We start from the raw sequence: 55400 nt of genomic DNA, 5'->3' as shown, positions 1-55400 counted from the left end.
GTTGCCGAAGCTGTCGCTCATGCGCGCCAACGCCGGCCAGGCCGCCTGGGTGGTGCAAACGCTGCCCATGACCACGTCGCTGTGGCCGGCCAGGTACTTGGTCAGGGCCATGATCGAGATGTCCGCACCGAGCGCCAGCGGCCGGTACTGGTAGGCCGAGCCCCAGGTGTTGTCCACCGCCACCAGGATATGGCGCGGCTTGCACAGGGCGACGATCGCCGGCAGGTCGGCCAGTTCGTACAGCAAGGAACCGGGCACCTCGCAGTAGACCAGCCGCGTGTTGGCCCGCAGCCGCGCGGCGAGGTCCTGGCCATCGGCCGGAAAGTACTCGACCTCGATGCCGAACGGCCCGAGAAACTCTTTCGCCAGTGTGCGCACCGGCCCGTATACGCCGTCGGTGATCAGCACATGATCGCCCGGCCGCAGGTAGGCCAGCAGGGTCTGCGCCACCGCCGCCAGGCCGGTGCCGAACAGCCGCGTGCGGTAGCCGCCTTCCAGTTCGCTCACCAGGTCTTCCAGGGCGAAGGCCGTGGGGTTGCCACGGGCGCCGTAGCTCAGCACCTGTTCATGGTCACGCCGACGGCGGGCATCACGCATCTGCGCGACGTTGTCGAACAGCACCGTGCTCAGGCGCGTCACCGGCACGTTCACCGCCCGTGCCCCGCTACCCGCCGCAGTGCGGGCCGCGTGGACCAGGCGGGTGCGCACAGCGCTGGCAGCCGCCGGTTTCAGCGGCTTCAGGCTGGCGATTTCGGCCGCGGTCATCTGCCCCAGCAGGCCGGTCTCCCAGGCCAGGTACTGGCGCGCCGCGTCCTTGTTGCCCGAGTGGCGGTCGTGGGTGAAGAACAGAAAGTCGATACAACGCTCATCAGGCAAGGCCGCCGCGTCGCTCACCAGCGGCAGGCCGGCCGCCTGCCAACGGGCGAGGTCGCCCGCCAGCAATCGGGCAGCGGCCTGTTGCGCCGCCGGCAGTTCCAGCAGTGCCAGGCGCGCCACTGCCGGGTCGTCGGCGATCAGCACCAGTGGCCGCCCTTCCCCGGCCAGCTCGGCGGCCAGCAACGGGCGGATCGACCACTGCGAACCGGCCACATGGTTTTTGCGAAAGCTCATGCTCGGCCGCAGGTCGATCAGCGTCACCCGCCGTTCGGCCCACTCACGCACCAGCACCTCGGGCTCGATCCGCGGCAGCTCGGGCAACGACGGCAGCGTCGTCACCGGCAGTTGCAGGCCGCTGTGCAAGCCCTCCGCCAACACCTGGGCATTGTGCCCCAGTTGTCGCAGCCAACTGGCAACGATCGGCGCCCGCACACCATCGTCGTCGAACAGCACCAGCCGCGCCTGGCGCACGCCGATGTACAGGTCGGTGGCCTGGATCAGTTGGCCGCCAGGCGTGTGCTGCGCGCCGGGCAGGCTGCCACGGGCGAATTCCTCGGCACTGCGCACATCGCAGAGAAACAGGCTGCCCGCGGCGCTGGCGGACCAGGCTGCGACCTCGGCGGCGCTGACGCTCGGCACGCCGGCACGCTGCGCCAGATGCCGGGCGGCGGCGCGCTGTTGCTCGACGCCAGCCGGCGCCTGCTCGTCGCGGTAGCGCCGGGTGCTGCCATGTTCCAGTGGCAGGTCGGCCAGGTACCAGCCCTGGGTGCCGTTTTCCAGGGCGTAGACCGGGTTCTTCACCCCCAGGTTGATCAGCGTCTGCGCGCCGATGATGCTGCGGGTGCGGCCGGCGCAGTTGACCACCACCGGCGTCGACTCGTCCGGCACCAGGTCGTGCAGGCGGTAGCCCAGCTCGCCGTTGGGGCAGCAGATGGAACCGGGGATGGTCATCTTGCGGTATTCGTCGAACGGCCGGCCGTCGAGCAGCACCAGCGGCTTGCCCTCGGCCTGCCAGGCCGCCAGTTCGCCGGCGCTGAGATGGGGCGTATGGCAGGCCTCTTCCACCCGTTCGCCAAAGGCCTTGGACGGCACGTGGACACCGGCGAACAGTTGCAGGCCGGCAGCCTGCCAGCCATCGGCGCCGCCTTCGAGGCGATGCACCTGGCGGTAGCCGAGGTCGGCCAGGCGCCGGGCCGCGCGCAACGACAGCTCGCCGCCGTCCTGGTCGTAGATCACCAGGCGCACCGCCGGGTTCGGCGCCAGGCGCCGAGCTTCCAGCTCCAGACGGCTATAGGGCAGGTGCACGCCATGGAACAGGTGCGCCTCACCGTACTGGCCGTGTTCGCGGAGGTCGAACAGGGCGATTTCCCGGCCATCGAACAGCCACGTCTGCAACTGTGCCGGGGTAATGGTTGTGCTCACGAAAGCCTCGTCTCGGGATAAAGATGTCATTCCAGCACCAGCGACCGTTCGGCCGGCGCCACCTCGCGGCCGCGGACATAGGCCCGCTGCACCGCCGGCCGGGCCTGGATGCGCTCGCGCCAGGCCCGGATCGCCGGGTAGTCGGCCAGGTCGAAGCCCTGGCGGCGCGGCTGGATCCAGGGAAAGATCGCCATGTCGGCGATGCTGTAGTCGCCGGCCACGTAGTCGCGCCCGTCCAGGCGCCGCTCCAGCACCTCGTACAGGCGGGTCGCCTCGCCCTGCAGCAGGTCGAGGGCGAACGGAATCGGCTCCGGGGCCTTTTCCCGGAACAACTGCCACTGGCTCAGGTACGGGGTGACATGCCCGACCTGCCAGAACAGCCACTCCTGCACGCGCTGGCGCTGGACGCTGCCGGCCGCGGGCAGGAAGCGCCCGGCCTTGTCCGCCAGATACGTCAGGATAGCCCCGGATTCGAACAGGCTCAGCGGCTCGCTGCCGGTGCTCGGCGTGTGGTCGACGATCGCCGGAATGCGGCCATTGGCGCTGATCTGCCGGAATGCCGCGGCGCGCTGCTCTCCAGCGCGGATGTTCACCGGTTGCAGGCGGTGGTCCAGGCCCAGCTCTTCGAGCAGGATGCCGATCTTCAGGCCATTGGCGGTCGGCCAGTAGTAGAGGTCGATCATCAGGCGTAGGCCTTGATCGAAGGCGCCATCTGCGACTTGTTGTAGTTGAGGACGGTGCCGTCGTCCTGCACGCCGTAGCGGCCTTCGAGGGATTCCAGAGGGCGCCCGTAGAGGTGGAAATGCAGGGTCGCCTGTTCGCCGTCGACGCGGATGCTGTGCAGGTCCTCGCCGAGGAAGGCGATCGAGGTGCCGGGCTGCACCACCACCTCGCGCTCCAGTTCCAGCACCGCGCGGGCCGGGTCGCGGCCATCGTCGCGGCGGGTGTAGACACGGTTCAGCTCCTGGCCCTCGACGGCGCTGATCACCGCCCAGGTCTCGTGGTTGTGGGCGATGGTGCTCTTGCCCGGCAGCAGCGAGTTCAGGTACAGGGTCGGGGTTTCGCCGTCGTCGTTGAGGCGGTAGCGGAACGCGGTGTTGCCCTCGCCCGCCACCGGCGCCGGAAAATGATCGAAGTTGAACAGATCGCGGCGCTCGGCCAGTTCTTCCAGCAGGGCAACGATGGCTTGCAGGGCCGCGCGGTCGACGCCACGCTGGTGGATGGCGCGGATCTTCACCAGGAAGGTTTCGATCACGTTGGCGCGTTCGGTGGTGCTCATGGCAGGCTCCTTGTAGGTGCGTCAGATGGACAGGCTGAAGGGGCTGATATTGGTCAGGCGGTACGGGTCGGCCTGTACCGGACGACGGTTGTCGCCCAGGGCATGCCGGAGGAACTCGCGGGTCCGCTCGCTTTGCGGCTGCTGGAAAATCCGTTGCGCACTGCCGGATTCGACGATCCGGCCGTTCTCGGTGAAATACACCACGTCGCTGATCTCCTCGGCGAAACGCATTTCGTGGGTCACCAGCACGCAGGTCATGCCTTCCTCGGTCAGCTCGCGGATCACCGTCAGCACTTCGCCGACGGTTTCCGGGTCGAGGGCCGAGGTCACTTCGTCGAACAGGATCAGTTCCGGGCGCATCGCCAGGGTGCGGGCAATCGCCACCCGCTGCTGCTGGCCGCCGGAGAGCTGGCCGGGGTAGGCCTCGGCCTTGTGCTCCATGCGCACCTTGGCCAGCAGTTGCCGGGCCTGCCGCTCGGCCTCGGCACGGCTGCGGCCGAGCACCTTGCAGGGGGCGATCAGCAGGTTCTCCAGCACCGACAGGTGCGGGAACAGGTTGTACTGCTGGAAGACGAAACCGACCCGCTTGCGTAGCTCGATCAGTTCGGCCTCGCGCTGCAGGCGGTGCACCTCGGTGTCACCGACACGGATGCTGCCGCGCTGCGGCTTGAGCAGCCCGGTGATGCAGCGCAAAATGGTCGATTTGCCCGAGCCGGACGGGCCGATGACCGACACCGCCTGGCCGCGCTGCACGTCCAGGTCGATGCCCTTGAGGACCGGGTTGGCGCCGAACGACAGGTGCAGGTCGCGCAGGCTGACCAGGGGTTCAGTAGAAGGCATAGCGGCGCTCCAGGCGTTGGGTCAGGCGGGAAATCGGGTAGCAATAGGCGAAGAACAGCGCCAGCACGCTGAAGTAGATCAGCACGGTGAAGCCGGTCCGGTTGACGGTGTTGCTGGCGATCTGCGCGGTGTCGATCAGGTCGTGCACGCCCACCAGCGAGGCCAGCGCGGTGCCCATGGTGATCACCGCATAGAGGTTCATCCACGGCGGCAGCATGCGCTTGAAGCACTGCGGCAGGATGATCGAGCGAAACAGCTGGCCGCGGCTGAACGCCAGCGAACGCGCCGCTTCCCACTGGGTCGACGGAATCGAGCCGATGGCACCGCGAAAGATCTCGGCGACGTTGGCGCTGGCCGGCAACGCCAGGCCGAGGGTGACCTTCACCCAGTCGGGGAATGGCAGGTAGTAGCCGCCGACGTGGATCTCGAACGGGAACACGTAGGTGGTGAAGTAGATCAGCACCAGCCACGGCGCGTTGCGAAACAGTTGCACCCACAGCCGCGCCGGCAGGCGCAACAGCCGCAACGGCGACAGGCCGAGGGCGCCGATCAACAGGCCGAGCAGCGAGCCGAGGGCGATCGCCAGCAGGCTGATCAGGATGTTCTGGCCGAAGCCCGCCGCCAGCGCCGGGCTCCAGCGCAGCAACGATTCGACCACCGCGGTTTCAATGGCCATAGCCGGGCATCCTCAGGCGCGCTTCCAGGTAGCGGCCGACACAGTTGACGATAAAGCTGAGCAGACCGAAGAAGCTGAGGATCAGGATCATCAGTTCCAGCACGTTGTCGCTCTGGGTCCAGATCATGATCGAGGCGTAGGTGATATCGCCGACAGCGATGGCCGAGGCCACGGCGGTCATCTTCACCAGGTCGATCAGGTTGTTCACCAGCGCCGGCAAGGCGAAGCGCAGGGCCAGCGGCAATTGCACGTTCCACAGCAATTGCCGGCGGCTGAAGGCCAGGGAGCTGGCGGCTTCGAGGGTCACCGGCGGCACCGCCTCGATCCCCGCACGCAGCGCCTCGGCATGGAAGGCGCCCTTGTGCAGGGAGATCACGATCACCACCCAGGCGAACGGCGTCAGCGGGTTGGCCGCGCCCACCGCCTGGGTCAGCAGCATGTTCAGCACCAGGAAGGCGCAGTACAGCTGGACCAGGGTCGGCGTGTTGCGCGTGACCTCGACGAAGACCCGCGCCGGACGCGCCAGCCATCGGCTGGCGCTGGTGAGCATGGCGGCCAGGACCACCCCGGCCAGCAGGCTGCCGACAAGGGTCAGCCCGCACAGCAGCAAGGTGGTCCAGGCCCCCTCCAGCAGGCTGCCGCGCTGGTAGGCGTCGAGCAGGAAGCGATAGTTGAGACCCAGTTGCGCGGCCCATTGCACGAACGTTTCCATCAACCGCGATCCTCGACCAGCCGGGCGCAGGCCGCGGCGATCCGCCGGCCGGCTTCACGGACGCTGTCGGTGGCGGTGGCGATCGACAGCCGCAGCCACGGCGACAGGCCGTAGGCGCTACCGGCCACGGCGGCCACGCCCGCCTCCAGCAGGTAATCCACCAGGTCGTTATCGCTGGCGATCAGGCCCCCGTCGGGACGGCGCCGGCCGATCAGGCCGGCGCAGCGGATGAACAGGAAAAAACCGCCTTCGGGCACCAGCACCTGCAAGCCGTCCACCCCGCTCAACGCGGCCACCAGCACGTCGCGCCGCTCGCGATAGGCCGCCACCTGCGCCGGCAGGAAATCCAGCCCGCCCTGGTAGGCGGCCAAGGCCGCGGCCTGGCTCACCGAGGACGCCCCGGAAGCCGACTGCGACTGCACCACCGCCATGGCCGCGGTGAGCACCTGCGGGCCGGCGCCGAAGCCGATGCGCCAGCCGGTCATGGCGTAGGTCTTGGACACCCCACCGACCAGCAGGCAACGTGGCTGCAGGTCCGGCGCGACATTGAGCAGGTTGAGCGGTGGCTGGCCGTCGAAACGGATGTGTTCGTAGAGTTCGTCGAGCAGCACCAGCACCTTGGGATGCCGGCGCAGCACCTCGGCCAGCGCCTGCAGCTCGGCGGCGCTGTACACCGCACCACTGGGGTTGCCGGGGCTGTTGAGGATCAGCCAGCGGGTACGCTCGCCGATCAGCGCTTCGAGCTGCGCGGGCGTCAGCTTGCAGCCCTGCTCCAGGCTCGACTGCACGAACACCGGCTCGCCGCCGTTGATCCGCACGCTGTCGGGAAACGACGGCCAGTACGGCACCGGCACCAGCACCTCATCGCCCTCGTCTAGGGTCGCGGCGAAGGCGTTGAAGATGATCTGCTTGGCACCGTTGGCGATGACGATGCCGGCCAGCGGGTAGTCCAGGCGGTTTTCCTCGGCCAGTTTGCGCCGTACCGCTTCACGCAGGGCGCGCACCCCGGGGGTGGCGGTGTACTTGGTGGCGCCGGCGGCAATCGCCGCGCAGGCGGCCTGCTTGATGTGCCCGGGGGTGTCGAAGTCCGGCTCGCCGGTGGTCAGGTCGAGAATGTCCCGCCCGGCCTCGCGCAGCTCGGTGGCGCGGGACTTGGCGGCGGCATTGGCCGACAGCGAGACCTTCTGTACCCGCCGGGAAAGTTGAACGGTCATGGCAGCACCTTGCCTGGGTTGAGCAGCCCGCGGGGGTCGAGGGCCTGTTTGATCCGACGCATCAGGTCCAGCTCCACCGGGCTCTTGACCTGCGCCAGCAGCTCGCGCTTGCGCTGGCCGATACCGTGTTCGGCGCTGATGGAGCCGCCGAAGGCGTGGGTGTTGCGGTGCACCAGCTCGCTGAGGGCGGCGTAGTGGGCCATGTGCGCCTCAACCGGCTGGCCCAGGGGGGCGGCGACGTTATAGTGCAGGTTGCCGTCGCCCAGGTGGCCGAAGGTCAGGTTGCGCACGCCGGGGAAATGTTCCTGCAACAAGGCATCGGTGCTGGCGACGAACTCGACGATGCGCGAGATCGGCAGCGAAATGTCGTGCTTCATGTTGCGCCCTTCGCGGGCCTGGGCCTCGCTCATGTTCTCGCGCAACTGCCACAGCGCCGCGCTCTGGGCCAGGCTCTCGGCGATCAGCGCATCGGCCAGCAGACCGGCCTCGAAGGCCTCGCCCAGTACCCGCTCGAACGCCGCGCGGGCGTGTTCGGCGCTGTGGTTGTCGGACAGTTCGAGCAGCGCGAACCACGGCTGCCGCGCCGTGGCGAACGGCTGCGGGCCGTCGGGGAACTGCTGGCGCAGCAACGCCAGGCAGGCCGCGGACATCAGTTCGAAGGCGGTCAGGTCGGCGCCGAAACCGGCGCGGGCATGGGACAGGAAACTCACCGCCTGGGCCAGCGAGTCGAAGGCCAGCAAGGCGGTGCTCCGGGCCTTGGGCAGCGGGAACAGCTTGAGGGTCGCGGCGGTGATGATACCCAGGGTGCCTTCGCTGCCGATGAACAGGTCACGCAGGTCGTAGCCGGTGTTGTCCTTGCGCAAGCCGCGCAGGCCGTTCCAGATCTCGCCGTCGGCGGTGACCACTTCCAGGCCCAGGGTCAGCTCGCGGGTATTGCCGTAGCGCAGTACCCCGGTGCCGCCGGCGTTGGTGCCGAGGTTGCCGCCCAGGGTGCAACTGCCTTCGGCGCCCAGGCTCAGGGGGAACAGACGGTCGGCCTGGCGGGCGGCATCCTGCAGGTGCTGCAGGATGCAACCGGCCTCGACGGTGACGGTGTCGTTGTCGGTATCGAGCTGGCGGATGCGGTTCATCCGGTCCAGGCGCAGCAGCACGCTGCGGCCGCTGTCGTCCGGCGTGGCGGCGCCCATCAGCCCGGTGTTGCCACCCTGCACCACCAGCGGCGCGCCATGGTGGGCACACACACGCACCACGGCGGCGACTTCCTCGGTGCTGGCCGGGTGCACCACCGCCACCACCTTGCCGTGATAGACCCGGTGCTTGTCACTCAACCAGGCCGCCCCGTCGGCACCGTCGCGGACATGGGCGGCGCCCAGCAACTGCTGCAACTGGCTGAACAGCAGGCTCATGGCGCGGCCGCCAGGGGGGCGCTGTTGCGGTACTGCTCATGCAGCTTGAGCAGGGCCTGGGACGGCGGCATGCCGGTGCGCTTGCCCAGTTCGATCAACCAGCCGCTGCGATGCCAGTCGCGGACGATGGCGTCCAGGCGGGCCTGGGTGTCCCGCTCACCCTTGCGGACCCAGATCACCGACGGCGACGGGATCAGGTCGTCGGGCAAGGGAATCTCGTAGCCGCTCCACTCGGCCTCGTCGAGCAGGCTGTGCATGGTCGGGCTGACGTGCACCGCCGCCACGCAACCGTTGCCGCGCAGCGACAGCAGCGACTCGGACTGGCTGCGGAAGGCCTTGATTTGCGCGCCGTAGGTTTCCTGCAGCGGCTTGATGAAGTTGCTGCCCTGGGACACGCACACCGGCTTGCCCTTGAGGTCTTCCCAGCGAGCGATGCCGGCGCCCTTGCGGATCAGCGCGGCGCCGCCGACTTCCTCGTAGGGGGTGGGCACGTAGTCGAGGATTTCGGCGCGTTCTTCGGTCAGTTGCATGTTGGCGACCAGCACGTCGACCTTGCCCTGCTGGAGGAACTGCACGCGGTTGGGGGCCAGGACCGAGACGGTTTCCAGTTCGACGCCCAGGCGTTCGGCGATGCCCTTGGCCAGTTCGACGTTGTAGCCCAGGTGGGCACCGGTAGCGGGGTCGATGGTGCCGAACGGCGGACCGCTGAGGATCACCCCGACACTGATCCTGTGGCGTTGCTGGATCTTGTCCAGGGTGGCGTCGGCGTGGGCCAGGCCGGTGAGCAGCGCCAGGGCCAGCGGCATGTATTTGAGCATCGCGGTATGTCCTTTGGATGGTGGGGAGGACCCGAGGGCCTCTTCGCGGGCAAGCCGCGCTCCTACAGGGTCCGTGTCGTACATAAGGCGTTTGTACGCCGCAGCTTTGTAGGAGCGTGGCTTGCCCGCGAAGAGGCCCCCAAACCTCACAAACACTCAGCGGCTGAACATCAGCCCTTGTATTTCTCGTGCAACTCCACCAGCGCCGGCGACGCCGGGGCGATGTGGTTGCGCGTCTCGGCCTCGATCAGCCAGCCGCTGCGGTGCAGGCCCTGCACCACGCTGTCCAGGCGCTTCTGGGTGTCGGTCTCGCCGGTGCGGGTCCAGATCACCGACGGCGCCGGGTTCAGCTCCGGGGTCAGCACGCGGTAGTCCTTCCACTCCGGGTTGCCGGCCACCAGCGGGTTGATCAGCGTCGAGTCGTGCACCGCCGCCACGCAGTTGTTGCCGCGCAGGGCCAGCAGGGACTCCGACGAGCTCTTGAACGCCTTGATGTCGGCGCCCAGTTCGGTCAGCGGCTTGACGTAGCTGCTGCCCTGGGAAGTGCACACCGGCTGGCCCTTGAGGTCTTCCCAACGGGCGACCTTGCTGTCCTTGGGCAGCGCGGCGGCACCCCCGATCCTGTAGAACGGCGTCGGCACATGGCCGAGGATCGCATCGCGTTCCTGGGTCCATTCCATGTTGGCGATCAGCAGGTCGACCTTGCCCTGCTGCAGGAACTGCACGCGGTTGGCCGGCAGCACCGGCACCAGTTCCACCGCCACGCCGAGGTCCTTGCCCAGGGCGTTCGCCAGGTCGACGTTGAGCCCCTTGGGGTCCTGAGTCGCCGGGTCTATGGAGCCGAACGGGCCACCGGACAGCACCACGCCGACCACCAGCTTGTGCCGCTGCTGGATCTTGTCCAGGGTGGCGTCGGCCTGGGCCGCGGCGCTCGCGCCACAGGCCAGCAAGGCGCCGAGCACGGTGGGCAGGAAGCGATGGATCGGTGTGCGCGTGAACTGCATGGTTATCCCCTCGATGGCGGCCGGCGTCTCCCGGCCTCGTTGCCCCGCATGCTAGGGACGGCCCTCCACGAACGGAAATGCAAATATCTAATATTGTTATAACTTTCTGGTTATTAGGTTTTTGAAAAAATGGCATAACCCGTATTTACAGGGCCTTTATTGGGGACTTGCATTTTTATCTCGCCATATACATAAGAATCCGTAATCTATTGCGAACCACCCTTGATATGAATTCGAGCCGCCCATGCCCTCGCCCACCCTCGATCTGGAACTGCTGCGCACCTTCGTCGCGGTGGTCGACCACCACACCTTTGCCGAAGCCGGCCAACACCTGGCCCGCACCCAGTCGTCGGTGACCCAGCAGATGCAGCGCCTGGAGCACCAGGTGGGGGTCAGCCTGTTCCAGAAACAGGGGCGGCAGAAACAGCTCACCGAGCCGGGCCGGCAGCTGCTGCGCCATGCCGGCAAATGCTCTCGCTCAATGATGAAGTGCTCAACTCGCTGCAGGAGAGCCATCTGAGCGGGGTGCTGCGCATCGGTTCGCCCCACGACATCGCCGACACCATCCTGCCGCCGATCCTCAGCCACATCGCCCGCTCGGCCCCGCGCCTGCGCCTGGAGATCGACGTGGGCCGCAGCCCCTACCTGATGGAAGACCTGCACCGGGGCAAGATCGACATGGTGATTTCCACCCGCGAGGACTCGCGGCTGCAGGGTTTTGCCCTGCGCACCTCACCGGTGTGGTGGATCTGCTCGGCGCAGTACATCCATGTGCCGAGCGAGCCGCTGCCGCTGATTCTGGTGGAGGAACCGAGTATCTATCGGCGTTATGCCATCGAGGCGCTGGAACGCGCCGGGATCGCCTGGCGCCAGGCATACCTGGCGTCGAACCTGATCGGGATCAAGGCGGCGATCCGCGCGGGGCTGGGGGTGACGCCGCGCAGCATGGAACTGCTGGGGCCGGATATGCGCGTGCTGGGCGAGAACGACGGATTGCCGCGGTTGCCGGATGTGACCTATCACCTGTGGATCCGGCCGAATACGGTCAACCCGCTGGTACGCCGGGCCTATGACCTGATCCGCGCGAGCCAGGGGTTGTAGATCTCTCCCGACCTGCCCTCACAACCGATCGTTCCCACGCTCCGCGTGGGAGCGATCAGGTTACCGGTAGCCAGAGGCGGAATCGGGCTCCACCCAGCGGCGATTGCTCGACCGTCAGCGTCCCCCCTGGGCCTCCGCCGCGCGCCGGCTGATCGCCAGGCCCAGGCCAAAGCCGCCCGTGGAACGATCACGGCTGCGATCCAGCCGATAGAACGGCTCGAAGATCCGCTCGCGTTCCTGCTCGGGAATGCCGATCCCATCGTCATCCACCCACAACTCGCAGCCCTCGGTCGTCGCCTGGATGCCCACCTGGATGCGCCGCTCGCAGTAGCGCATGGCATTGCGCAGCAGGTTCTGTACCGCCCGCGCAGTCAGCCGCGGGTCCAGGGAGAAATGCTCCTGGGAACCCTGCATCAACACGTCGAGCACAATATCCGGCGCCTCCAGTTCTTCGTCGAAACTGCCGAGGATGCTGTCGACGAACTCGTGCAGCGGCACCAGCACCCGCTCCGGCAGCCGCCCGGGATTCTGCAGGCGGCTGTAGGACAACAGTTCCAGCACCAGGTCATCCAGCTCGCGGATGTGCCCGACCAATCCCTGCAGTCGCTCACGTGAAGCCGGCGGCAACTCGTCGGACAGCGCCAGGGCCAGGCCGAAATCCAGCCGGGTCAGGGGCGTGCGCAACTCGTGGGACACCGCATTGAGCAGGTCACGCTGCTGGTTGAGCAGGCATTCGATGTCGTTGGCCATGGTGTCGAACACCTGCGCCAGTTCGCCGATGTTCGAGCGCGGCGAGATCCGCGTGCGTTCGCTCAACTGGCCCTGGCCGATCTGCCGGGCGGTCTGCTTGAGGCGCTCCAGGTCCCGCCAGTGCGGGCGCAGCCAGAACAGCAGGCAGCCCAGCAGCGCCGCGCCGACCAGCACGTTCATGCTCCAGTACAGCAGCTTCACGTCCAGCGGGTCCGGCGGTATCACCACCTGCACCGCCAATTGCCCATCCAGCGGCGAGGCCACCAGGTCCGGCGCGCCCCAGTCGCCGACACGGATGGCGTTCTCGCCATGGCGCAGGCGCTTCTGCTCCGGCTCGCTGAAGCTGATGTCGTCGATGCGGATCAGCGAGACCCGCAGCGGCGAGAAACTCTGGTCCAGCTCGGCCGCCACCGCCGGCCAGCGCGTGTTCGGCACCGTCTTGAACTGCTTGACCAGGAGGTCCTGCATGCCCCGCGCCTGGTCGATGTTGTAGTTCAGGAAGCGCTCGTGAAACACCCCGACCACCAGGTCCGGCACCAGGTAGATCGCCGCGCTGAAGGTGATGATGGTCATCAGGTAGAGCCGGATGAGGATCTTCAGCATCGGCTCAGCATTCCCATTCGGAACGGCTGAACAGGTAGCCCTTGCCCCAGACGGTCTTGATCTTGCGCGCCTCGCCGGCGTGATCGTCGAACTTGCGCCGCAGCTTGGAGATCGCCACGTCCACCGAGCGGTCGGTACCGTTGAACTCGATACCGCGCAGGCGCTGCAGGATCTGGTCGCGGCTGAGCACTTCGCCGGCGTGCCGGGCCAGCACCACCAGCAGGTTGTATTCGCCGCTGGACAGTTCCACCTGCTGGCCACGCCAGGTCACGGTGCGCTCGGAAAGGTCGATGCACAGGTTGCCCATGAGGATCTGGTCGCTGGCCACCTGCGGTTCGCTGAGGCTGCTGCGACGCAACAGGGTGCGGACCCGCGCCAGCAGCACCCGCGGCTCGCAAGGCTTGGTGACGTAGTCGTCGGCGCCCATCTCCAGGCCCAGCACCTGGTCGTGGCTGTCGTCGCGGGCGGTGAGCATCAGGATCGGCAGGCTCGCCGAATCGGCGCGCAGCAGGCGGCACACTTGCAGGCCGTCGAGGCCCGGCAGCATCAGGTCGAGGATCACCAGGTCCGGCGGCTCCTGCCGGGCCCGCTCGCGCACCTGGTCGCCACGGGCCAGCACGTTGACCTGATAGCCGTTGCGCTCCAGGTAGCTGGCAATCAGTTCGGCAAGGGCGGTGTCGTCTTCGACCAGGAGAATCGTCGGCATAAATAACTACGAAATGAAGGAAAAGGTGAAGGATATACGCCCTTACGCGTGCGCGAGCATTCGCTTCACACTTTTTCACCAACCACCTACATTGCTTCACAGCAGCGCTTGACGGCCGCCCTTAGCATGCCCGGGTCATCATTGGGACTCGATTATGTTGAAGAAGCTGTTTGCCCCGCTCTGCCTGTCGGCGCTGGCCCTGGCGCTGACCGCCTGTGACCGGTCCGCCGGCGAGCCCGAGACCATGCCCGCACCCAAGGTCCGGGTCGAGACCATCCACACCCAGCCCCTGTCGATCAGCAGCGAGCTGAGCGGCCGCATTGCCGCACCGCGGATCGCCGAAGTACGCGCGCGGGTCGCCGGCGTGGTGCTCAAGCGCCTGTTCCAGGAAGGCAGCGACGTCAAGCAGGGCGACGTGCTCTTCCTGATCGATCCGGCACCGTTCAAGGCCGACCTGGACAGCGCCGTGGCCGCCCTGCAGAAGGCCGAGGCCAATGCCTTCCAGGCCAGGCTGCAGCACCAGCGCTACCGCGAACTGGTGGAGAGCAACGCCATCAGCCGCCAGGACTACGACAACGCCCAGGCCGCCGCCCGCCAGAGTGCCGCCGACGTCGCCGCCAACCAGGCGGCGGTGCAACGGGCCCGGCTGAACCTCGGCTACGCCACCGTCACCGCGCCGATCTCCGGGCGTATCGGCCGTGCGCTGGTCACCGAGGGCGCGCTGGTCGGCCAGAACGAGACCACCGCCCTGGCGCTGATCCAGCAGTTGAACCCGATCCATGCCGACCTGACCCAGTCGACCCGCGAACTGAACGACCTGCGCCGGGCCTTCCGCGCCGGCCAGCTACAGCAGGTCGGGCAGAACCAGGCCAAGGCCACGCTGATCCAGGACGACGGCAGCGCCTACCCGCTGCCGGGCAAGCTGCTGTTCACCGACATCAGTGTCGACCCGGGCACCGGCCAGGTGATCCTGCGCAGCGAGTTCCCCAATCCGGAACTCGACCTGCTGCCCGGCAGCTTCGTGCGGGTGCGCGTCGAACAGGCGGTCAACCGCGAAGGCATCAGCATCCCGCAGCGGGCTATCCAGCGCGACAGCGCCGGCGTGCCGCAGGTGCTGCTGGTGGACGGGAACATGCAGGTCAGCCTGCAATCGGTGAGCCTCGGCGCCGCGCAGAACGACCGCTGGATCGTCAACGCCGGCCTCAAGCCCGGTGACCGGATCATTGTCGAAGGCCTGCAGCACGCCCGCCCCGGCGAGCCGGTGCAGATCGATGACAGCCCCCTTTCCCTCGCCCAGTCCAAAGGACAGTGAGCATGCCGCACTTCTTTATCGACCGCCCGATCTTCGCCTGGGTGGTCGCCCTGTTCATCCTGCTGGCCGGCGTCCTCGCCATCCCGCAGCTACCGGTGGCACAGTACCCCAACGTCGCGCCGCCGAAAGTGGAAATCGTCGCGACCTACCCCGGCGCCTCGGCCCAGACCCTGGACGAAAGCGTGGTCAGCCTGATCGAGCAGGAGCTCAACGGTGCCGACCACCTGCTGTATTTCGAGTCCCAGAGCAGCCTGGGCAGCGCCACCATCACCGCGACCTTCCAGCCCGGCACCCACCCCGAAATGGCCCAGGTCGACGTGCAGAACCGCCTCAAGGCGGTCGAGCCACGGCTGCCCGCCGCCGTCACCCAGCAGGGCCTGCAGGTGGAAAAGGTGTCCGCCGGCTTCCTGCTGCTGGCGACCCTCACCTCCAGTGACGGCCAGTACGACGACACCGCGCTCAGCGACTACCTGGCGCGCAACGTGATGAACGAGATCAAGCGCCTGGACGGCGTCGGCAAGGCCCAGTTGTATGGGGCCGAACGCGCCCTGCGGATCTGGATCGACCCGCAGAAGCTGGTCGGTTTCAACCTCACCGCCGCCGATGTCAGTGCCGCCGTCGCGGCGCAGAACGCCCAGGTCTCGGCCGGCAGCATCGGCGACCTGCCGGGGCCGTCGACCCAGGAAATCACCGCGGCGGTGCTGGTCAAGGGCCAGTTGTCGACGCCCCAGGAATTCGCCGACATCGTCCTGCGGGCCAACCCGGACGGTTCCACCGTGCGCATCGGCGATGTCGCCCGGGTGGAGATCGGCAGCCAGGAGTACCAGTACTCGACGCGCCTGAACGGCAAGCCGACCACCGCCTTCAGCGTGCAATTGTCGCCGGGCGCCAACGCGCTGAAGACCGCGACCCTGGTACGGGCGAAAATGGATGAACTGGCGCGCTACTTCCCGGCCGGCGTGGAGTACAAGATCCCCTACGACACCTCGCCGTTCGTCAAGGTATCGATCACCAAGGTGATCTACACCCTGCTCGAAGCCATGGTGCTGGTGTTCGCGGTGATGTTCCTGTTCCTGCAGAACATCCGCTATACGCTGATCCCGGCGCTGGTGGTGCCGGTGGCGCTGATGGGGACCTTCGCCACCATGCTGGCCCTGGGTTTCTCGATCAACGTGCTGACCATGTTCGGCATGGTGCTGGCCATCGGCATCCTGGTGGATGACGCCATCGTCGTGGTGGAGAACGTCGAGCGGATCATGGCCCATGAAGGCCTGCCGCCCAGGGAAGCCACCCGCAAGGCCATGGGCCAGATCGGCGGCGCGATCATCGGCATCACCCTGGTGCTGGTGGCGGTGTTCATACCGATGGCCTTCATGCCGGGCTCGGTGGGAGTGATCTACCAGCAGTTCTCGTTGTCCATGGCGACCTCGATCCTGTTCTCGGCCTTCCTCGCGCTGACCCTCACGCCGGCGCTGTGCGCGACCCTGCTCAAGCCGATCGCCCCGGGCGAGCACCACGCCAAGGGCGGCTTCTTCGGCTGGTTCAACCGGCGCTTCGAACAGATGAGCGACGGCTACCAGGGCTGGGTGGTCAGTGCGCTCAAGCGCAGCGGCCGCTACCTGCTGCTGTTCGGCCTGCTGGTGGTGCTGCTGGGGCTGCTGTTCAGCCGCCTGCCCGCCTCGTTCCTGCCGGTGGAGGACCAGGGCTACACCATCACCGACATCCAGTTGCCGCCGGGTGCGAGCAAGAACCGCACGGTCAAGGTGGTCGAGCAGATCGAGGCCAATGACGCCAGCGAAGCGGGCGTGGGCGACACCACGATGATTCTCGGCTTCAGTTTCTCCGGCAGCGGGCAGAACGCCGCGTTGGCCTTCACCACCCTCAAGGACTGGTCGGAACGCAGTGCCGAGGATTCGGCGGCGGCCATCGCCGAGCGGGCGAACATCGCCTTCAGCGAACTGAAGGATGCGGTGGCCTACGCCGTCCTGCCGCCACCGGTGGATGGCCTCGGCACCTCCAGCGGCTTCGAGTTCCGCCTGCAGGACCGCGGTGGTGTCGGCCACCCGGCGCTGATGCAGGCGCGCACCGAACTGCTGGAAGCGGCGCAGAAGAGCAAGGTGCTGGCCAACGTCCGCGAAAGCGCCCTGGCCGAAGCACCGCAGGTACAACTGGAAGTCGACCGCAAGCAGGCCAATGCCCTAGGCGTGTCGTTCGCCGATATCGGCGGCATTCTCTCCACTGCCGTCGGCTCGGCCTATGTCAACGACTTCCCGAACCAGGGCCGCATGCAGCGGGTGGTGATCCAGGCCGAAGGCGACCAGCGTGCCCAGGTCGAGGATCTGCTGAAGATCCACGTGCGCAACAGCAACGGCAAGATGGTCCCGCTGTCGGCCTTCGTCCAGGCGCGCTGGACCCAGGGCCCGGCGCAGTTGACCCGCTACAACGGCTACCCGGCGATCGCCATCTCCGGCGAATCGGCACCGGGCTACAGCACCGGCCAGGCCATGGAGGAGATGGAGCGGCTGGTGCAGCAACTGCCGCAGGGCCTGGGCCTGGAATGGACCGGGCTGTCGTTGCAGGAGCGCCTGTCCGGCGCCCAGGCGCCGATGTTGCTGGCGCTGTCGCTGCTGGTGGTGTTCCTGTGCCTGGCGGCGCTGTACGAGAGCTGGTCGATCCCGACCTCGGTGCTGCTGGTGGTGCCGCTGGGGGTGCTCGGTGCGGTGCTGGCGGTGACCTTGCGCGGGATGCCCAACGACGTATTCTTCAAGGTCGGGCTGATCACCATAATCGGCCTGTCGGCGAAGAACGCGATCCTGATCATCGAATTCGCCAAGAGCCTGTACGACGAGGGGCATGACCTGCTGGAAGCGACGGTCCAGGCTGCGCGGCTGCGGTTGCGGCCGATCATCATGACCTCGCTGGCGTTCATCCTCGGCGTGGTGCCGCTGGCGATCGCCACCGGCGCCAGCTCGGCCAGCCAGCAGGCGATCGGCACCGGGGTGATCGGCGGGATGATCACGGCGACATTGGCGGTGGTGTTCGTGCCGGTGTTCTTCGTGGTGGTGATGAAGCTGGTGCGGCGCAAGGCTTCATGATGCTTCGCTGAACCTGGGGCCCCTTCGCGGATTTATCCGCGAAGGGGCCCCACCAGACAGCATAAATCCCGGTTATTGCACCAACTGGTTGATCTCGATGATCGGCAGCAACACCGCCATCACGATCACCAGCACCACACCGCCCATCACCACGATCATCAACGGTTCGAGCAACGCCGTCATCCCCATCGCCCGCCGTTCGATATCCAGCGACAGGGTCTGCGCCGCCCGTTCCAGCATCGGCGGCAAGGCACCGGTCTTCTCGCCACTGGCGATCAGGTGGATCAGCAACGGCGGAAACACCTTCTCCACCTTCAGCGCCGCCGCCAGGTTCACCCCTTCCCTGACCCGCGCCGTGGCCTCGCTCACGCTCAGGCTCAAGCGGTCGTTCGACACCGTCTGCCGCGCCGCCTCCAGCGCCCGCAGCAACGGCACCCCGGCGCCGCCGAGAATCGCCAGGGTCGAGGCGAACCGTGCGGTGTTCAGCCCCAGCACGAAACGACCGATCATCGGCAACCGCAGGATCCGGCTATGCCAGCCCAACCGCGCCGTCGGCTGGCGCAGGTACAACCGCCAGCCCCAGAAAGCCCCCGCCAGCCCGGCAAAGCACAACGCGCCCCATTCACGGATGAAGTCGCTGGCGTTGAGCATCACCAGGGTCAGCCCCGGCAGGTCCTGCCGTGCCTGGGAAAAGGCGCTGACCACCTGCGGCACCACGTAGCTGAGCAGGAAGATCACGATGCCCACCGACACCAGCCCGACCACCGCCGGGTAGATGAACGCCGTGAGCACCTTGCCGCGCAGGTTGTTGCGTTCCTCGATGTAGTCGGCCAGCCGTTCCATGACCTGGGCCAGGTCGCCGGATTCCTCGCCGGCGGCGATCAGCGCCCGGTAGATTTCCGGAAAGTCCCGGGGCCGCCGGGACAGCGCGTCGGCCAGGCGCATGCCGCTACGCACATCGGTGCGCACCGCACTCAGGGTCTGGGCGATGTGCTTTTTTTCCGCCTGTTCGACCGTGGCGCTCAACGCCGCCTCCAGCGGCAGGCTCGCTCCCAGCAGGCTCGCCAGTTGACGGGTGGCCCAAGCCAGGTCGTTGTCCGAGAGTTTTGCGCTGAACAGCCCGCCGGCCGTCTCGCCACTGTCGCTGCTTTCGGCCCGCAGCGACAAGGCGGTCAGCCCACGCCCGCGCAAGGTGGCCATGGCCGCGCCCTGGCTGTCGGCCTCCAGATGGCCGGACTCGATCTTGCCCTGGGCATCGGCCGCTTCGAAGCGATAGCGGTTCATCAGGCGTCCCTCGTCACACGCAGGATTTCTTCCGGCGCCGTGGCACCCGCGCGGACCCAGCGCTCACCGTCCTCGCGCAGGCTCAGCATGCCCGCCGCCCGTGCCGCCTGGCGCAACGCCTGCTCGCCGGCGCCCTGGTGGATCAGGGTGCGGATCTCGTCGTCGATGCAGAACAGCTCGTGGATGCCGGTGCGGCCGCTGTAGCCGGTGTGGCTGCAGGCGCTGCAGCCGACCGGGCGCCAGGTGCCCGGCGTGGCCGGATCGGGCTGGCGACAGTGTGGGCACAGCCGCCGCACCAGGCGCTGGGCCAGCACCCCGAGCATCGACGAGGCCAGCAGGAACGGCTCCACGCCCATGTCGATCAGCCGGTTGACCGCCGATACCGCATCGTTGGTGTGCAGGGTCGCCAGCACCAGGTGCCCGGTCAGCGAGGCCTGCACGGCGATCTGTGCGGTTTCCAGGTCGCGGATTTCGCCGATCATGATGATGTCCGGGTCCTGGCGCAGGATGGCCCGCAGGGCCAGGGCGAAGGTCATGTCGATCCTGGCATTGACCTGGATCTGGCTGATACCCGGCAGGTCGTATTCCACCGGGTCCTCGACGGTGAGGATGTTGCTGGTGCTGGCGTCGAGCCGGGCCAGGGCGGCGTAGAGGCTGGTGGTCTTGCCACTGCCGGTGGGGCCGGTGACCAGCACGATGCCGTGGGGCTGGCGGATCAGGTGGTCGAGCCGGGCCAGCAGGTCCGGGTCCATGCCCAGGGTTTCCAGTTGCAGGCGCCCGGCCTGCTTGTCCAAAAGGCGCATCACCACCCGCTCGCCATGGCCGGTGGGCACGGTGGAGACGCGGATGTCGATCGGCCGTCCGGCGACGCGCAGGGCGATACGGCCGTCCTGGGGCAGGCGTTTTTCGGCGATGTCCAGTTGCGCCATGATCTTGATCCGCGACACCAGCGCGCCGTGCAGCGCCTTGCGTGGCGAGACCACGTCGCGCAGGGTGCCGTCGACCCGGTAGCGCACCACCGAATGGGTCTCGAACGGCTCGATATGGATATCGCTGGCCTCGTCGCGCGCCGCCTGGGTCAGCAAGGCGTTGATCATGCGGATCACCGGCGCGCCGTCCTGGGTGTCGAGCAGGTCGGTGACTTCCGGCATGTCCTGCATCAGCCGGTCGAGGTCCACCTCGTTTTCCGCGGCACCGACCACGGCGGCGGCGCTGCCGGTGTCGGCATAGGCCGTGGTCAGCAGGCTGTCGAGTTCCTCATCGCGTACGCGCTCCAGCCGCGCCGGCCCGAACTGCCGGCGCGCCTCGCTGATGGCCCAGCCGGGGGTCGAGGGACAGGCGGTGAGCACGCCGTCGACCAGCACCAGCCGCTGGGCCTTGGCCCAGGCGTACGGTAATGCGCTCATGGCTGCGCCTCATTCAGCGACACCGGCACCGCGCGGATCGGCCTGGGTGCCTGCGGCACGGGCACCGGCTGCGAGCCCGGAATGGCGTGGGCCGCACTGGGCAACTGCGGGGCCTGCATGTCCGGCAAGGCCCAGTTGCGTTCCGGCGTCAGGCTGCCCTGGGCACGGCGGATGAAGTCGTAGCGGTTCAGGGTGATCGCCCGCCCCGCCGCGCCGTCACGGATGATGTACGGCCGCAGGAACACCATCAGGTTGGTCTTGTTGCTGTCGCGCCGCTCATGGCGGAACAGCGCGCCGATGCCGGGGATGCTCGACAGCAACGGCACGCCGTCGTTGCTCTGGCTGTAGCCGTCCTGCAGCAGGCCGCCCATGACCATGATCTGCCCATCGTCGAGCAGGATGCTGGTGTCGATCGCGCGCTTCTTGGTCACCGTGCCCGCCGCCGTCGCGGTGGCGCGGTCGTCGACGCTGCTGACCTCCTGATACACGTCCAGCTTCACCGTGCCGCCCTCGGAAATCTGCGGCCGGACGTTGAGCTTGAGCCCGACCTCCTCGCGCTGGATGGTCTGGAACGGGTTGTTGCTCGAACTGCTGCCGTTGGTCACGTAGCTGCCGCTGACAAAGGGAATGGTCTGGCCGACGAAGATGCTCGCCACTTCGTTGTCCAGGGTCAGCAGGTTCGGCGTCGACAGCACGTTGGAGCCGCCCTTGCTCTTCAGGGCACGGGCCAGCACCTTGAGGTCCATCACCTGCCCCACCCCGGGAATGTTCACCGATCCGCGCACCACGCCGACGCTCAGCCCCTGAGGCAAGGCGTCGATGCTGTTTTTGGCGGTGGTGACAATGCCAGCACCGCCCAGGTTGGTGCCGGCGAACACCCCGCTGCCCCCCAGGTTGCCGCTCTGCCACTGTACGCCGAACTCGTTGGCCTCGTCCTCGCTGACCTCGACGATCAGGCTCTCGATCACCACCTGGGCACGGCGCTGGTCGAGCTGGTCGATGACCTCGCGCAGGTTGCGGTACAGCGGCTCCGGCGCGGAGATCAGCAGGGTATTGGTGGTGGCATCGGCCTGGATGGTCACGCCGCCGGCGGAAAACGCCAGGTTCTGCTCCTTGCCCGGCCCCGTGCCGGAAGCCTGGCTGGAACCGTTGCGGGCGGATTGACCGTAGAGCGAATTGCTGCCGCTGGTGCTGCTGCCGGTCTGGGGGGTGCTGTTGACCTGGCTGCCGTTCTGGCTGTTGTTGCTGTTACTGCCGCCGCCGAGCATGGCCCGGGTCTGGTCGCCCTCGCCGCTGCTGTCGCTTTCGCCGGTGAGCAGCCCGCGCAGGGCCTGGGCCAGCTTGCCGGCCTGGGCGTTGCGCAGGTACACCACGTGCAGGTTGCTCGGGTTGCTCTGGGCGTTGTCGAGCTTGTAGATCAACTCCCGGGCCAGTTGCGTGCGCTCCGGGCTGCTGGCGCGGATGATCACCGAGTTCGAGCGCGGATCGCCCAGTACGCTGATTTTCTGCGTCGGGTCGTTGCCCTGGTTCTCCAGCAACTCCGAGACCATGCTGGCGATATCGCTGGCGATGCCGTTCTGAATGTTCACCACATCGGTGTCGATGGCGCTCGGGGTGTCGATGCTGGCGATCAGGCTGGCCACCCGTTGCAGGTTCTGCGCGTAGTCGGTGATGACCACGGTGTTGTTGCCCGGGTAGGCGTTGATCGGGTTGTTCGGTGAAACGATCGGTCGCAGCACCGGAATCAGGTTCACCGCGTTCTCGTACTGCAGGCGGAAGGTTCGGGTGACCATGCCGTTTTCCGCCGGCTTGTCCGAGCTATAGACCGGTCCGCCGAGCAGCTTGGCATCGGCCTCCGGTACCACCTGGGCGACCCCGCCGACATCGACCACGCTGAAGCCCTGCATGCGCAGGGCCGAGAGCAGCATGTCGTAGGCCCGGTAGGCCGGTACCTCACCTTCGGAGACCAGGGTCAGGTTGCCCTTGACCCGTGGATCGACCAGGAACTGCCGTCCGGTGGAACGCGACAAGGCGCGCACCACCGCCTGGATATCGGCGTCGACGAAATTCAGTTGCACCGGCTGGTCGCCCAGCGGGTTGCTGGCCGGGAGCGCCTTGCCCGGCCCATGGCCGGCCCGTGCCGAATTGCCCACGGGATGCAACACGCGCCGCGGCTGCTCGGCCTGGGCCTGGGCCCGCTGCCGCTCCGCCAGGACGTCGCCGCTCTTCACGGTCGAACCCAGTGGCCGCCCGAGTTCGCTTTCGGCCAGCAACGGAGCCTGCGGCGCCGTACCGCTACTGCACGCGGTCAATGCCAACAGCAACCACGGGGCCGCCGCCTGGCGGCAGCGCACCCCATACAACCAGCCTGAGCACTTCATGAAGCTTCCTTAGCGCCAAGCGCCTGATCCATGCGAACGGTTCCCGACAGTCTGCCCGCCGAGCCTTCGGGTTCGGCCGCGGCCGCCCGTTGCAGGCGGGCCTCGACCACATCCAGGGAGAATGAGCGGGGTTTGCCCAGCAGCCAGTCCAGCAGCACGTCGGCCGGTGCGTCGTCGACGGTCAACAGCCAGCCGGCGCCACGGCCCTGCAACCGGTAATGCCCGGACAACCCGCTGGCTTCGAGGCTGGCGCGCAGCCCCGCTTCCAGGTCAGCGGTGGCCGGTCGGGCAAGACCTTGCAGCAGGCCTTCCAGGGTCTGGGCCTGGGTTTTGAGCCTGGGTGTTTCGGCGGCCCAGTAATCGAGCCTCTTCAACGGCGGCTGGATCAGCACCAGCCAGACCAGCAGCCCCGAGACGCCGAGGGCCATGCCGCCGACCAGGCGTCGCTCCCGTGGCGCCAGACTGCGCCAGTAGCCCTGCGCCCGGGCCGACAGGGCCTGCCAGCGGGCCCGGTACTGCGCCAACCTGGGGTTATTCATTTTCCGTCTCCGCCAGCGGTTGCCCCGGTTCGGCCTGGGCCTTGAGGGTCCAGCCCTCGGCGGCGGCGCTCGCCAGCACCCCGGCCTGGGCCAGTTCGGCCTGCCAGGCGCCGGCCGCCCCCGGCTTGCGGTTGTCGGGCAGCAGGTTCAGGTGCAGTTCGCCGTTTTCGAACACCAGGCCCTGCACACCGCCGACCACGAACGGCATCGCCAGGCCGGCCTGGCGTACCAGCCGGGAGAAATCGCTGTCGCCGGCAGCGCCGGCCTCCCGCCGGGCCAACTGCTGGCGCGCCTGCTGCAAGGGGTTGAGCACCACCGGCAGCGCCGGAAAGGCCTGCCTGACCCGCTGCACCATCCACGCCTTGAGCTGTTCGCCCTGCTCGGCCTGCCGCGCCGCGTGGAGGTTCAGGCCTACGGTCCAGACCGCCACCGCCAGCGCGCAGCAGGCCAGCGCCCGTCCCCAGTGACCGGCACTGGCGCCCGGCTGCCGCAGAGCACCGTGCAGCCCCCAGCCCGGTGCCTGGCCGGTCCAGCGGCGCTCGGCGGGCACTGCCTGGAACAGCGGATTCGCCGTCGGCGCCTCACCGAGCCAATGCAGCACTTCGCCGCGGCCCTGCCATTGCGCCAGCGCCTGGTCGATATCCGGGTGCACTTCGGCCAGGTCCACGCCCTGGCGAATCAGCAGATGCTCGTCGCGGGCCTCCAGCACCGGCTCGCCGGCAATCACCGGCAAGCAATAGGCCGCCGGATACAGGCCACGCAGGCCCAGACCGGCCTGGCGCACCAGGGCGCCGAAACGTTCGAGCACCTCCCGTGGCAACCAGGCGACCGGCACCCGGCCCTGGGCATCGCGCGGGCCATGGGCGATGTGCATCGACTCGCAGGCGCCGAGGATCAGCGCCTGGGCCGCGCAGTCGACCGCCGCGCGGATCTTCGCTGGCGGCAGCGCCGGCAGTTCGAGGCTGGCCAGCAGGCTGTCCTGCGGGTGCAGGTAACATTCCACGGCCACGCCCTGGTTGGCCTGCCCCAACTGCCTGAGGTTGGCCCGGCCGGTTTCAGCGAGCCGGCCCTGGCGGTCGAGCCGGGCGAACGCCAGCGGGCTGTCGAGTTCCAGCGCCTGCAAGGGCGGCAGGACGATACGCAAGAGGCTCATACGCCCACCCGCGACCAGATCACCTGGGGCATTTCCAGTTCGCTACGGTGCAGCAACGCGGCCAGGTTGACCCGGCGCCGGTCGTTGCGTACCTGGCCGACCAGCAGGAACCACTCGCTGGTGATACCGACCTTGATGTCGGCAACCGCCACTTGCGGCATGCGCAGGCGGTTGACGAAGTCGCCACGGTTGATGAACCACTGCCCCGCATCACGCTCGCCGATCAGGCCCCGGGCCCGCTGCGGCGACAAACCCGGCACCTGGGAAGCCAGCACCTCGGCGCTGGCGGTATTGCCGTTGACCCAGGTGTTGGCCGGCAGGATGGTCACATGGGGCGCCAGCCGGGCGAGGGTCTCGTCGTCCACGCCGTCGACGCTGCGCAGGTCATCCAGGCTGCGCAGCATCGGCCGGCTGGCGGGCAGCGGCTTGTCGGCAGCTCCCGGCGAGGTCAGGCGACCGCTGTCGAAGGTGCCCTGCACCTTCGCCGCGGCCTGGCGCTGCGGATTCGGCAGGCGCGGGTAGGAACTGATCACCCGCTGGGCAATGCGCTGGGCGACCGCCGCCTTGACGCCGAGCATTTCGCACAAGCGGGCAAAACCCTCCATCTGTTCGTCATCGACGCGCTCGTCGCGCACCAGGTTGCGCAGGTTGAACTTGCCCTGCTCATCCTCCAGGTGGCCGTCGAACTGGCCGCCACGTTCGCCGAGGATCGGCCGGGCCCAGGCCTGGGCCTGGTGGGTCAGAGGGTCGCGCTGGCGGGCCTCCCACAGCCGTTGGCGGCTGATTTCGAGGCCGCCACGCAACTGCCAGGCGCCCTGGACCCGCGATTGCTCGGCCTCCAGGCTGCGGGTGAACACGGTCTCGCGGGTGAGCATGCCGGCGGCGATCACCGCCACTACTGCGGCGATCAGCAGCGCGCTGATGATCGCCATGCCCTCCTGCTTCGCGGCCATCGGGGAATGAGCCTTCATGACCGCGACTACAACTGCCAGGAGCCGATATCGGCATTGACCCCGTCACCGTCCGGCTGGCCGTCGGCACCGAGGGAAAACACGTCGACTTCACCGTTGGCGCCCGGGTTCAGGTATTGGTAAGGACGTCCCCAGGGGTCGTTGGGCAAGCGTTCCAGATAGGAGCGCCAGTTGCTGTCCTTGGCGTTGGCCGGCCGCTCGACGAGGATCTTCAGGCCCTGGTTCTGGCTCGGGTAGCTGCCGTGATCGAGGCGGTAGAGCTTGAGCGCCTGCATCAACCCGCCGATGTCCTGCCTGGCCGCGGTGGCCCGCGCCTGGTCGGGCCGGTCGAGGACCTTGGGCACCACCATGGCGGCGAGAATCCCGAGGATGACCACCACGACCATGATCTCGATCAGCGTGAATCCCTGCTGTGCCCGACGACCTCTGGAACGGGAATTGATACGCGCGATATCCATCTCGACAGTCCTTGGCTTGATTCGATTCGCGGCGGATTGTTGCAAGAAGATATGTCACCGATATTGAAAATCCTCGGGTGAATCGCCCGGGCAAAAACTCGGGAGCTTTGGTCAGCAAGCGGTCAAACAGGCACGCTAGGCTGTGCACGAAATTGTTTGAAACGCAGGTTAGGCAAGGCAAAAACCGGCGAGGAACGCCCGGGGTCGCGCCCGACTTGACTGGTTGTCAATGAGCATTCCGAGCCGGTTTTTAACGCCGCATAACCAAGTTTCAAGCGATTTCATACATAGCCTAGGCTCCGGACTCGCTTCCCCATGTCGAGACAGCCCATGCAGCGCCCGTTCCGCCAACAAGGCTTCACCCTCATCGAAGTGCTGGTGGCGCTGGCGATCATCGCCGTGGCGATGTCCGCCGCGGTGCGCGTGGCCGGTCTGATGACCCAGAGCAACGGCCTGCTGCGCGATCGCTCCGTGGCCCTGCTGGCTGCCCAGAGCCGGCTGGCCGAGCTGCGCCTGGAGGGTCGGCTGGGCACGGGACGCAAGTCCTTCGAGTGCGATCAGGGCCGCCTGGCCCTGCGCTGTGATCAGACCATCGGCCCGGCTGGCAGCCCACGGCTGTGGCGGGTCGAGATCCTGGTAGTGGACCGGCGCCACGAAGGGCCGCCGCTGGCGCGCCTGGAAACCCTGATGAGCCTGCCCGACCTCAAGGCCGGGTCAGTTGCGGCAGGAACGGCGCTTCGCTGAGCCGGGTCACCGCCAGGTGCAACTTCTGCGAGCCCTGCTCGATCAGAATGCCGTCGCGCTCGATCGCCAGCAGCCGTACGCCCTGGCCCAGCCGCTCACCGGCGAGAAAGCTGCGCGGCGGGCCATCGTTCAGGCTGAGGATCGCCACCGCGCCACGCGAGCTGGCCATCACCCCGGAGACCTTGATGTCGAGCCGGACCGGCTGGTTGGAAAACCACTGCAAGGCCGGATTGTCGCTGCGCGTCGCCGCCACCGCCGGCTGAGCCGCGGGCACCTGGGACACGGCCGGCGTCAGCAGCAGCGTCGACCAGACCAGCACACCGGCCAGGGCGGCGAGCAGGGCCGCCGACTGAACGATCTGCACCGGGGAAAAGCGCGGGGTCCATTGCATGCTTGAGGCTCCTTTTCTATCGGTCTGCGCCACAACGAAGGGCCCACAGGGGCACGTCCGAACAGCCTACCGGGCAATTCTCACGTTTTTATTTCACACGCCCATCATCTTTGCCAGGCAGCATGGAGCCAGCCTCGAGGAGCCTTGTCGAATGGATGCCCTACGCCCCGCCCAGGCGGGTTTCACCCTGATCGAACTGATGGTGGTGCTGGTGATCGTAGGTATCGCCAGCGCCGCCATCAGCCTGAGTATCCGGCCCGACCCACGGCAACTCTTGCGCAAGGATGCCGAGCGCCTGGCCCAGGCTATCCAGGTGGCCCAGGCCGAAGCCCGCGCCGATGGCCGGCCGATTCTCTGGCTGAGCGACCGCCAGGGCTACCAGTTCATCCGTACCGATGGCCAGGGCGGCAAGGAGCAGTTCGACGGTGACCCGCAACTGCGCCCGACCCGCTGGCAGAGCGCGTCGATACAGGTGCAACGGGATCGCGACAGGCCCTGATACTCGACGCCGAGTGGATTGCCCAGCCCATGCGCCTGTCGCTCTCCGATGGGCTGCACAGCATTGGCGTGGTACGCAGCGCCAACGGCGAGGTGCACGTGCAATGAAGCGCCAGGCCGGTTTTACCCTGATCGAGGTGATGATCGCGCTCATGCTCATGGCGGTGGTCAGCCTCATTGCCTGGCGTGGCCTGGACAGCGTCAATCGCACCGACGAACACCTCAGGCGCAGCAGCGCGCAGACCCAACAGTTGCTGGCCGCACTGGGCCAACTGGAGCGTGACGTGGCGCTGCGCGCCGGGATCGAGCTGGTGGAACCGCTGCCGCCCGACCAGGCGCCTTCGTCGTCGGCCGGGCCAGTTCCGTTGAGCGTGCGCAGCGCCGAGGGCAAGGGCTTTCGGCTGGACCTGATTCGCGCGTCGCCGCAGCAGGATGGCCGCCTGCAACGGGTGCGCTGGTGGTTGAAGGGTGGGACGCTTTACCGGTCGGCGGCAGAGGCGCACTCGAGGTTTCCGCTACCGGCCCCGCAGGACGGAGTGGCGGTGCTGGAACAGGTGACCTCGATGGAGCTGCGGGTGTGGCAGCCGGGCAAGGGTTGGCGGCCGTTGAGTGGCAATCGCCAGGACAATCCGACAGGGCTGGAGATCAGCCTGGTGCGGGATACGCCACAAGGCGTGGAGCGCTATCGGCAGGTGTTGGGGCCGTTGGAGTGAATCCGGGAAGTGGGCGGAAGATGGGCGGGGCCACAATACTCAACTGAGCAACACCACCCCACCCGGCAATTCGGTGCACTTGGCCCCATACGCATCGCGAATCAGCAACGCCACCCCCGCCAACTGATCCAGGCTGAACCGCGCCTGCACCTTGCGCTTGCCCAGTTCGCTGTTGAGCAGCACCAGCATGCCCGGTCGATAGCGGTTGATCTCGCTGATCACCGTGGCCAGGGTCGCATCGTTGAACACCAGCATCCTGTTGCGCCAGGCAATCACTGCCGTCGGGTCGACAGTCTGCGGCTCGCCGGCCTGGCGGGTGTCGTACACCAGTTGCCGGCCGCCCTCCAGGCGGAAACGCCGGCCCAGCACCTCCACCGTCAGGGTGCCTTCGATACAGGTGACGCAGACGCTCTGGTCGAGGTTGCGCAGATTGAAGCGCGCCTGTTCGGCCGTCATCAGCCCGCCGCCGGCCTGGACCTTGACCGGTGCCCGGGCCCGTGCCAACACCTCGACCTCGCCGCTGAGCAGTTCGATCCGCGCATCACCGTTATCCGATGGCAGCCGGTTGATCCGGGTCTGGGTGTTGAGCTCCAGGCTGACGCCATCGGCGAGGTCGACGCGCCGTTGCTCGCCGACCTCGGTGCGATAGTCCGCCCCCAGGCCGGAGAAACCGCCCGGCACGGTGCCGCGGACCAGGAAAAACGCCGCCGATGCGGCAATCGCCCCCCCCAGGAAGGCCCGGCGCCCGAAATGCCGGGCCCGTGGTGGATGCTGCTGGTGTTCGAGAGCCGGTTTGAGCGACTGCCACAAAAGCTTGGCCTGTTCGAAGGCCCGGGCGTGCTCGGGGCTCTGTTCGCACCATTGGCGCAAGGCCCGCGCATCGGCGACGGTGGCCTGGCCGGAGGTCAGGAGAATCAGCCAATCCCGGGCTTCGCTCTGCAGGCGGGCGCTCGGGCCGGCCCGCAATGGGGTGATGGAAGTCGTGTTCAAGCGCACAGATACTCACGAAGATTTCGCTGATGTATGACTAAGACGGTTTTCCCGCCCGGGACCGAACCGCTGAATCACTTTTCTTTCCAGACGGGCCGCACAATGCCCCAGGGCGGCCTTCAGTTCCTTCTCGACCATGCGCGTGGAAATACCGAAACGCTGGGAAATCTCCAGGTGAGGCGCCTCCTCCAGGCGGGCGGCGATGAAGATCCGCCGGCGTCGGGCCGGCAGTTCGTACAACGCGTCGAGCAGCGCCTGAATCTCCTTCTGGCCACCGACCACCCGCTCCGGGTCGAGGGCCTCGTCACTCAGGTGCAGCAGTTCCTCGACCTCTTCGCCGGTGAGCAGGCGCGCATCGGCCTGGCGGCGGTCGGCGGCGATGTTCAGGGCCATGCGGTACAGGTAGGCGTTGGGCTGGGTCAGGTTCAGCGGCGGCTCCATGCGGTCGACCCGCAGGTAGGTCTCATGCAGCACGTCATTGGCCAACTCCTCCGACCCCAGCCGGCGGCGCAGGCGCAGCTTGAAATCGTCGTAGGAGGTCAGGAACAACCGGACCATCGGACTGTGCCCGATATTCTTCATACCCCAGCGGCTCCCTTTGGTGCTGTGCAATCCATGCTCGTTCCTGCTGAATCCGGTGTTAAAAGAAGGGTCACCGGCTGGCGCAGCGACGACGGGGCCGAACGCTCGACCCGCACCGTACGCAAACGCTCGACCAGCGCCCCATCGCGCTGAACATCCCCGGTCGAACTGACCAGACGGCTGTGCTGCAGGGCACCGTCCTGGCCGATCCAGACCTGCAATACCGCCCGGTAGGTGCCGGGACGGGTCAAGGGGACGGCGCACAGGGCCTGCTCGATGGCCTGCTGGATCGCCCGTGCGTAACTGCCGGCCAGGGCCCCGCCCTTGCCGGCCGGCGCCCGGGCCGACGACTCGCTGACCTGGGCCACCTGCAGGGTGAAGGCGTCGGCACGGGCATAACGCGCCATCAACCCGCTGCCGGTGAGCAGCAGGGCCAGGGCCTCGCCGGCCCGGTAGTGGCCGTGCACCGCCAGGGAGCGGCGGGCCCGGGTCAGGTCGCGGTCGACCAGCACCGCCATGCCGGTCTGGCGACTGAAGGCATCCAGCGCACCGGCCAGGTCCTGGGCAGCGATATCGAGCTCGACACGGGCCTGTGGATCGACCTTCAGCGGCTCGGCCGCCAGGCAGACGGGCGCCTGCCCGGCCAGCAGCGCAGCCAGGGCGATGAGTAGCGGACCCAGGCGAAAAAACGACAGACGCACGGCCACGGATCGAAGTCCCTGCACTGCTGACGTGTCCCTGAAAACCGTCATCCTGAGGGCTGTTTATGAACCTGGTATGACGGTCGCCGCAAAAAAACCATCACCCAGGCCGGCCGGGCTTTGCACTAGACTTCAGGGCACCAGGACCGCCGTCGCGCGGTCAGCCAGGAGGCCACATGAAAGCCCTTTCACGTCTTGCCAGCATGCTTGTGCTCGCCACCCTGCCCGGCCTGGGCCACGCCGCACAGGGCGAGCCGAGCGGTTGCCTCGAAGTCAGCGTCGACGGCTACAAGGCACCGGACTACCCGTGTCTGAGCCAGCAGATGAGCAGCCCGGAAAACCGCGAAGCCAGGCGCCGCAACCTGGAAGCGATGAACCCGGATATCCGCACAAAGGCGCCGAACCAGGCCGGCCTGGCCACGCCAGCCGCCACCCACATACGCATGGGCAATACCTTCGGCACCTCGGTCAAGCCGCAGCGGCCGGTTTCGGGCCAGTAGCACCGCCGCAATTGGCCCGTGGGTTTTGCCGGAAATTGGCTATAGGTGCGCTCGCCTACCGCCTCTACTCTTGTTCACGCCGCCCTGCTTATCGGGGGCCGTCCAAACAGGAGAACCGCCAATGTCTGTCCAGGCGACCAATACCCTTCGATTCAAGGCCGCCCCGGGGTGCAGCGCCGAACTCGGGCGGCGCCTGGAAACGCTGGCCGAAACCCTGCGCCATGCCCCCGGCTGCCTGGACTACGCAGTGACTTGCGCGGGCGAACCCGGCGAGTGGACCGTCACCGGCCACTGGCAGTCCGCCGCAGCGCTGCAGGCGCATTTCCAGTTGCCGGCCCTGCAAGGCTTCATCGACCTGCTCGGCACCCGACTGGCCTGGCGCATCGACCTGCAGCACTGAAGTCGGTGCCAGCAGCGCTTTGAAGCAGGCAGCAGGGAGAAGCCTGGGAATTTTGCAGTGACCGTGATGACGCTTTCGCGGGCAAGCCCTGCTCCTACAGGGCTATGTCGTACACACTCGTGTACACCACCAAACTGTAGGAGCAGGGCTTGCCCGCGAAGCTTTTGATCTTCGGCCCCGTTCCCGGCAGGCTGAGTGGAGGTCAGTCGGCAACCCCCAACCGCCCCACCCCGACCCGCTCCTGGCGAGTCCGCGTCGCCAGGCAGTAGTACAGCGGACAAGTCACCACCAACCCCACTAGCCACGACAGATCCGCCCCCTCGACCAGATTGGCATAGGGCCCGACATACAGCGACGTGTTGGCAAACGGCAACTGCACCAGAATCCCGATGAAATACGCCACGATCGCATGCAGATTGAAGCGCCCGTAGATCCCCCCATCCGCACTGAAAATCGAGGCAATGTCGTACGCCCCGCGCTTGATGAGGTAGAAGTCGATCAGATTGATCGAAGCCCACGGCACCAGCACCAGCAGCAGCGCCAGGATCAGGCCGATGAAGTGCGAGATGAAGTCCGCCGAAGCGCCCAGCGCCACCAGGCAGCAACCTGCCAGGATCACCCCGGACAACAGCACCCGTACCTTGATGCTCGGCGTCCAGTGCCCGGCGAAAGTCTGGATCGAGGTGACGATCGACAGCACCGCGCCATACAGGTTGAGCGCGTTGTGGCTGATGATGTTGAGCAGGAACAGCACCATCAGGATCGGCCCCAGCCAGCCGGTGGCCTGTTTGACCGCCAGCATCGCCTCGGTGCCCTCGGGCGTGGCCAGTGCCGCCACCGCGCCAAAGGAGAACGACAGGATGGTCCCCAGGGACGCGCCCAGGTAGGTCGCCCAGAACGGCCGGCTGATGCCGATGTCGACCGGCAGGTAGCGTGAGTAGTCGGAGACATAGGGCGAGAAGCTGATCTGCCAGATCACCCCCAGCGATACCGTGGCCACCCAGCCGGACAGGTTGAAACCGCCCCGGCTGAAGAAGTCCGCCGGCAGGTCGTGGGCGAAGATGTAGATGAACCCGGCCAGCAAGGCGCCGCCCATGACCCAGGTACCCAGGCGGTTCAGGCTGTGGATGAAGCGGTAGCCGATCACGCCGATGGCGGTGGCGCCCAGGGCACCGATCAGCAGGCTGGCCGACATCGGCATCGACGGCACGATCCCGGTGATCGACTTGCCCGCCAGGACGATATTGGAAATGAAGAAGCCGATGTAGATGACCGCCGCGAAGAACACGATCAGCAACGCGCCGTAACGGCCGAACTGGCCGCGGCTCTGGACCATCTGCGGAATGCCCATCCTGGGCCCCTGGGCCGATGCCAGGGCGATCACCAGGCCGCCGACCAGGTGCCCGAGGGCGATGGCGACCAACCCCCAGAACAGGTTGAGGTGGAACACCTGCACCACCATCGCCCCGGTGACGATCGGCAGGGGCGCGATATTGGTACTGAACCACAGGGTAAACAGGTCACGCGCCTGGCCATGGCGCTCGGCCAACGGCACGTAGTCGACCGTATGCTGTTCGATCAACGGATCTTGCTGGGACATAGTCATGAACTCGGTTCTGTCTGTTCTTATCTTTGTACGAAGCCAAACCCGGGGGTGCTCTACGGCACCGCCCAATGAACACCATATTATGGTATTCCAAAAAATCCACAAGACTGATCCGCATTTCCTGACGGCATCTGATCCGCAATTCTACTCCGAAAAAACCCGGTAGAATCAACTGAAAGCCCCGTAAACATTGGGATTTCGTCAATGATTAAACGTTTGTCGGCCTCCTGAAAAAGCCCTTGCAAAGACAGAATTACGGTATACCATCAGACAATAATTCAACAAAAAATGCCGCTGGCGGCGGCCGAGGTTTCTCCAATGATCGACGCAACCCTCTACAAGCAAGTCATGGGCTCGTTCCCGTCCGGTGTCACCGTGATCACCACCCTGGACGACGACGGCCAGATCGTCGGCCTGACCGCCAGCGCCTTCAGTTCGCTGTCGATGGAACCGGCGCTGGTGCTGTTCTGCCCCAACTACAGCTCCGACTCGTACCCGCACCTGATCAGGAGCAAGCGTTTCGCCATCCACGTGCTGTCCGAAGCCCAGCAGAAGGAGGCCTATGCCTTCGCCCGCAAGGGCAAGGACAAGGCGCAGGGCATCGAGTGGAGCCTGAGCGAGCTGGGCAACCCGCTGCTGGGCAACGCCACGGCGATCATCGAGTGCGAGCTGTGGCGTGAATATGAGGGTGGCGACCATGCGATCATGGTCGGCGCGGTGAAGAACCTGATCGTGCCGCAACGTGACTGCGGCCCGCTGGTGTATTGCCACGGCAAGATGGGCTCTCTGCCCGCCGTGGCCTGATCGACCGGCCTCGCTGCGGCAGTGCCCGTGGGCACCGCCGCGTCCCCCGCCTCAGGTCCGGAAGCGCCGGACCCACTGATTCAGGGTCTCGGACAGGTGCGTCAGGTTCTGCGCATCCTGACTGGTCGAGTCCGCCAGATCCGCCACCAACTGCGCATCGCCATGAATCTGGCTGATGTGCCGGTTGATGTCCTCGGCCACCTGGTGCTGCTCTTCGGCCGCCGTGGCGATCTGGGTGTTCATGTCGCGGATGACGTCCACCGACTCACGGATCAGCTCGAAACTGGCCCGCGCCTCATTGATCGACACCACGGTTTCCTGGGACACCTCCAGGCTGGCGTGCATCTGCTGGCCCATTTGGTGGGTACGACGGGCCAGGGTGCCGAGCAGCTCATCGATCTCACCGGTGGAGTCGGCCGTGCGCTTGGCCAGCGCCCGCACCTCGTCGGCGACCACGGCAAAACCGCGACCCTGCTCACCGGCACGGGCGGCTTCGATCGCCGCGTTGAGCGCCAGCAGGTTGGTCTGCTCGGCAATCGAGCGGATGGTGCCGAGAATCGACTGGATGTCATTGCTGTCCTGCGCCAGTTGCTGCATGGCCTCGGCCGACAGGCCGATCTCCTGGCTCAGCCGGTCGACCTTGTTCACCGCCGTCTCGATCTGCTTCTGCCCGCTGTGGGCCTGGCGCTGGCCGTTGTCCGCCGAGTCGGCGGCCTGGTTGCAGGAGCGCGCGACCTCATTGGAGGTGGCGACCATTTCATGGAAGGCGGTCGAGACCATGTCCACCGCCTCGCGCTGGCGCGCGGCGACCTCGGCCATTTCCCGGGAGACCGCGGTGGTGCTGCCGGAGGTGCTGTGGATCTGCACCGCCGCCTCGCCGATACGCTGGATCAGGCTGCGGATCGCTTCCAGGAACTGGTTGAACCAGCCCGCCAGCTGCGCGGTTTCATCGCGCCCGCGCACCTGCAGCCGTGCAGTCAGGTCACCCTCGCCCTGGGCGATGCCCTCCAGGCCATTGGCCACCCCACGGATCGGCCGCACGATCAGGCCGGCGAAAAACGCCCCGGCAAAGGCGAACAGCACGGCGCAGACGACCGCGATGGCGGCGATGATCCAGGTCAGGCGTGTGACGCCGGCCATCACCTCGCTTTCGCGCACCAGGCCGACGAAGCGCCAGCCCAGGGCCTCGGAAGGCTGGACGTTGGCCATGTAGCGCTCGCCGGCCAGTTCGACCTCGACCAGCCCCTTGCCGGCCTTGGCCAGGGCCGCGTAGCCATCGCCCAGTTGGCTGAGGTTCTTGAAGTTGTGCTCGGGCTGTTGCGGGTCCACCAGGACCTTGTCGCTGCCTTCGGTGAGCATCAGGTAGCCACTGTCCCCCAGGCGGATCTGCTTGACCAGGTCGGTCAGTTGCTTGAGCGAAACGTCGATGTTGACCACCCCGCCCTGCTCGCCCAGGCGATTGGCGAAACTGCGCACCGTGCTGACCAGCACCACGTTATCCGCAGCCCAGTAGTAGGCACCGGTGCGCAGGGTCTTGCCCGGTTGGGCCATGGCCGCCTGGTACCAGGGACGGGTACGCGGGTCATAGTTGGCGAGATTGGGATCGCCCGGCCAGAACACATAGCCGCCCTCACGGGTACCGAGGGACAGATAGCTGTAGGCCGGATGGCTCTTGGCCAATTGCGCGAACAGCCGGAACACCTGCTGGTCCTGCTCGCCCATGGCGACTTTCGGTGCCTCGGCATCCAGATAGCGTTTGAGCTGGCCATCCACATTGTGCAGTTGAGGGGCTTCGGCGAGGAACTCGACGTTCTGGGTGATGCCCTCGAAAAACAGCTGCATGGCGTTCTCGACCTGGCGGATTTCCCGGCCACTGCTGTCCAGGAACGCCTCGCGGGCCTCGTTGCGCAGGTTGATGATGATCAGGACTGCCACGAGGATGACAGGCAAGGCGGCAATTGCGGCGAATGCCAGGATCAGTTTTTGTTTTATGTTCATCGGGTAGGACGCGTTCCTTGTCAGGTGAGTGCGAATCGTCGGTGAGAAAACTTTTGCAGACATTCCATATTATGGTATACCAATAACCTATCGATGAGCCAGTTTCTCTGGCCGACTCGAACCCGCTTGAACATATCCGGCAGCGCCCCGCGCGCCATCCAGGCAACAGGCCCGCAGTCGACCGGCCAACTACAAGAGACCCGAGGTAAGCGTCATGAAATTTTCCCTGTTCGTGCACATGGAACGCTGGGACGAAAGCGTCAGCCACCGCCAACTGTTCGAAGACCTCACCGAACTGACGCTGATGGCCGAAGCCGGTGGTTTCAGCACCGTGTGGATCGGCGAGCATCACGCGATGGAATACACCATCTCGCCCAGCCCGATGCCGCTGCTGGCCTACCTCGCGGCCCGTACCACCACCATCCGCCTGGGCGCCGGCACCATCATCGCGCCGTTCTGGCACCCGCTGCGGGTCGCCGGCGAATGCGCCCTGCTGGATGTGATCAGCAACGGCCGGATGGAAGTCGGCCTGGCCCGTGGCGCCTACCAGGTCGAATTCGACCGCATGGCCGGTGGCATGCCGGCCTCCTCCGGAGGCCTGGCCCTGCGGGAGATGGTCCCGGTGGTCCGTGCCCTGTGGCAAGGCGACTACGCCCACGATGGCGAGATCTGGAAATTCCCGACCTCCACCAGCGTGCCCAAGCCGGTCCAGCAGCCCAACCCGCCGATGTGGATCGCCGCCCGCGACCCGGACTCGCACAACTTCGCCGTGGCCAACGGTTGCAATGTCATGGTCACGCCGCTGATGAAGGGCGACGAGGAAGTGCTGGACCTGAGGAACAAGTTCCAGACCGCGCTGGACAACAACCCCGGCGTGCCACGGCCGCAACTGATGGTGCTGCGCCACACCCACGTGCACGCCAAGGACGATCCGCAAGGCTGGAAAGTCGGCGCCACGGCGATCAACCGGTTCTACCGCACCTTCGATGCCTGGTTCGGCAACAAGCAGGTGCCGCAGAACGGGTTCCTGGCCCCGAGCCCGGAAGAGAAGTTCGCCGAGCGCCCGGAGTTCGAACTGGAGAACATCCGCCGCAACACCATGATCGGCACGCCGGAGGAGATCATCTGCCGCCTGCGCTACTACCAGGAACTGGGGGTCGACGAGTTCAGCTTCTGGTGTGACAACAGCCTGTCGCATGCCGAGAAGAAGAAGTCCCTGGAGCTGTTCATCCAGCACGTGGTGCCGGCGTTCCGCTGAAGTCCTCCATAGCCCCCCTTGCGGGAGCTGGCTTGCCAGCGAAGGCGCTCTCGAGTGCGCCAGAAGCTTCGCGGGCAAGCCCGCTCCCCCAGAGGAGTTTCTCTCGTCACAGGGGTGTGATTTTCCGGCCAGGCTGCTGCGCTATGTCACACCGCCGGCCGCTGCGCAGGTGCTATATTCCCGTCACTCCGCCAGCGCCCCGGGCCTTGCCCCGAGGCGCTGGCGATCTTTTGGCTACAGACGACGGTGACGCATTCCATGAGCAATCCCCTTCCCCTCGCCCGCGATATCGACGGCAAGGCCATTGCCGCCCGGGTACTCGAAGAAGTCCGCGAGGATGTCGCGGCCCTGGCCGGGCAAGGTGTCGTGCCGTCCCTCGCAGTGCTGCTGGTCGGCGACGACCCGGCCAGTCATGTCTACGTGCGCAACAAGCTGCTGCGTGCCGGGGAAGCCGGTATCCGCTCCCTGGAGCATCGCCTGCCGGCCAGCGCCAGCCAGGCCGAGGTCCTGCACCTGATTGCCGAACTCAACGCCGACCCGACCGTCAACGGCATCCTGGTGCAATTGCCGCTACCGGCGCACATCGAGGAACAGGCGGTGATCCACGCCATCGACCCGATCAAGGACGTGGACGGCTTTCATCGGGAAAACGTCGGCGCCCTGGTGCAGGGTGCCGAAGTGCTGACGCCCTGCACACCGAGCGGCTGCATGCGCCTGCTGCAGGAAACCTGCGGTGACATCAGTGGCTTGCACGCGGTGGTCATCGGCCGTTCGAACATCGTCGGCAAGCCGATGGCCACCCTGCTGCTGCAGGCCCACTGCTCGGTCAGCGTGATCCACTCGCGCAGCGTCGACGCCGCCGCCCTGTGCCGCCTGGCCGATATCGTGGTGGTCGCGGTCGGGCGGCCGCAGCTGGTCGACGCCAGTTGGCTCAAGCCAGGCGCCGTGGTGATCGATGTGGGGATCAACCGCATTGAAACCGAAGCGGGTGCGCGGCTGGTCGGAGATGTCGACTATGCCAGCGCGCGCACAGTGGCCAGCGCGATTACGCCGGTGCCGGGCGGCGTCGGGCCGATGACCATTGCCTACCTGCTGAAGAACACCGTGATCGCCACCCACCTGCAAGGCGCCCGCCGCCCCCTCGCCGCAGTAGCGGGCTGATCGCGCCTAGAGGGCGCCGGCAAAGGCCCGGCGCCCAGCCTGCATCTCGGTGCGCAGTTCGCCGATGAAGTTGGCGACCGACCTGATGCTGGTGAAACTGCTGATGGCGACACCATTGAGCTGAAGGTCCACGCGTCCGGACACCGGATCGAAGATCTTGATCATCAGCGCACCGCTGCCGTTGGCGGTGCAGGTGCAGGACAACGGGAGAAAACCGGACTCAATGATCTGGCACAGTTCACGTTCTGGAAGCATGGCGGTCATCCCTGAAGGCGAGCTCAAGGCAGCTCTTGCCGAACCAGCGTAGACCACCTGCCGCAAAGTGCCTGCGGCGTGACGGTCTGGAACCGTTCCTGGCTCACCACTTTAAGGAAATGTGAACCCCGTCACGCTATCAACCCCGAATCAGTGCTTGGCCGGCAGTGCCACCAGGGCGAACGCCTTGCGCAGGCGGGCCATTTCCTCTTCCTTGCCGACGGTGACGCGCATCCAGGTCGGCCAGTTTTCCCAGGTTCGCGCCACCCGTACTCCGTGCTGCGCCAGGGCCTGGGCCACGTCACTGGCCGGGCGACGCAGGTCGACCATGAAGAAATTGCCCTGGGCATCGGTGCAGGTGAAGCCGCGGTCGCGGAACCAGGCCATGTTCTCACTGCGGATACGGGCGTTGGCCTGCCGGCGCTCCGGCAGCAGCGCACGGTCTTCCAGGCTGGCGATGCCACCCAGCAACGACGAAGCGGCGGCGACATTCTGCTCGCCCAGCACGTTCAGCTTTTCCAGCAGCGCCGGCTGGCCGACGGCATAGCCCAGTCGCGCCCCCGCCATACCGTAGATCTTGGAGAAGGTACGCAGCACCAGCAGATCGGGATGGTCCTTGACCAGCGGTACGCAACTGGGGGCATCGCAGTAGTGGATATAGGCCTCGTCGACCACCACCAGCGCACCGGCAGGCTTTTCCCTGAGGGCCCGCTCGATCTGCACCATCGGCGTGAGGGTGCCGGTCGGGTTGTTCGGGTTGCAGATATAGATCGCGCCCAGGTTGGCATCCGCCGCGAGCATGGCGCCGATGTCATGGGCATGCCGGGCATCGAGGTCGATCTCATGCACGGCCGCTCCCTGTGCCCTGGCGGCCAGAGCCGGTGCCTCGTAGGTGGGTGTCGCCAGCACCAGGCTGCGGCTGCCACCGGTAAAGGCCATCACCGCCTGCTGCAGGGCGACCTTGGAGCCGGCGTAGATCTCGATGTGTTCTGCGGGCACCGACAGTTGCCGCGCCAGCAGGTCAACCAGTTGGTACTGGAACCGGTAAGGGTAGCGTCCGGACAGGGCGACGCCCTGCTCCATGGCCCGCCGAGCCGCCGCCGAGGGCCCCCAGGGGTTCTCGTTGAAGTCGAGATGGACCTCGCTGGACGAAGCCTTCGAAGCGGCGGGCAAGGCCGCCGAAAATGCCCTTGCCGAACCACTCAACAACGGCAGTGCTGCCATCAACCCCACCACCGAACGACGTGTTACATCCACCATTTACCCGATCTCCCTTGATCTCCAGGCTGGATGGCCTCCAGGCCACTTGTTATCAAAGGGACGAAACGGGAAAAGTACGATTTATCGGCAATCGGGTATCGGTCATTCTACAAATAGTGGCATATTCGAACCATTCCAACCTGCCTCCCCGGCACGCCCGCACGATTGGGCTAGAGTTTTTATCCGCATCAGCCTAATTCTTTTCATAGAGTCGGCAGATAGCTTTGTATGGAAGACAGGAGCAGTCGGAATGAGAAACAACCAGCCTGTTACACAGCGTGAAGTCTCGCTTGCCCCGCAACAAAAGCTTATCTCGACGACAGACGCCCGAGGCGTGATCACCTACTGTAATGACGCGTTCGTGGAAATCAGCGGTTTCGATCGGGCCGACCTGATCGGCGCACCCCAGAATATCGTCCGCCACCCCGATGTCCCTCCAGCGGTATTCGCCCATATGTGGGGTGCCCTCAAGCAGGGGCGGCCCTGGATGGGCATCGTCAAGAACCGCTCCAAGACTGGCGATCACTACTGGGTCAACGCCTACGTGACGCCGATCTTCGAAGGCAGCCAGGTGGTGGGCTACGAATCGGTCAGGGTCAAGCCGACGGCCGAACAGGTCCGTCGTGCCGAGTCGTTGTACCGGCGTATCAGCCAGGGCAAGACCGCCGTGCCGCGCCAGGATACCTGGCTGCCGCTGCTGCTCGACTACCTGCCCTACCTGGGACTGGGCCTGGCGGCCGCCGTGAGCGGCCTGTTCCTCAGCGCACCGCTGGCGATCGCCGTGACCGTGGGCCTCTCCGTGCCGATCGCGCTGCTGTCCTCGCGTTGGCAACGGCAAGGTCTGCAGCGTCTGCTGCAACTGGTCGAGCCCTCGACCAGCGATGCACTGCTGGCGAAGATGTACAGCGATGCGCGAGGCCACCAGGCGCGCCTGGAAACCGCCCTGGTCAGCCAGGATTCGCGCCTGAAGACCTGTCTCACCCGCCTGCAGGACACCGCCGAGCAGGTCAGCGAACTGGCCGGGCAGTCCGACCTGCTGGCCACCGACAGCTCCAAGGGCCTTGAGCGCCAGCGCCTGGAAACCGAGCAGGTGTCGGCCGCGGTCAACCAGATGGCCACGACCACCCAGGAAGTGGCCAGTCATGTCCAGCGCACCGCCGATGCCACCCAGCAGGCCAACCAGCTCACCCGCCACGGTCGCGATGTGGCCCGCGACACCCGCCAGGCCATCGAGCGCCTTTCGGCGGTGGTCGGCGAAACCGGCATGACCGTGGCGCAGTTGGCCAGGGACAGCGACGAGATCGGCACCGTGGTCGACGTGATCAAGGGCATTGCCGACCAGACCAACCTGCTGGCTCTGAACGCCGCCATCGAGGCGGCCCGCGCCGGCGACATGGGGCGCGGCTTTGCCGTGGTGGCCGACGAGGTTCGACAACTGGCCCAGCGCACCTCGCAATCCACCAACCAGATCCACGAACTGATCACCAAGCTGCAGACCTCATCCAGCAATGCCGTGCAGACCATGGAGAACGGCAATCGCCAGGCCGAGGAAGGCGTGGCCTGGGTGCTCGAGGCGGACAAGGCGCTGGTGGGGATCAGCGAAGCCGTCGCCCATATCACCGACATGACCTCGCAGATTGCCACCGCCACGGAAGAACAGACGGCGGTCGCCGACGAGATCAGCCGCAATATCAGCACGATCGCCCAGCTGGCCGATCAGTCCTCGGAGCAGGCCATCCTCTCCACGGAACTGAGCAAGGACCTGACCAGGACCGCTTCCACGCAATACTCCCTGGTCGAACGATTCAATCGATAGCCTGGTTGCACAATGGTCGGTCAACGCCGAAACTCAGCGCCAGGGCTGAAGCGATCATGCACGCCGCTGTGTCAGCGGTCTGTACGAAATGTTTTCGAGCGAGGGCCAGGCAAGGCAAAAACCGGCGAGCAAGCCCAGTTGACTGGAGTCAACGAGCATGGCGAGCCGGTTTTCAACGCAGCCTGGGCCAGCGCAGATCCATTTTGTACAGAGCCTGGCCGCGTCAGCTCTGGCACGTTGATCCTCATCTGACTGACACAGAAATGCCGCTCTCTCAGGAACGTTTTATGTCGCTCAAAGCAACCTTTGCCGCTGTGCTCAAGGCCATGCGCGCCACCCGTGGACTCTCCCAGAAAAAACTCGCCGAAGTCAGCAGCCGGACGTACATCTCGAAGTTGGAACGTGGGCAATGCTGCCCGACCCTGGAGATGATCAGCGCACTGAGCGTCCCGCTGAACGTCAGCCCGCTGACGCTGATGGCTGTCACGCTTGGCGCGCAGACCGGTGAACCGATCCAGGTGCTGCTCGGCCGCCTGGAACGCGAAGCCGCCGAGCTGGCGCAGTCGGGGGTGCTCAAGGAACTGCAGATTCCGTTCAGCGAGGAACCACGGGTACCGCCGCGTCGTGCCCAGCCCCGCCTGCGCGATTCATCCCAGGCCATTCGGCAAACCGAGTTCTGCTTTGCCGAGTAGCCCTGGAACCTTGCGTTTGCCTCAGCTGTTGCGCAGGGCGTTTTCGAGGTCGGCAATCAGATCCGCCTCGTGCTCCAACCCGATCGAAACACGGATCAGTCCCTCGGACACACCGGCCTTGGCACGCAGTTGCGCGGGCACGCCGGACTGGGTGGTCGAGGCCGGATGGCAGATGAGCGACTCGGTGCCCCCCAGGCTCACGGCGGACTTGAACAGGGTCAGCGCATTGATGAACTTGAACGCCCGCTCGCGGCCACCGTCGAGGATGAACGAGAAGGTGGAGCCCGGCCCGCTGCACTGGCGCTCGTACACCGCCTGATAACGCGAATCGTCAATCAGTTCCGGATGCAGCACCTTGATCTTCTGATAGGGGTTGTTCGCCAGCCAGTGGGCAATGGCGCTGCCGCTGCGAGCCGCCTGCTTCATGCGCAGCACCAGGGTTTCCATGGAGCGCGAAATCATCCACGAGGAATGCGGGTCCAACTGCGAACCGAAGGCGCTGCGGATCGCCCGCACCTTGGCGATCAGTTCCCTGCTGCCGGTGATGCCGCCGGCGACCAGGTCGCTGTGCCCACCGACGTACTTGGTCAACGAGTAGACGCACAGGTCGGCGCCATGGCGGATCGGCTGCTGGAAGATCGGCCCCAGCAGCGTGTTGTCGCACACGATCAACGGACGGTAGCCATGCCGGGCCGTGAAATCATCGACCTCCGTCCGGATCGCCTCGAAGTCCACCAGGGTGTTGGTCGGGTTCGCCGGCGTCTCGATGTAGCAGATTCGCGCAGCGCCATGGCGCGCGGCGGCCTCCAGTGCCTCACGGATCGATTCGCGCGACAGGCCGTTGTCGATGCCGTGGGAACCGATGCCCCACTCGGGCAGGATCTTGGCGATCAGGGTTTCGGTACCGCCATACAGCGGTGCCGACTGCACGATCTGGTCTCCCGGCCGCAGGAAGGCGAGCAGCACCGCGGCAATGGCGGCCATGCCGCTGGAGGTCACCGCGGCCGCCTGCGCGCCATCCAGCACCGCCAGGCGGTCCTCGACCATTTCCAGGTTCGGATGGTTGAAACGGCTGTACACCAGCCCGGCGGCCTCCCCCTCGGGCAGCGGCTTGCGGCCGGAAACGATATCGAAGAACTGCGCACCGTCTTCAGCGGTACGGAAGGCAAACGTGGAAGTCAGAAAGACCGGCGGCTTGACGGCGCCCTCGGACAGAAACGGGTCGTAGCCGTACGACATCATCAGCGTTTCCGGGTGCAGCTCGTGATCGGCAATTTTCTTCTTGTGGTAGCTGGAGTAGGACATTCGTGAGTCTTCCCTGAACTGAAATAGAGCCCACGCACCTCGTCTCAGCCACGCGAGACACGACGAACCGAGCGGGTGGTGAACCCATCCAGTGTATCCACTGCCCACAAAAAGATTCTTTCCATTTCCATCACGAAAAACCTAGTATGGGAAATATTCTTCCATAAAAAGTCAGAATGATGAAAACAAGAACTGCGAAGATCGAACTGGACGACACAGACCTGAAAATCCTGAAGATCCTCCAGGACGATGGTCGACTCAGCAACGCCGAACTGGCGGAGCGCGTTTCCCTTTCGCCCTCGCCCTGCTGGAAACGCCTCAAGCGCCTGGAGTCGATCGGTGCAATCAGGGGCTACCAGGCCATCCTGGACAGGCACCTCATGGGCCTGGGTGTCGTCGCTTTCGTCAGCATCCTCCTGGACAACCATACCGAAGCCACCTGCCGGGTCTTTGAAGAGCGGGTCCGGCAAATGCCCGAGGTCACCGCCTGCCACAACATTTCCGGGCAACACGACTACCTGCTGCAGGTGCTGGCCGATGACCTGGAAAGCTTCTCGGCGTTTGCCCTCAACCGCCTGCGCACCATCCCCGGCGTCAAGGAGATGCAGTCGAGCTTCTCGTTGCGCGAAGTGAAGGCGTCCAACAGGATCAGCGTTCGCCAGGCGTGACTCAGCGGGCCTGGCTGAAATACTTCCAGGCTATGCGTCCATCCGGGCAAGCAGCCGCGGCAGAATGTCTGCCGCCTGGCCGACAAGGGCGAACTCGTTTTCCCCTTCGACCGACTCCGGCTGCAGGTTGACATGCACGACGACCGCGCCCTGTTTCCTGGCGACCTGGGGGATCTGCGCCGCAGGCTGCACCACGCCCGAAGTGCCGATTGAAAACAGCAGATCGCAATCGCCGGCCGCCGCCAGTGCGTCACGCCAGGCCTGTGCCGGCAGCGACTCGCCGAACCAGACCACACCGGGGCGGATCTTGCCATTGCATTTGTGGCAGCGTGGCGGCTCGATCCTGCGCCCCTCCTCAGGTTCAGCCAGTGGCCCACTGACGCCCTGATACGGCCGCGTGCACGCAAAGCAGCGCGGCGAATGGAGGCTGCCGTGCAAGTGAATGACGTCCCGAGACCCCGCACGCTCATGCAGATCATCGACATTCTGGGTGATGACCGTCAGCCGGGGGACCCGTCTGGCGAGTTCGGCAATAGCCAGATGGGCGGGGTTGGGGCTGGCGGCGAGGACCTTCGAGCGTCGCCACTCATACCATCCCCAGACCAGCGCAGGATCGTTGCGAAAGGCTTCGGCGGTGGCCAGGGCCGCCGGGTCGAAGCGGCTCCATAAACCGGTCAAGGCGTCGCGAAATGTCGGGATGCCACTCTCCGCCGAAACGCCCGCACCGGTGAATACCACCACATGGCGTGCATCACGCAAGCGTTGCTCCTCAAACTCGATCATCACCTGTTCCTGTCTGCGTAATCGATCTGGCCAGTGTACCCGCCTGCGAGCCAAAGGCCTCGCCAAAAGCCACGATTGCCTGACGATTCACCCCGGAGTTTATCGCCGCCAGGACTGCGCTCTGGCACAATGGCAGCATGACGTTCCTGCCCGATCCCCAGCCGCTAACCCCGCCACAGCCTGATGCGCTGACCAGGAGGACGTGACTCATGCCCCTTGTCACCGACGACTGGCAAGCTGGCACGTTGATCGAAGCCTCATGGGTGCGTGCCGATGCCGCGAGCTTCCCCCGCCATACCCATGATGAGTATGTGCTGGGCACGAACCTCAAGGGCACCGAACACATCTGGCTCGATGGCCGGACGCTGACCGCCAGGCCCGGCGAGATCACCCTGTACAACCCGCTGGCCATGCAGGCCTCGGAGTTTTGTCCGACCGGGGTCGAGTATGTGAGCCTGCATCTGGACCCTGAGGGTATTTCCCGCGTGGTCAGGGACAACAACCTGGCCAGCAGCACCTTTGAGCAGGGCGTTTTCAGTCACCCCGACCTGCACCAGGCCCTGCTCGACTTCGCTCGGACACCGGCCGCTCATCGCAGGCAGCGGGAGGAAGCTTTTCTGTGCCTGCTCTGCCAATGGCTGGAACCCCGCAATACGCGGTTCGGCGAACAGCACGCCGCCGTCTCGCGGGCCGTCGAGTACCTGCGTGACTGCCTGACCCGCAAGGCCGATCTGGATGACCTGGCCGCAGCCGTGGGTCTGAGCAAATACCACCTGGTGCGATGTTTCAAGAAGCAGATCGGACTGGCGCCCCTGCAATACCAGATGCAACTGCGGCTGATCGAGTCGCGCCGGCGGCTACGTGATCGGGCCAGCGTGCTGGACGTCGCCACCGAACTGGGCTTCTACGACCAGAGCCACTTCATCAACGCCTTTCGCAAGGTGATGGGCGTCTCTCCCCAGGCCTACTCGGACGCTTACAGGGACAGCCCGCGAATGCCACGCAAGGGCCCACGGCGTTAGGCGACAGGCTGCCCGAGGATGAACTCCTGGTACCCCGTTGCGATCACGTACACCGCGAACCAGGCGAAGATCAGTGCCGAGGCGATGTAGCTGTACCTCAGCATGCGGTCACCCAGCAGCTTGCCGCCGTGGCTGGCCGCGGTGCACAAACCGACGCTCCAGCACACGCCCGCCACGAAAAAACCGGCGAGAAACAGGGATGCATTGCCCAGCCCACCGGCACCGGAGCGGGAGATGAGCGTGCCGCCCACCGCCGCGAACCAGAGGATGGCGCTGGGAGAAGAGACGGCCATGAATATTCCCCGCAGGAACGCCTTGATCGCCGAGCGCTCCACGACCTGCCCCGCGTTCTGCATGGTGCCATGGCTCTGCCAGGCATTGATGATCATGCGCACGGCGAAGTAGATCAGCAGCGCCGATCCTCCGATCCACAGGCTCCACTTCACCCAGGTGAACTGGAGCAGGACGGTCATCCCGACCAGGGCCAGGATCGCGTAGATCAGGTCGCCGAAGCAGGTACCCAGCCCCAGCCAGAAACCCTGCAGAAAGCCCCGCTGCATCGCCAGGGTGATCATGGCGATATTGGCCAGGCCGATGTCGAGACAAAGCGAAAGACTGAGAAGAAAACCACTGGTGAACTGCACGGACAAACCCAGGCAAACGTAAACAGGTCGCTGATTGAGCCAGAACGCGGCGGCGGAATATTGGAAAAAATTGCTGTTGCCCAGGTATCTGCCAACACCGCCCGGGCCAGGGCGGCCACAGGCCGGACTCGTGGAGCCAGGGTTGCGCTCGGCGCTGTAGGCCGGCGGGCCAAACGCCGAGGCAAGCTGCCGCCATGTTCCGACAGAGCGCTGCTACACTGATGAGGTCGAACGGAGGATCCCATCATGTCCGAACGAGAACTCACCAACCTGCTGTCGTTGATGAACCAGCGCCAGGCCTGCCTGAGCAGTGCCTGCAAGGAGATAGCCGACTGGATCGACCGCCAGGGCGACATGCCGGCGGCCGGCAAGATTCGCGCGAGTCTCAAGGCGCTGGAGGCCGAGGATGCCCAGGTGCGCAAGACGCTCACCTCGCTGAGCATCGAGCGTCCATTGCCCAGGTTTCGCAGCTGACTGAAAACAGGTGAATGGATCCGTGTTTTCCGGCAGCGGCACGGGACAAGCCCTCGTTGGCACGAAGGCTACGGCATCCTGTTGTCCGCTCGCCGCCGCCCCTCCCCGGCTATAGCTATAGGCTATACCCCACGAACGCAGCCTGATCGACCGCCCTACCTGGCCTTTGACACGCTGGCCTTGCTCATCCCCTTGGCATTGTGATCGCCCGGCGTGGTGGCCGAAATGGCGGTCGCCTTCGAGAGGCCCTGGGTCGCCTTGGAGTGGGCGACGCCGGAAGTGGCAACGCCATGTCCCTTGGAACCGTTGCGGGCCTGGCCAGTATGTTGGCCGCTCACCCCATGATCCCGAACCGCCTTGCCGACATGATCGCTCTGGTGACCCAGTGCCTGGCCTCGCCCCTCGGCGCTCGCCGAGCGCCCGGCACCGGCGTGACCGCCGCCCTCTCCCCCATGCCCGCCGTGGCCGCCACCGCCGTTGCCACCTCCACCGCCACCGCCCTTGGCATAGGCGGAGGTCATGAGGGAGAGCTCTGCCGGTAGCAGCGGAGCAGTTGCAAACATCATGAAGCAGGACATGACGGCAATCAGGTTGGTTTTTTTGAAACGCATGATGGCTTCCAGTTGAGTGAGTCTTTTGCACTGCCTGGGACTCGATCAATGGGTTGCCGTTCAATGGAAGACGACAGACGGAAGCCTTCATGGGCTTTTATAAAGTGAATGAGAACGCCTCTCCCTGGATCCCTTCGACAACCGGCCACCGCCGAAGCGAATGGCCGGTGGAACGGGTCAATTGAAGGCACCACTGAGCACTTCATAGATGATCCCGCTGGCAATCGAAACCAGGATCAGGTCGGCCCCTGCCTGTTGCCATTCATAGCCGTCGTAACGCGGCAACTGCCCCAGCAGTCGACCATCGAGCTTCCTGGCGATACCGGGTGGCAGCGGCTTGCCCCGGGCCAGGTTCTTGCGAATCCCCGGCGGCAAGGCAGGCCCCGGGCTCCAGTAGTCACGGTATCCACCCAGCACGACGAGCACCCCATTGCGGTCGATGCTGGGACCCTGCGCCCGATCGCCATGAGCGGATTTCCTGCCTTTACCGTGACCGCCCTGATTGTCCTGGCCCTGAAAACCCTGGGAAAACTTCTTGCCGTTTCCCTGGCCATTGCCCGGATCTGCCCAGGCGGAGCCGGCAGCCAGCACCAGGGCGGTGGTCAGGGCCGTCAACAAGCGAGCGTTGCGCATGGTCGTCCTCCTGAAAAGGAAATGTCTCACCGCTATCAATGTAGCTGCCCCGAAGCCGGTGCGCCGTGCCAGCAGAGGCTCAAACCGCTTGCGGCCCGCCTCCCAGATGAACCAGCAGGCTTTGCATCGGCGCCGCCAATTCATGCCACTGCCGAAAGCAGAGGCAGAGCTGCCGCCGTGCCCAGTCATCGTTCAAGGCAAGCAGCCGAAGGGGGTACCGCCGTTTGTAACGCCGGGCGATGTCCCGGGGCACGATCCCGACACCGACGCCATGGGCAACCATTTCGCACAAACCTTCGAAGGTTTTCATGCGAACCCTGAGATCGAGAGGCCTGCCCGCGGCATGGGCATGGTCGTTGAGGTGATCCTGCAGGGCATTTCCGGGGGACAGGCCGACGAAGGGAAGATCCACGACCTGCGAGAACGTGACGTCCTTGCCTGGCGGAAACGGCTGCCCGGCCGCCGCGATCAACACCAGGTGATCCTTCGCCACGGCCTGCAACTGCAGGCCCTGCGCGTCAACGGCATCCGAGACGACACCGGCCTCGACCAATCCGGCCGCCACCGCGCTGACGATGTCGGCACTGGTGCGCTCCCTGAGTTCGAGGCGTAAACGGGGGCGCTCGGCCAGCCACGGTGCAAGGCGGTTCGGCAGAAACCCGGTGAGTGCGGCGGTGTTGGCATACAGGTGGATCGTGCCCCGGACACCGGTGGCAAAGTCCTGCAGTTCGCCCTTGAGCCTCTCCTGCTGCCGAAGCATCAGCCGGGCGTGATGCGCCAGCACCTCGCCCGCCTCGGTGGTCACCACTCCTCGCGGGCGTCGATGCAACAGGGCCACGCCGGCAGCGCTTTCAATGCTGCGCAATCGCTCGCTGGCCGAGGCCAGGGCCAGATTCGCCCGGGCCGCGCCGGCGGTGATGCTGCCGGCATCCACGACACACAGGAACAACTGCAGGTCCGCCAAGTCGAAACGCATGGATCACCTCGCTCCTGCCTTCGGATCATCCGAAGGCTGTGCTGATATTTCCGCATTGTGCAGCGTTCCGCCAGAGGCTTCAATTCAGCCCTGTTCCCCCTCGAAGCGGATCACTCATGCACGATCACACGCTGTACATTGTTCTGTTGGCGGGCACCTTCCTGGCGGCCGGCCTGGTCAAAGGCGTCACCGGCATGGGGCTGCCAACGGTGGCCATGGGATTGCTCGGCACGGCGATGCCGCCGGCGGCCGCTGCCGCGATGCTGCTCATACCGTCTTTCGTCACCAACGTCTGGCAACTGTTTTGCGGCCCATCGATAACGCGCCTGCTGCGCAGGCTCTGGCCGATGATGCTGGGCATCCTGCTCGGCACCGTGGGCGGCTCGGCATTACTGGTGAAGGCAGACCCCGTCTGGTCAGGCTTCGGCCTGGGCATGGCGCTGATCGTCTATGCCGTCTACGCCCTGGTTGCGCCCACCCTCGCGGTGCCGGGCCGGGTGGAAAAATGGCTATCGGCGGTCATCGGCCTGATAACCGGGGTGGTGACAGGGGCAACAGGTGTGTTCGTGATGCCTGCGGTGCCCTACCTCGGGTCACTGAACATGAACCGTGAGGAACTGGTTCAGGCACTGGGCCTGTCCTTCACTCTCTCCACGGTGGCCCTGGCCATCGGGCTGTTCTCCCACGGCGCCTTTCACGTCGAGCAGTTCGGTATGTCGACAGCAGCCGTCGTGCCGGCACTGATCGGCATGTGGGTGGGCCAACGTGTACGGAGGCGGATCAGCCCCCTGCGCTTCCGCCAGTGTTTCCTGCTGTTGCTCCTCGTGCTTGGCCTTGAGCTTTGCTCTCGGCCGTTGCTCTGAGGCAAGCTGGAACAGGGTGGCTGCGCTCAGGCAGACGACTCGCCGTCCTGTGCCGAACGCAGGTGCAGATAGACGGTGTTCCTGGAAACCCCCAGGTCCTGGGCAACCCGAATGACGGCGCCCTTGAGCTTGAAGATGCCCTGCTCGTGAAGCAGGTTGATGACCGCCTTGTTGTAGCCGCCCGAGGACACCGCCATCGTCTCGGCGACCTTCCTGCGCGCCGTGCTCAGCGCCACCAGCACGGTTTCATTGACGTCAGCGCCAAAGTTCTCCGACAGCACCTCGGGGGCGCCGGCGGGCAGTTGCGTGAAACTGCCGAGGATCTCGTGCAGCGGCGTGTTCAGGTGGAAGTTGATGCACAACAGCCCTATCGGCGTGCCCTGCTCGCCGCGGATGACGAGGGTGGTGGACTTGAGCGGTTCACCGTTGCGATTGCTGCAGAAGTAGCTCATGCCGGAGCGGTTCGGCGAATCGTTGATCTCGGCGAGCATGCGCAAGGCCAGGTCGGTGATCGGCGCCCCGCCTGCCGCCCGGTCAGGTGCCCGTTGATGATCTTGATCACCGAGGCGTCCAGGTTGTCCAGGCTGTGGAGGACGAACTCGAAGCCCGCCCCCAGGTAGGCTGCCAGGCCGTCCAGCAGCGTCGAATGGGACTGCAGGATGGCCTGGTCTGCCGGCGAAAGCTTGACCATGCTCCGGGGCATCAGGCCGAGACGGCGATCGCCTCGATCTCGACCAGCACACCTTTTGGCAGGGTCTTGACCGCCACGCAGGAGCGTGCCGGCTTGGACACGAAGAACTGCTCGTAAACCTCGTTGAAGACGGCGAAATCGGCCATGTCATGCAGGAAGCACGTGGTTTTCATCACCTGCTCGAAGCCGACCCCACCTTCCTTCAGGACAGCTTCCAGGTTCTTGATGGTCTGCAGCGCCTGCTCGCGAATGCCGCCTTCCACCACCTGGCCACTGGCAGGGTCCAGCGGAATCTGGCCGGAGGTGAAAATCAGATTGCCGAAAGCCTTGGCCTGGGAGTACGGGCCGATTGCAGCGGGGGCATTGGCGCTGGTGATGGTCTTCATGAAAGGGGCTCCGATAGCGATTGGTGTGACCCATGAGGGTAAGCCCAGGATGCTAAAATGAACAAATGCTCATTCGCAATACTTTTATTCACTCTGCAGCATCATGCCGAAGCGCGGCCCTGCCATTGCCCGAGCAGCAGTCGACGTTACAAAACCGGGGGCTTCAGACGAGGACCAGCGGGTTTTCACACCATCGGCGAAGGGCTGCTCCCCGTCATTCAGCGTCAAGCTCCGCATTGGAAGGCTTGTAGCCCAGGCTGCGCATCAGATCGCGCGCCGTTTCGAAAAACACCTGCTTGAAGCTGTCCGCACATTCCTCCGTCAACCGGCTGGCAGGCCCGGAGATGACCAGCGCGCCCATCAATTCATGCTGCGCACCATAGATCGGCAAGGCCATGGATGAGGCATGCGGGTCGGTCGCACCACAGGAATAATAGGGTTTCTCCAGGGCAATGCCGGTCTGGAACGGCGCGCGCAGGGCCTGGGCACCGGCGGCCTCGTCCATGGGCCGCATGTCGCCTGGCTGCATGTTGAGACGAAGGCGATGGGAGGAGTTGACCCGATACTGGCACATCCGATAGGCGCCATGACGCACGTAGAACGAGGCGGTCTCGCCGGACTGCTCGGCCAGATAATGCAACCGAGGCATGACATGCCGCTCAAGGTCGAGGGTTTCCTGGTACACCGCGTTCAACCTCATGACCTCACTGGCCAGTTGATAGCGGCCATCGCTCATTCGAGTGATGAAACCGTGGTTCTCCAGCGACACCATCAGCCGCATGATCGTGCTTTTGATCAGCCCCGTACGCTCCGTGAGTTCCACCAGGCTCAACGCCGAATCGCCCATTTGAAACGCTGAGAGCACAGTCAATACACGGTCGGCCGAAGCCACACCGTTTACCGCTGGACGCGGCCGCGCTTTTACCATCAGAAAGACCTCACGTGATAGGTGCCCTCATGTTTCGCAAGGGCTAATGCACGCATTATCCGACAACCCCTGCTCCTCGCCATCCTTGTGCCGCCGATGCGGCCCTGGATGGATTCGGGCAAGAAGAAGGCCAGCCGTCCCTGGCCTCGGCGTAATCGGTGGACTGGCGTCGAAGAGATCGCGCAGTTGCCCGAGACTGGCAGGACCGATGGTCGAGGCTACCTCCCCCGTTCAGGGGATGCGGTAGACCTCACGGGCAGTACCACTGAACAGCCACTCCTTCTCGCTATCGCTGAAGTCCGCCACGACGCGCTTGAAGCTGTTCCACAACACCCCGTAACCGTACATGCCCTTGTCCACCGGGAAGTTGCTCTCGAACATGCAACGTTCCACGCCAAAGCAGTCGATAGCCTGCAGCAGATAAGGTCGCCACAGCGCTGCCAACCTGAGTGAACCCGGTGGCCGCGCCTGAGCGTCCAGGTCGAAGCCCGCGACCCGCATGCCCAGCCCGCCGAGCTTGAGCCGCACGTTGGGACATTGCGCCAGCCTGCGCAGGTCGATCGACCAGCGTTGAAAAACCTCCTCGCGCTGGCCCGCATAAGGCCCGGCCCCCAACGGCCCGCCGAGGTGATCGAGGACAACGACCAGCTCCGGAAACGCCTCGGCGAGCTCGATCACTTCGGCGAGCTGGGTGTGGTAGGCCCAGATATCCAGGACCAGTTCGTGACGCTGCAAGTGCGCCACTCCCCGACGAAACGCCGGCTCCGCCAATACACCCGCGGGCGGCGGCCGGGGATTGGAGACCAGTCGAGGATCGGCGTGCCAGGCGGTGGTGTTGCGCACACCCCGCAAGCGGTTGCCACCACGGTGACGCATCTCCTCCAGGACCGGCACGACGCCATCGCCGAGCATCAGGTCGGCACCGGCGACGATCGCGGCGCACAGGCGTAGCGGCCCCACCAGCCCGCTGGCGCTGTAGGCGGCCACACCATTGGCGTACTCCACCTCGCCCACGGCCTGGAAAGGCCCGGGGCGGTCCAGGTCCAGCATCGAACGGCACTGGACATAAACAGACGCCACCAGCCGATGCCCGCAGTTCATATCGGCCAGGTAGTCCTCGGCCAGATAGCGCTGGCCGGGCCGGTCCCACAGGTGGTGATGGGCGTCGATGATCGCCCGTTGCGGCTCCAGCGGCGCTTCGCTGACCTGGGCGAGCCATTCTGGCCGAACGGGGGCATGGGGAGAGTGCATGGCTGACTCCGGTGACAAGGCTTAGAAAAGTGCCAGGGTGTAATTGATGATCAGACGGTTCTGGTCACCATTGCGGGTGGCCTCGCTATGGGCCTCACCATTGCGCCAGACGATGCCCAGCCCCTTGAACGTCCCACTCTGGATGACATATTCCAGGGAGAAGTCGCGCTCCCATTCCGACTGGTCCACACCGCTTGCCGTCTGGATATTGTCGCCCTTGAGGTACATCACCGATGCCTGGAGGCCCGGCACACCGAGTTCCGCGAAGTCATAGCCGTACTGGGCGAACCCGGTGCGCTCACCGGCCCGGGTAAAGCTGAGCAGCATTTTGTCGGTCCACAGGTACAGGCTGCTGCCGCCAGCGCCCTTGTCGATCGAACCCTGGTTGAGCTGTACGAAGTTGCTGCCCTGCGAAACACTCTGGTAGCCCAGCGCAAGGGCGTGACCACGCAGGCGATAGGTAAAGGCGGCGCTCCACAGATCGCTGTCGATCTCGCCATCACCCTCGGCGGTGTATCCCCCGACCTTGTACCCCTGCCGGCGGCCCGAGGCACTGCCGTTGGCGCCCTGCGACCCCGTGCGGAAATAGCGCAGGTCCGTGGTCAGCGAGCCATAGTCATTCAGGGACAGGGTGTGATTGAGGCCGGCAAAATGTTGCTGGTAGTAGTCCTGCAATTGACCCATGTAGTACTGCAGCAACAACGAGTCCGTCGCGCGATAGTCGGCCCCGGCAAAATAGAACCGGTCACTCTCGCGAGTGCCGCCACTCACGGCCATGCCGGTCAGATCGGTGGATGCACGCCCCCTGGCACGGTTGAGCGCACCGCCGATGAACGTGAGGTTGTCGAGTTCCCGGGACTGCAGTTGCACGCCCTGGAAGGTCTGCGGCAGAAGCCGGCCGTCGGAGGCCACCAGCACCGGCACCTTCGGCATCAACTGGCCCACGCGCAACTCGCTCTGGCTCAGCCTCATCTTCGCGGTGACGCCGGCGCTGCCCCACTGGTGCGCAGCACGCTCACCATCGGACGGGATCATCGAGCTGCCATTATGCCTGCCCCGGCCACTGTCCAGCGTGATACCCATCATGGCGGTCGCATCCACCCCGAAGCCGATGAGCCCATCGGTGTAGCCGGAGCGAAAGTCGAGCAGGAAGCCCTGTGCCCAGTCCTCGGTTTTCGACGGTTTCGCCGTGCCATCGCGGTTATCGCTGTTGAAATAGAAGTTGCGCATCGACAGTTTGGCATGGCTGTCGGAAAGCAGATCGGCATAGGCCGGAAGGCCGAGAAGGCTGCCACCAGCGGCGAGGGTAAGGCAACGGACGGACGACGAGATATTCAAGACAAAAGCTCCCTGGGCACCCGGGGAATGGGTGCCGGTTTTCTTGTTATGGAAGGTGACGCTTTACGAGAAGTGGCGTTGCATCAGCTCTGCATGCCCCAACGGCGCACGGTGAGCATTTCGATACTGCGGAATACCAGGCCCTCCACCACCAGGCCGATAAGAATGACCATCAGCAGGCCGGCAAACACGTTGGGTGTTTCCAGCGCGTTGCGATGCTGGAACACGTACCAGCCCAACCCGCCGGAATTGCCGGAGACACCGAACACCAGCTCGGCCGCGATCAGCGTACGCCAGGCAAACGCCCAGCCGATCTTCAGGCCGGCCAGAATCGACGGCACCGCAGCGGGAATGAGGATGCGCAGCACCAGGTTCAAGCCACGCAGCCCGTAGTTGCGCCCCGCCATGCGCTGGGTCTGACTGACCGCCTGAAAGCCCGAGTAGGTGTTGAG

The 55400-nt window shown here is 65.8% G+C and carries 50 protein-coding genes and 8 pseudogenes (2 of these 58 only partly in view); 17 read left to right on the top strand and 41 right to left on the bottom strand.

Annotation, left to right across the window (positions count from 1 at the left end):
- The 10 genes from metC to ACZ5KU_RS13445 all read right to left on the bottom strand — a co-directional run.
- On the bottom strand, nucleotides 1-2298 hold the 5' portion of the coding sequence (gene metC / locus ACZ5KU_RS13490; RefSeq protein ID WP_464737302.1) for a cystathionine beta-lyase. 441 nt of this gene lie to the left of the window's left edge; 2298 of the gene's 2739 nt are visible here — the first part of the coding sequence; it begins with the start codon at nucleotides 2296-2298; its stop codon lies off the left edge, out of view.
- Between the two features lie 26 nt (nucleotides 2299-2324).
- On the bottom strand, nucleotides 2325-2981 hold the full coding sequence (locus ACZ5KU_RS13485) for a glutathione binding-like protein (RefSeq protein WP_054062348.1): 657 nt from the start codon (nucleotides 2979-2981) through the stop codon (nucleotides 2325-2327).
- Complete coding sequence (locus tag ACZ5KU_RS13480) at nucleotides 2981-3577, bottom strand: cysteine dioxygenase family protein (RefSeq protein WP_054061546.1); 597 nt, start codon at nucleotides 3575-3577, stop codon at nucleotides 2981-2983. Before ACZ5KU_RS13480 ends, ACZ5KU_RS13485 begins: the two co-directional genes overlap by 1 nt.
- A 21-nt stretch (nucleotides 3578-3598) precedes the next feature.
- Entirely contained in the window at nucleotides 3599-4417 is an 819-nt protein-coding gene (locus ACZ5KU_RS13475; RefSeq protein WP_054062349.1) for an amino acid ABC transporter ATP-binding protein, read from the bottom strand.
- A complete protein-coding gene (locus ACZ5KU_RS13470; RefSeq protein ID WP_054061548.1) occupies nucleotides 4404-5093 on the bottom strand; it encodes an amino acid ABC transporter permease in 690 nt (229 codons plus the stop codon). The genes ACZ5KU_RS13475 and ACZ5KU_RS13470 overlap by 14 nt, the downstream gene beginning before the upstream one ends.
- Nucleotides 5083-5805, bottom strand: a complete 723-nt coding sequence (locus tag ACZ5KU_RS13465; protein WP_054061549.1) for an amino acid ABC transporter permease — start codon at nucleotides 5803-5805, stop codon at nucleotides 5083-5085. The genes ACZ5KU_RS13470 and ACZ5KU_RS13465 overlap by 11 nt, the downstream gene beginning before the upstream one ends.
- Entirely contained in the window at nucleotides 5805-7019 is a 1215-nt protein-coding gene (locus ACZ5KU_RS13460; protein ID WP_416773187.1) for an aminotransferase class I/II-fold pyridoxal phosphate-dependent enzyme, read from the bottom strand. The genes ACZ5KU_RS13465 and ACZ5KU_RS13460 overlap by 1 nt, the downstream gene beginning before the upstream one ends.
- Nucleotides 7016-8425, bottom strand: coding sequence for an FAD-binding oxidoreductase (locus ACZ5KU_RS13455; RefSeq protein WP_416773186.1), 1410 nt, complete (start codon nucleotides 8423-8425; stop codon nucleotides 7016-7018). The genes ACZ5KU_RS13460 and ACZ5KU_RS13455 overlap by 4 nt, the downstream gene beginning before the upstream one ends.
- On the bottom strand, nucleotides 8422-9243 hold the full coding sequence (locus ACZ5KU_RS13450; protein ID WP_054062352.1) for a transporter substrate-binding domain-containing protein: 822 nt from the start codon (nucleotides 9241-9243) through the stop codon (nucleotides 8422-8424). The genes ACZ5KU_RS13455 and ACZ5KU_RS13450 overlap by 4 nt, the downstream gene beginning before the upstream one ends.
- 170 nt (nucleotides 9244-9413) lie before the next feature.
- The gene (locus ACZ5KU_RS13445; protein WP_054060663.1) at nucleotides 9414-10247 is read right to left on the bottom strand and encodes a transporter substrate-binding domain-containing protein; all 834 of its coding nucleotides are present in this window, start codon (nucleotides 10245-10247) and stop codon (nucleotides 9414-9416) included.
- Nucleotides 10248-10491: 244 nt separating this feature from the next.
- Between ACZ5KU_RS13445 and ACZ5KU_RS13440 the strand changes: the two are divergent.
- Nucleotides 10492-11348: pseudogene (locus ACZ5KU_RS13440) on the top strand (LysR substrate-binding domain-containing protein).
- Between the two features lie 55 nt (nucleotides 11349-11403).
- Here ACZ5KU_RS13440 and ACZ5KU_RS13435 read toward each other — a convergent pair.
- Nucleotides 11404-12701: pseudogene (locus ACZ5KU_RS13435) on the bottom strand (ATP-binding protein).
- A 4-nt stretch (nucleotides 12702-12705) separates the two neighbouring features.
- Complete coding sequence (locus ACZ5KU_RS13430; protein WP_054060660.1) at nucleotides 12706-13407, bottom strand: response regulator; 702 nt, start codon at nucleotides 13405-13407, stop codon at nucleotides 12706-12708.
- 154 nt (nucleotides 13408-13561) lie between these two features.
- On the opposite strand from ACZ5KU_RS13430, the gene ACZ5KU_RS13425 reads away from it, so the two are divergent.
- On the top strand, nucleotides 13562-14719 hold the full coding sequence (locus tag ACZ5KU_RS13425; protein WP_273824089.1) for an efflux RND transporter periplasmic adaptor subunit: 1158 nt from the start codon (nucleotides 13562-13564) through the stop codon (nucleotides 14717-14719).
- A 2-nt stretch (nucleotides 14720-14721) separates the two neighbouring features.
- Nucleotides 14722-17814, top strand: a complete 3093-nt coding sequence (locus ACZ5KU_RS13420; protein WP_054061238.1) for an efflux RND transporter permease subunit — start codon at nucleotides 14722-14724, stop codon at nucleotides 17812-17814.
- 72 nt (nucleotides 17815-17886) lie between these two features.
- Here the strand turns inward: ACZ5KU_RS13420 and gspF are convergent, their stop codons facing one another.
- The 7 genes from gspF to gspG are packed head-to-tail and all read right to left on the bottom strand — an operon-like array spanning nucleotide 17887 to nucleotide 26006.
- The gene (gene gspF, locus ACZ5KU_RS13415) at nucleotides 17887-19098 is read right to left on the bottom strand and encodes a type II secretion system inner membrane protein GspF (protein ID WP_054061237.1); all 1212 of its coding nucleotides are present in this window, start codon (nucleotides 19096-19098) and stop codon (nucleotides 17887-17889) included.
- A complete protein-coding gene (gene gspE, locus ACZ5KU_RS13410) occupies nucleotides 19098-20504 on the bottom strand; it encodes a type II secretion system ATPase GspE (protein WP_416773179.1) in 1407 nt (468 codons plus the stop codon). Before gspE ends, gspF begins: the two co-directional genes overlap by 1 nt.
- Nucleotides 20501-22885, bottom strand: a complete 2385-nt coding sequence (gspD, locus tag ACZ5KU_RS13405; protein ID WP_416773178.1) for a type II secretion system secretin GspD — start codon at nucleotides 22883-22885, stop codon at nucleotides 20501-20503. Before gspD ends, gspE begins: the two co-directional genes overlap by 4 nt.
- Nucleotides 22882-23424 (bottom strand): type II secretion system protein GspM, encoded by a 543-nt coding sequence (gene gspM, locus ACZ5KU_RS13400; protein WP_416773177.1) that lies wholly within the window; start codon nucleotides 23422-23424, stop codon nucleotides 22882-22884. The genes gspD and gspM overlap by 4 nt, the downstream gene beginning before the upstream one ends.
- On the bottom strand, nucleotides 23417-24577 hold the full coding sequence (gene gspL, locus ACZ5KU_RS13395; protein ID WP_464737301.1) for a type II secretion system protein GspL: 1161 nt from the start codon (nucleotides 24575-24577) through the stop codon (nucleotides 23417-23419). Before gspL ends, gspM begins: the two co-directional genes overlap by 8 nt.
- Entirely contained in the window at nucleotides 24574-25548 is a 975-nt protein-coding gene (gspK, locus tag ACZ5KU_RS13390) for a type II secretion system minor pseudopilin GspK (protein WP_416773175.1), read from the bottom strand. Before gspK ends, gspL begins: the two co-directional genes overlap by 4 nt.
- Nucleotides 25549-25556: 8 nt before the next feature.
- Nucleotides 25557-26006 (bottom strand): type II secretion system major pseudopilin GspG, encoded by a 450-nt coding sequence (gene gspG, locus ACZ5KU_RS13385; protein WP_054062362.1) that lies wholly within the window; start codon nucleotides 26004-26006, stop codon nucleotides 25557-25559.
- 330 nt (nucleotides 26007-26336) lie between these two features.
- On the opposite strand from gspG, the gene gspI reads away from it, so the two are divergent.
- Complete coding sequence (gene gspI / locus ACZ5KU_RS13380) at nucleotides 26337-26750, top strand: type II secretion system minor pseudopilin GspI (RefSeq protein WP_416773481.1); 414 nt, start codon at nucleotides 26337-26339, stop codon at nucleotides 26748-26750.
- Here gspI and ACZ5KU_RS13375 read toward each other — a convergent pair.
- A complete protein-coding gene (locus ACZ5KU_RS13375) occupies nucleotides 26710-27141 on the bottom strand; it encodes a general secretion pathway protein GspC (RefSeq protein ID WP_054062364.1) in 432 nt (143 codons plus the stop codon). The two genes, gspI and ACZ5KU_RS13375, sit on opposite strands and share 41 nt — an antisense overlap.
- A gap of 151 nt (nucleotides 27142-27292) precedes the next feature.
- Between ACZ5KU_RS13375 and gspH the strand changes: the two are divergent.
- Both gspH and ACZ5KU_RS13365 read left to right on the top strand, forming a co-directional pair.
- Nucleotides 27293-27747, top strand: a pseudogene (gene gspH, locus ACZ5KU_RS13370) (type II secretion system minor pseudopilin GspH).
- Nucleotides 27744-28352 carry a prepilin-type N-terminal cleavage/methylation domain-containing protein gene (locus ACZ5KU_RS13365; RefSeq protein ID WP_054061533.1) on the top strand — a complete coding sequence of 203 codons (609 nt, stop codon included), beginning with the start codon at nucleotides 27744-27746 and terminating at the stop codon, nucleotides 28350-28352. Before gspH ends, ACZ5KU_RS13365 begins: the two are co-directional and overlap by 4 nt.
- A 39-nt stretch (nucleotides 28353-28391) precedes the next feature.
- Here the strand turns inward: ACZ5KU_RS13365 and ACZ5KU_RS13360 are convergent, their stop codons facing one another.
- From ACZ5KU_RS13360 to ACZ5KU_RS13350, 3 genes and pseudogenes are all read right to left on the bottom strand, one after another.
- Nucleotides 28392-29342 carry a FecR family protein gene (locus tag ACZ5KU_RS13360; protein WP_054061535.1) on the bottom strand — a complete coding sequence of 317 codons (951 nt, stop codon included), beginning with the start codon at nucleotides 29340-29342 and terminating at the stop codon, nucleotides 28392-28394.
- A gap of 37 nt (nucleotides 29343-29379) precedes the next feature.
- Nucleotides 29380-29924: pseudogene (locus tag ACZ5KU_RS13355) on the bottom strand (RNA polymerase sigma factor).
- Nucleotides 29921-30631: an STN domain-containing protein gene (locus tag ACZ5KU_RS13350; protein ID WP_464737300.1), complete on the bottom strand. Its 711-nt coding sequence runs from the start codon at nucleotides 30629-30631 to the stop codon at nucleotides 29921-29923. Before ACZ5KU_RS13350 ends, ACZ5KU_RS13355 begins: the two are co-directional and overlap by 4 nt.
- Nucleotides 30632-30801: 170 nt before the next feature.
- On the opposite strand from ACZ5KU_RS13350, the gene ACZ5KU_RS13345 reads away from it, so the two are divergent.
- Both ACZ5KU_RS13345 and ACZ5KU_RS13340 read left to right on the top strand, forming a co-directional pair.
- The gene (locus tag ACZ5KU_RS13345) at nucleotides 30802-31125 is read left to right on the top strand and encodes a hypothetical protein (protein ID WP_464737299.1); all 324 of its coding nucleotides are present in this window, start codon (nucleotides 30802-30804) and stop codon (nucleotides 31123-31125) included.
- Between the two features lie 121 nt (nucleotides 31126-31246).
- Nucleotides 31247-31525: a putative quinol monooxygenase gene (locus ACZ5KU_RS13340; RefSeq protein WP_054062367.1), complete on the top strand. Its 279-nt coding sequence runs from the start codon at nucleotides 31247-31249 to the stop codon at nucleotides 31523-31525.
- 202 nt (nucleotides 31526-31727) lie between these two features.
- On the opposite strand, the gene ACZ5KU_RS13335 is transcribed toward ACZ5KU_RS13340, so the two are convergent.
- A complete protein-coding gene (locus ACZ5KU_RS13335) occupies nucleotides 31728-33125 on the bottom strand; it encodes a purine-cytosine permease family protein (RefSeq protein ID WP_464737298.1) in 1398 nt (465 codons plus the stop codon).
- Between the two features lie 324 nt (nucleotides 33126-33449).
- On the opposite strand from ACZ5KU_RS13335, the gene ACZ5KU_RS13330 reads away from it, so the two are divergent.
- On the top strand, nucleotides 33450-33935 hold the full coding sequence (locus tag ACZ5KU_RS13330) for a flavin reductase family protein (RefSeq protein ID WP_054056759.1): 486 nt from the start codon (nucleotides 33450-33452) through the stop codon (nucleotides 33933-33935).
- 51 nt (nucleotides 33936-33986) lie between these two features.
- On the opposite strand, the pseudogene ACZ5KU_RS13325 reads toward ACZ5KU_RS13330, so the two are convergent.
- Together ACZ5KU_RS13325 and ACZ5KU_RS13320 are read right to left on the bottom strand one after the other, a co-directional pair.
- Nucleotides 33987-34586: pseudogene (locus ACZ5KU_RS13325) on the bottom strand (methyl-accepting chemotaxis protein); the annotation flags it as partial.
- Between the two features lie 306 nt (nucleotides 34587-34892).
- Nucleotides 34893-35777 (bottom strand): annotated as a pseudogene (locus tag ACZ5KU_RS13320) (cache domain-containing protein); the annotation flags it as partial.
- A gap of 370 nt (nucleotides 35778-36147) precedes the next feature.
- Between ACZ5KU_RS13320 and ACZ5KU_RS13315 the strand changes: the two are divergent.
- Both ACZ5KU_RS13315 and ACZ5KU_RS13310 read left to right on the top strand, forming a co-directional pair.
- Nucleotides 36148-37191: an LLM class flavin-dependent oxidoreductase gene (locus tag ACZ5KU_RS13315; protein WP_054056748.1), complete on the top strand. Its 1044-nt coding sequence runs from the start codon at nucleotides 36148-36150 to the stop codon at nucleotides 37189-37191.
- Between the two features lie 258 nt (nucleotides 37192-37449).
- On the top strand, nucleotides 37450-38352 hold the full coding sequence (locus ACZ5KU_RS13310; protein WP_054056747.1) for a bifunctional 5,10-methylenetetrahydrofolate dehydrogenase/5,10-methenyltetrahydrofolate cyclohydrolase: 903 nt from the start codon (nucleotides 37450-37452) through the stop codon (nucleotides 38350-38352).
- Between the two features lie 6 nt (nucleotides 38353-38358).
- Here ACZ5KU_RS13310 and ACZ5KU_RS13305 read toward each other — a convergent pair whose 3' ends face one another.
- On the bottom strand, nucleotides 38359-38607 hold the full coding sequence (locus tag ACZ5KU_RS13305; RefSeq protein ID WP_054056758.1) for a DUF1652 domain-containing protein: 249 nt from the start codon (nucleotides 38605-38607) through the stop codon (nucleotides 38359-38361).
- A 150-nt stretch (nucleotides 38608-38757) separates the two neighbouring features.
- Nucleotides 38758-39867, bottom strand: a complete 1110-nt coding sequence (gene ptaA, locus ACZ5KU_RS13300) for a pyoverdine biosynthesis transaminase PtaA (RefSeq protein WP_054056746.1) — start codon at nucleotides 39865-39867, stop codon at nucleotides 38758-38760.
- Nucleotides 39868-40117: 250 nt separating this feature from the next.
- On the opposite strand from ptaA, the gene ACZ5KU_RS13295 reads away from it, so the two are divergent.
- Complete coding sequence (locus tag ACZ5KU_RS13295; RefSeq protein WP_054062371.1) at nucleotides 40118-41683, top strand: methyl-accepting chemotaxis protein; 1566 nt, start codon at nucleotides 40118-40120, stop codon at nucleotides 41681-41683.
- Between the two features lie 287 nt (nucleotides 41684-41970).
- Nucleotides 41971-42375, top strand: coding sequence for a helix-turn-helix domain-containing protein (locus tag ACZ5KU_RS13290; RefSeq protein WP_054062372.1), 405 nt, complete (start codon nucleotides 41971-41973; stop codon nucleotides 42373-42375).
- 21 nt (nucleotides 42376-42396) lie between these two features.
- On the opposite strand, the gene ACZ5KU_RS13285 is transcribed toward ACZ5KU_RS13290, so the two are convergent.
- Nucleotides 42397-43680, bottom strand: coding sequence for a cystathionine gamma-synthase family protein (locus ACZ5KU_RS13285; protein ID WP_054056744.1), 1284 nt, complete (start codon nucleotides 43678-43680; stop codon nucleotides 42397-42399).
- 176 nt (nucleotides 43681-43856) lie between these two features.
- Between ACZ5KU_RS13285 and ACZ5KU_RS13280 the strand changes: the two genes are divergently transcribed.
- Nucleotides 43857-44348: an Lrp/AsnC family transcriptional regulator gene (locus ACZ5KU_RS13280; RefSeq protein WP_416773160.1), complete on the top strand. Its 492-nt coding sequence runs from the start codon at nucleotides 43857-43859 to the stop codon at nucleotides 44346-44348.
- A 30-nt stretch (nucleotides 44349-44378) separates the two neighbouring features.
- Here ACZ5KU_RS13280 and ACZ5KU_RS13275 read toward each other — a convergent pair whose 3' ends face one another.
- The gene (locus ACZ5KU_RS13275) at nucleotides 44379-45131 is read right to left on the bottom strand and encodes an SIR2 family NAD-dependent protein deacylase (protein WP_416773158.1); all 753 of its coding nucleotides are present in this window, start codon (nucleotides 45129-45131) and stop codon (nucleotides 44379-44381) included.
- A gap of 209 nt (nucleotides 45132-45340) precedes the next feature.
- Here ACZ5KU_RS13275 and ACZ5KU_RS13270 point away from each other — a divergent pair, with 209 nt between their 5' ends.
- Nucleotides 45341-46153, top strand: coding sequence for a helix-turn-helix transcriptional regulator (locus tag ACZ5KU_RS13270; RefSeq protein WP_464737297.1), 813 nt, complete (start codon nucleotides 45341-45343; stop codon nucleotides 46151-46153).
- Here ACZ5KU_RS13270 and ACZ5KU_RS13265 read toward each other — a convergent pair.
- Nucleotides 46150-46797: a LysE family translocator gene (locus ACZ5KU_RS13265; RefSeq protein ID WP_273825700.1), complete on the bottom strand. Its 648-nt coding sequence runs from the start codon at nucleotides 46795-46797 to the stop codon at nucleotides 46150-46152. The genes ACZ5KU_RS13270 and ACZ5KU_RS13265 overlap by 4 nt on opposite strands.
- 246 nt (nucleotides 46798-47043) lie before the next feature.
- On the opposite strand from ACZ5KU_RS13265, the gene ACZ5KU_RS13260 reads away from it, so the two are divergent.
- Nucleotides 47044-47271, top strand: a complete 228-nt coding sequence (locus tag ACZ5KU_RS13260; RefSeq protein WP_054056739.1) for a hypothetical protein — start codon at nucleotides 47044-47046, stop codon at nucleotides 47269-47271.
- 452 nt (nucleotides 47272-47723) lie between these two features.
- Here the strand turns inward: ACZ5KU_RS13260 and ACZ5KU_RS13255 are convergent.
- The 3 genes and pseudogenes from ACZ5KU_RS13255 to ACZ5KU_RS13245 form a co-directional block, all read right to left on the bottom strand.
- Nucleotides 47724-47849: pseudogene (locus tag ACZ5KU_RS13255) on the bottom strand (hypothetical protein); the annotation flags it as partial.
- 210 nt (nucleotides 47850-48059) lie between these two features.
- On the bottom strand, nucleotides 48060-48515 hold the full coding sequence (locus ACZ5KU_RS13250) for an anti-virulence regulator CigR family protein (RefSeq protein ID WP_464737296.1): 456 nt from the start codon (nucleotides 48513-48515) through the stop codon (nucleotides 48060-48062).
- 79 nt (nucleotides 48516-48594) lie between these two features.
- Complete coding sequence (locus tag ACZ5KU_RS13245; RefSeq protein WP_464737295.1) at nucleotides 48595-49479, bottom strand: LysR family transcriptional regulator; 885 nt, start codon at nucleotides 49477-49479, stop codon at nucleotides 48595-48597.
- 128 nt (nucleotides 49480-49607) lie between these two features.
- Here ACZ5KU_RS13245 and ACZ5KU_RS13240 point away from each other — a divergent pair, with 128 nt between their 5' ends.
- Entirely contained in the window at nucleotides 49608-50354 is a 747-nt protein-coding gene (locus ACZ5KU_RS13240) for a sulfite exporter TauE/SafE family protein (RefSeq protein WP_054062377.1), read from the top strand.
- 26 nt (nucleotides 50355-50380) lie between these two features.
- On the opposite strand, the gene ACZ5KU_RS13235 is transcribed toward ACZ5KU_RS13240, so the two are convergent.
- The 7 genes and pseudogenes from ACZ5KU_RS13235 to ACZ5KU_RS13205 all read right to left on the bottom strand — a co-directional run.
- The gene (locus tag ACZ5KU_RS13235) at nucleotides 50381-50551 is read right to left on the bottom strand and encodes a helix-turn-helix domain-containing protein (protein ID WP_464737405.1); all 171 of its coding nucleotides are present in this window, start codon (nucleotides 50549-50551) and stop codon (nucleotides 50381-50383) included.
- 195 nt (nucleotides 50552-50746) lie between these two features.
- Nucleotides 50747-51045: pseudogene (locus tag ACZ5KU_RS13230) on the bottom strand (PAS domain-containing protein); the annotation flags it as partial.
- 11 nt (nucleotides 51046-51056) lie between these two features.
- The gene (locus ACZ5KU_RS13225; RefSeq protein ID WP_054056733.1) at nucleotides 51057-51431 is read right to left on the bottom strand and encodes a RidA family protein; all 375 of its coding nucleotides are present in this window, start codon (nucleotides 51429-51431) and stop codon (nucleotides 51057-51059) included.
- A 214-nt stretch (nucleotides 51432-51645) separates the two neighbouring features.
- On the bottom strand, nucleotides 51646-52359 hold the full coding sequence (locus ACZ5KU_RS13220) for an IclR family transcriptional regulator (protein WP_081005870.1): 714 nt from the start codon (nucleotides 52357-52359) through the stop codon (nucleotides 51646-51648).
- Between the two features lie 231 nt (nucleotides 52360-52590).
- Nucleotides 52591-53610 (bottom strand): amidohydrolase family protein, encoded by a 1020-nt coding sequence (locus tag ACZ5KU_RS13215; RefSeq protein WP_054056731.1) that lies wholly within the window; start codon nucleotides 53608-53610, stop codon nucleotides 52591-52593.
- 21 nt (nucleotides 53611-53631) lie between these two features.
- Nucleotides 53632-54942, bottom strand: a complete 1311-nt coding sequence (locus ACZ5KU_RS13210) for an OprD family porin (protein WP_464737404.1) — start codon at nucleotides 54940-54942, stop codon at nucleotides 53632-53634.
- 89 nt (nucleotides 54943-55031) lie between these two features.
- A protein-coding gene (locus tag ACZ5KU_RS13205) for an ABC transporter permease (protein ID WP_054056730.1) crosses the window boundary here: on the bottom strand, nucleotides 55032-55400 show its 3' portion. 504 nt of this gene lie beyond the right edge of the window; the window shows 369 of its 873 coding nt (coding positions 505-873); the start codon falls outside the window, past its right edge — the gene reads right to left on this strand; it ends in the stop codon at nucleotides 55032-55034.

It is taken from the genome of Pseudomonas sp. Tof1, from assembly GCF_055390395.1.
Note: the sequence above shows the minus strand (reverse complement) of the source record. Positions and strands in the feature narration are given on the sequence as shown.

Bases quoted from the DNA above. Each gene is read 5' to 3' on its own strand.
- ACZ5KU_RS13240 (WP_054062377.1), top strand. From the start codon at position 49,608: ATGCACGATCACACGCTGTACATTGTTCTGTTGGCGGGCACCTTCCTG.
- ACZ5KU_RS13365 (WP_054061533.1), top strand. From the start codon at position 27,744: ATGAAGCGCCAGGCCGGTTTTACCCTGATCGAGGTGATGATCGCGCTC.
- gspG (WP_054062362.1), bottom strand. From the start codon at position 26,006: ATGGATATCGCGCGTATCAATTCCCGTTCCAGAGGTCGTCGGGCACAG.
- ACZ5KU_RS13270 (WP_464737297.1), top strand. From the start codon at position 45,341: ATGCCCCTTGTCACCGACGACTGGCAAGCTGGCACGTTGATCGAAGCC.
- ACZ5KU_RS13455 (WP_416773186.1), bottom strand. From the start codon at position 8,425: ATGAGCCTGCTGTTCAGCCAGTTGCAGCAGTTGCTGGGCGCCGCCCAT.
- ACZ5KU_RS13375 (WP_054062364.1), bottom strand. From the start codon at position 27,141: ATGCAATGGACCCCGCGCTTTTCCCCGGTGCAGATCGTTCAGTCGGCG.
- ACZ5KU_RS13295 (WP_054062371.1), top strand. From the start codon at position 40,118: ATGAGAAACAACCAGCCTGTTACACAGCGTGAAGTCTCGCTTGCCCCG.
- ACZ5KU_RS13450 (WP_054062352.1), bottom strand. From the start codon at position 9,243: ATGCTCAAATACATGCCGCTGGCCCTGGCGCTGCTCACCGGCCTGGCC.
- ACZ5KU_RS13215 (WP_054056731.1), bottom strand. From the start codon at position 53,610: ATGCACTCTCCCCATGCCCCCGTTCGGCCAGAATGGCTCGCCCAGGTC.
- ACZ5KU_RS13220 (WP_081005870.1), bottom strand. From the start codon at position 52,359: ATGGTAAAAGCGCGGCCGCGTCCAGCGGTAAACGGTGTGGCTTCGGCC.
- ACZ5KU_RS13330 (WP_054056759.1), top strand. From the start codon at position 33,450: ATGATCGACGCAACCCTCTACAAGCAAGTCATGGGCTCGTTCCCGTCC.
- ACZ5KU_RS13465 (WP_054061549.1), bottom strand. From the start codon at position 5,805: ATGGAAACGTTCGTGCAATGGGCCGCGCAACTGGGTCTCAACTATCGC.
- ACZ5KU_RS13475 (WP_054062349.1), bottom strand. From the start codon at position 4,417: ATGCCTTCTACTGAACCCCTGGTCAGCCTGCGCGACCTGCACCTGTCG.
- ACZ5KU_RS13280 (WP_416773160.1), top strand. From the start codon at position 43,857: ATGATGAAAACAAGAACTGCGAAGATCGAACTGGACGACACAGACCTG.
- ACZ5KU_RS13340 (WP_054062367.1), top strand. From the start codon at position 31,247: ATGTCTGTCCAGGCGACCAATACCCTTCGATTCAAGGCCGCCCCGGGG.
- ACZ5KU_RS13460 (WP_416773187.1), bottom strand. From the start codon at position 7,019: ATGACCGTTCAACTTTCCCGGCGGGTACAGAAGGTCTCGCTGTCGGCC.
- ACZ5KU_RS13315 (WP_054056748.1), top strand. From the start codon at position 36,148: ATGAAATTTTCCCTGTTCGTGCACATGGAACGCTGGGACGAAAGCGTC.
- ACZ5KU_RS13260 (WP_054056739.1), top strand. From the start codon at position 47,044: ATGTCCGAACGAGAACTCACCAACCTGCTGTCGTTGATGAACCAGCGC.
- ACZ5KU_RS13480 (WP_054061546.1), bottom strand. From the start codon at position 3,577: ATGAGCACCACCGAACGCGCCAACGTGATCGAAACCTTCCTGGTGAAG.
- gspL (WP_464737301.1), bottom strand. From the start codon at position 24,577: ATGAGCCTCTTGCGTATCGTCCTGCCGCCCTTGCAGGCGCTGGAACTC.
- ACZ5KU_RS13250 (WP_464737296.1), bottom strand. From the start codon at position 48,515: ATGCGCAACGCTCGCTTGTTGACGGCCCTGACCACCGCCCTGGTGCTG.
- ACZ5KU_RS13310 (WP_054056747.1), top strand. From the start codon at position 37,450: ATGAGCAATCCCCTTCCCCTCGCCCGCGATATCGACGGCAAGGCCATT.
- ACZ5KU_RS13425 (WP_273824089.1), top strand. From the start codon at position 13,562: ATGTTGAAGAAGCTGTTTGCCCCGCTCTGCCTGTCGGCGCTGGCCCTG.
- ACZ5KU_RS13345 (WP_464737299.1), top strand. From the start codon at position 30,802: ATGAAAGCCCTTTCACGTCTTGCCAGCATGCTTGTGCTCGCCACCCTG.
- gspF (WP_054061237.1), bottom strand. From the start codon at position 19,098: ATGAACCGCTATCGCTTCGAAGCGGCCGATGCCCAGGGCAAGATCGAG.
- ACZ5KU_RS13305 (WP_054056758.1), bottom strand. From the start codon at position 38,607: ATGCTTCCAGAACGTGAACTGTGCCAGATCATTGAGTCCGGTTTTCTC.
- gspK (WP_416773175.1), bottom strand. From the start codon at position 25,548: ATGAAGGCTCATTCCCCGATGGCCGCGAAGCAGGAGGGCATGGCGATC.
- ptaA (WP_054056746.1), bottom strand. From the start codon at position 39,867: ATGGTGGATGTAACACGTCGTTCGGTGGTGGGGTTGATGGCAGCACTG.
- ACZ5KU_RS13275 (WP_416773158.1), bottom strand. From the start codon at position 45,131: ATGATCGAGTTTGAGGAGCAACGCTTGCGTGATGCACGCCATGTGGTG.
- gspM (WP_416773177.1), bottom strand. From the start codon at position 23,424: ATGAATAACCCCAGGTTGGCGCAGTACCGGGCCCGCTGGCAGGCCCTG.
- ACZ5KU_RS13290 (WP_054062372.1), top strand. From the start codon at position 41,971: ATGTCGCTCAAAGCAACCTTTGCCGCTGTGCTCAAGGCCATGCGCGCC.
- ACZ5KU_RS13430 (WP_054060660.1), bottom strand. From the start codon at position 13,407: ATGCCGACGATTCTCCTGGTCGAAGACGACACCGCCCTTGCCGAACTG.
- gspD (WP_416773178.1), bottom strand. From the start codon at position 22,885: ATGAAGTGCTCAGGCTGGTTGTATGGGGTGCGCTGCCGCCAGGCGGCG.
- gspE (WP_416773179.1), bottom strand. From the start codon at position 20,504: ATGAGCGCATTACCGTACGCCTGGGCCAAGGCCCAGCGGCTGGTGCTG.
- ACZ5KU_RS13335 (WP_464737298.1), bottom strand. From the start codon at position 33,125: ATGTCCCAGCAAGATCCGTTGATCGAACAGCATACGGTCGACTACGTG.
- ACZ5KU_RS13225 (WP_054056733.1), bottom strand. From the start codon at position 51,431: ATGAAGACCATCACCAGCGCCAATGCCCCCGCTGCAATCGGCCCGTAC.
- ACZ5KU_RS13285 (WP_054056744.1), bottom strand. From the start codon at position 43,680: ATGTCCTACTCCAGCTACCACAAGAAGAAAATTGCCGATCACGAGCTG.
- ACZ5KU_RS13470 (WP_054061548.1), bottom strand. From the start codon at position 5,093: ATGGCCATTGAAACCGCGGTGGTCGAATCGTTGCTGCGCTGGAGCCCG.
- ACZ5KU_RS13485 (WP_054062348.1), bottom strand. From the start codon at position 2,981: ATGATCGACCTCTACTACTGGCCGACCGCCAATGGCCTGAAGATCGGC.
- ACZ5KU_RS13445 (WP_054060663.1), bottom strand. From the start codon at position 10,247: ATGCAGTTCACGCGCACACCGATCCATCGCTTCCTGCCCACCGTGCTC.
- ACZ5KU_RS13420 (WP_054061238.1), top strand. From the start codon at position 14,722: ATGCCGCACTTCTTTATCGACCGCCCGATCTTCGCCTGGGTGGTCGCC.
- ACZ5KU_RS13235 (WP_464737405.1), bottom strand. From the start codon at position 50,551: ATGGCGGTGTCCTCGGGCGGCTACAACAAGGCGGTCATCAACCTGCTT.
- gspI (WP_416773481.1), top strand. From the start codon at position 26,337: ATGCAGCGCCCGTTCCGCCAACAAGGCTTCACCCTCATCGAAGTGCTG.